Here is a 57,090-nt window from a genome sequence, read left to right as displayed (position 1 = left end):
ACCACTGTGTTTTGTGGGGGCATGGCCCTCACACCCTGGCTGGGGTCAGGCCCCCAGACCACTGTGTTTTGTGGGGGCACGGCCCCCACACCCCCGCTGGGGGCAAGCCCCCAGACCCCCTTGACGGTCCAGATCTGGCCCCTACGCGGCCGAGGAGTCACGTTCGTCCTGGCGGCGGTGGAAGTCCTCGGTGAGCCGATCGGCCTCTTCGGGGTGCTCGGCCCACCACTTGTTCGCCTGCTCACACAGCTGGCGGAAAGCTTCCCGCTCCACCGCGGCCACGACCCAGGCGTGCACGGACAGGCCCGCCCGTGCCGTGCGGCCGGCGACCCGGGCGTGCGTCTCGTCGGACACGGTCACGGCCTCACGCTTCGCCATCGGGCCACTATAAGACGGCTTTCCCGGCCGGGCCGGGAAGATCAACGGCGTGTCTTACCCGGCCTCGGGCAGGACGTCTCCGCGGTACCGCGCGTCCACGTCGCCGCTGATCCCGGCGCCGGCGGCCCGGCGGCCAAGCACGAAGACGTAGGTCAGGAAAGCGGTTTCCGCGACCGCCCCGATCCCGATCCTGGCCCAGGTGGGCAGCCCCGACGGGGTGACGAACGCCTCGATCGCCCCGGACACCAGCAGCACGCAGGCCAGGCCCAGCGCCATCGCCGCGGTCGCCCTGCCCTGCTCGGCGAGCGCGACCGCCCGGGACCGGCGGCCGGGGTTGATCACCGTCCAGCCCAGCCGCAGCCCGGTGCCCGCCGCCACGAACACCGCGGTCAGTTCCAGCAGGCCGTGCGGTGTGATCAGCCCGAGGAAGATGTCCAGGCGACCGGCCGCGGACATCAGGCCCGCGCCGACACCGACGTTGAGCGCGTTCTCCCACAACGCGTACAGCACGGGAATCCCGGCCAGCACGCCGAGGAACAGGCAGGTGGCCGCGACCCAGGCGTTGTTCGTCCACACCTGCGCGGCGAACGACGCGGCCGGGTTGCTGGTGTAGTACGTCTCGTACGCACCGCCCGGCGCGGTCAGCGCGCGGATCTCGTCGGGCGCGGCGATGTTCGCCTGCACCCGCGGGTCGCGCGCGATCCAGGCGGCGAGCAGCCCACCGACCACGATCGTCGCCAGCGCGGTGGCGATCCACCAGCGCCTGCTGAGGTACACGGCGGCCGGGAAGCGGCGCGAGAAGAACAGGCCGATCTCGCGCCAGGCCGGGTTGTGCGTGCCGGTGACCGCCGAGCGCGCCCTGGTCACCAGCGACGAGAGGCGTCCGAGCAGCGCGGGATCGGGAGCCGTCGAGCGCACCATCGACAGGTGCGTCGCGGCGCGCTGGTAGAGAGTGACCAGTTCGTCGGCCTCGGGGCCGGGCAGCGGGGCGCGCCGGTCGAGCAGTTCGGCCAGCCGGTCCCATTCGGCGCGGTGCGCTGCGACGAACAGGTCCACGTCCATGGCCGCCAGACTACAGTTGGGTGGTGTCCGCAGAACCGCTAGTCACCGGCGAGGCCGTGGTCCTCGACCTGCGGATCGCCCGGCTGGCCAGCCGTGGCGTCGCCGCCGCGCTGGACCTGCTGCTCCAGTTCGCCGTGCTGCTCGTGGTGCTCGTCGCGGTGATCGTGGCGGGCGTCGAGGACGGCGCGCAGGCGGCGGCGATCCTGCTGGGTGTGTTCGTGCTGGTGCGGGTCGGCTATCCGGTGCTGTTCGAAACCCTCGGCGGCGGCCGCACGCTCGGCAAGATGGCGCTGGGCCTGCGTGTGGTGCGCGACGACGGTGGCCCGATCCGGTTCCGGCACGCGCTGACCAGGGCACTCGCGGGCGTGATCGTCGACTTCGGACCGGTGCTGGTGTGGAGCGCGGTCGCCATCGTCGTTTCGCTGTGCTCCGAGAAGTCCAAGCGGGTCGGGGACTTTCTGGCCGGAACCGTGGTGATCACCGATCGCGCCCCGGACACCCCGGCGCCGGCGATCACCATGCCGCCCGCGCTCGCCTCGTGGGCCGGGCAGCTGGATCTGTCCGCGCTGACCGACGATCTGGCGCTGGCCGCGCGGCAGTACCTCGCGCGCTATCCGCAGCTGCGGCCGGAGGCCAGGGATGCGCTCGGCCACGAGCTGGCCCGGGAAGTCGCGTACCGCATCGGGACGCCGTTGCCCTACGGCGTGCCGCCGTGGGCCTTCCTGCAAGCCATGCTGGCCGAGCGCCGGGACCGCTCCCTGGGTTGCGTGCCGCGCTTTCCGGGGGTTCAACCCCCGGGCCCCGACCGGTGGCAGGCCCCCGAACCCCCTTCGGTTGTTCCCGTGACACCTCCGGTCCCGCCGCCCGCGGACGGCCCTTTCACCCCACCGGCTTAGTACTACAGGGACAGTTCTGAGTGCGACCTGCGGCGATGCCGCAAGCGCCCAACTACCCACAGGGTTGCGACCAGGAGCTATCGCCAGACTGAAGTCGATCTAACCCTGTAGTTTCAGCCCGCCCGCCGGTCCAGTGCGGTGGCGACCAGGGCCTCGCTGAGGGTGCGCAGCTGCCCGCGCGCGTCCGCGGAGGACGCCTGCGTGTCCGGCTCCGACCGGGCGGTGCCGTCGAAGTAGGCGCCCGTCACCGGCGCCGGCTCCGGATCGGTGATCAGGCGCAGCACCGCGGATCCGCCTTCGTCCAAAGTGCTCATCACGCGGCGGCCCGCTTCCCGCACCATGGTCGTCGGCATCAGCGTCGCCGGGTGCAGCGCGTTGACCGTCACGCCCGCTTCGCGCAGTTCGCCGGCGAGATCGATGGTGAACATGATCTGTGCGAGCTTGCTCTGCCGGTAGGCGCGCCCGCCGTCGTAGGACTTCGTCAGTTGCGGGTCGGCGAAGTCGATCGCCTGCTGACCCGCCGAGGACACGTTCACCACCCTCGACGGGGCCGAGGCGGTCAGCAGCGGTACGAGCCGCCTGGTCAGGTGGTAGCCGGCCAGGTAGTTGACGGCGAACCGCAACTCGATGCCGTCGGCGCTTTCCTCCCGCCGCGACGGGTCGGGACCGGTGCCGATGCCGGCGTTGTTGACCAACACGTCGAGCCGGTCGAAGCGGCCGGAGATTTCGTCGGCGAGCCGGTCCACTTGGGACAGATCCGTGAGATCGGCCTGGACCGTCGAAACCCCGAGTTCCTCGGACAGTCGCCGGAGCCGCTCGGGATTCCGCCCGTGCGCGACCACGTCTTCGCCCGCCTTCACCAGCTGGGTGGCCAGGTAAGCGCCGAGCCCGTTCGTGGCTCCGGTGATCAGGATCGTCACGCCGCCGAGCCTAGTCGCGCACCGCCGTCGACGCGGAGCACGACGCCGGTGGTGAAGGTGTTGTCGATCAGGAACGAGATCGCCGAGGCGATGTCCTCCGGCCTGCCGACCCTGCCGGCCGGCGTCGCGGACGCGAGCGCCGCGAAGGCCTGCTCGCGCGCCTCGGGTCCGAGGAAGTCCCACCACGGGGTGTCCACGACGCCCGGCGACACCGCGTTGACGCGCAGCGGCTTCAGTTCGACCGCCAGCACCGGGACCATCGCTTCCACACCCGCGTTGACCGCCGCCAGGTGCGCGGTGGCCGGCATGGCCGCGCCCGCTGAGGCGGCGCTGACCAGGGTCAGCGAACCGTCCTCGCGCAGCACCGGAAGCGCGGCGTGCGCGACGGCCGCGTGCGCGACCAACTTGCCCTCGAGGCCGGCCCGGAGGTGCGCGGTGGTCAGCTCGGCGAAGGGGGTCGCCCCCGAAGGGCCGGTCGCGGTCACCACGACGTGGTCGACCTGGCCGATGCCGGTGAAGAACTCCTCGAGCGCCTTGGGGTCCCGCGCGTCCACGGCCTCCCCGGTGGCGTTCTTGCCGAGCCGCTCCAGGGCGGTGGCGAGTTTGGCGGTGTCCCGGCCGGTGACGACCACCTCGCGCCCACTGTCCACCAGATGCTGGGCGGTGGCCAGTCCGATGCCCGAGGTTCCACCGACGATCACGACACGTTCGGTCACGTTCACTCCTTTTCGAGTCACTGTGCCTCGTAAATATATTCGAGGCACAGTGACTTGTAAAGTGACCTGATGACCGGCACCCGGGGACGCCCCCGCAGCGAGGAGGCCAAACGCGCGATCCTGGACGCCGCGCTCCTGCTCTGCGAGCGCGATGGCTACCAGCAGCTCACGATCAAGGGCATCGCCGACGAGGCGGGCGCCGGCCGCCAGACGGTCTACCGCTGGTGGCCGGACAAGGCGGACATCCTTATCGACGCGCTGGTCGACCTGCGGGAGCGCGAACTGGCCACGCTGTTTCAGGAGACCGGCGACACGCTGCGCGATGTGGAGGTGGTGCTCAAGGTGACCTTCAAGCTCAACCGGGAGCTCATCGGGCCGGCCCTGGTCGGTGTGATGGCCGACGCCCAGCGTGACCCTGAGCTGTCGAAACGCCTGCAGGACACGGTGATCGGCCCCCGCCGTGACGCGTTACGGGACATCCTGCGGCGCGGGGTCGAGGCGGGCACGCTGGCCGAGAACGTCCCGCTTCCGCTCGTCGTCGACTTCGCCTTCGGTGCCATGTGGTACCGGCTGCTGTCCCACCATGCCCCGATCGATGACGAACTCGCCCGGCAGATCAGCGACGCGATCGCGCGCCTGCTCGCCACTTCCCCGTATGGTGGGGCGCATGGCCGCACCTGAGAACCGTCGCTTCACCCTGGACAACGGCCTGCGGGTCGTGCTCGCGCCGGACGGGACAGCTCCCGTCGTCGGCGTCGCCGTGCATTACGACGTGGGCTTCCGCTCCGAGCCGGAGGGGCGTACGGGGTTCGCGCACCTGTTCGAGCACCTGATGTTCCAGGGCAGCGAGAGCCTGGAGAAGCTGGCGCACTTCAAGATCGTGCAGTCGAGCGGGGGCACCTTCAACGGGTCCACCCATCCCGACTACACCGACTATCACGAGGTGCTGCCCGCGGCCGCGCTGGAGCGCGCGCTGTTCCTGGAGGCGGACCGCATGCGGGCGCCGAAACTGACGCAGGAGAACCTCGCCAACCAGATCGACGTGGTCAAGGAGGAGATCCGGCTCAACGTGCTGAACCGGCCCTACGGCGGGTTCCCGTGGATCCTGCTCCCGCCGGTGCTGTACCGGACGTTCCCGAACGCGCACAACGGCTACGGCGACTTCACCGACCTGGAACAGGCCACACTGGACGATTGCGCGGCCTTCTTCGACACCTACTACTCGCCCGCGAACGCGGTGCTCACGGTAGCCGGTGACTTCGAGCCCGACCAGGCTCGCGAACTGGTCGAGAAGCATTTCGGCGACGTGCCTCACCGCCCTGCGCCGCCGAAACGTTCGTTCGCCGAGCCGCCGCCCGCCGGTGAGGTGCGCGGCAACCACGTCGACCCGCACGCGCCGCTGCCCGCGCTCGCCGTCGGCTATCGCATGCCGGACCCGATCAACGAGCTGGACGCCTACCTGGCCAACCTGGTCCTGGCCGGGGTGCTCACCGATGGCGATGGTTCCCGGCTTCAGCAGCGGCTGGTGCACCGTGAGCCGCTGGTCACCGACGTCGGCGCGGGGGCGGGGCTGTTCGGTCCCTTCGAGGCGCGTGACCCCGACACCTTCTCGGTGACCGCCCTCCATGCGCCGGACGTGGCGCCCGAGCGAGTGCTCAGCGCGCTGGACGAGGAACTGGAGAAGCTCGCCGCGACCCCGCCGGAGGGACAGGAGCTGACCAAGGTCACCGCGCGCTGGAGCGCGAGCCTGCACTCCGAGCACGACCGGCTGGTGTCGCGCACGCTCGGGCTCGGCGCGTTCGAACTGCTCCACGGCGATCCGTCGCTGATGTACCGCCTGGCCGACCGGATGGCCGCGGTCACCGCGGAGGACGTGTCGGCCGCCGCGGCCGCGCTGCGTCCCGACTCGCGGGCCGTGCTGCTTGTCGAGCCCGAAAAGCGTGGCGAAAACTGAATTGGCCGGATTGGCGGCACCCAAGATGACCACTGAGCGCGCGCCTGTGGATGCGGAAACGCGGAGGCGGGCCGGAGGTCCGTCTCCGCGTTTCCGCTTGCGCGCAGGCCGCCGGAAATAACGGAGGAAAGAAACCAGTGACCTCGACGGATCACCGTACGGCGGAGGACATCGGGCACACCGCGGCAGGGCCGCGTCCGGTGCCGGAACTCGGCGGGCAGCGTACGGTCGCCGAACTGTTCCATGTGGACACCGTGCTGGGCAACGGGCTGCGGGTGCTCGCGGTCCGCAAGGCGAACGTGCCGATGATCGAGCTCCGGCTGCGGATTCCGTTCGGCGGCACCGACCCGCTGCACGCGGCCACGGCCGAGGTGCTCGCCGAGACCATCCTCACCGGCACCGAGCGGCGCGACCGGGTCGAGATCGACACGGAGCTGGCGCTGATCGGCGGCGAGCTGAACGCCTTCCTCGACCCGGAACGGCTGTCCTTCAACGGCTCAGCGCTGTCCACCGGGCTGCCGACGCTGCTGGACGTGCTCGCCGACGCGCTCACGTCAGCGTCCTATGTGGACGGTGAGGTGGCCAGGGAGTCCGCCCGGATCGTGGAACGGCTAGCCGTTTCGCGCACTCAGCCGCGGGTGATCGCCCGGGAATCGTTGCTCAAGCACGTCTACGGCGATCACCCGGCGACCCGGGAAATGCCGCAGCCCCAGGACGTCAAGGCCGTGACGCCGGAGGCGGTCCGTGCGCTGCACGCCGACGCCGTGCTGCCGCGTGGCTCGGTGCTCGTGCTCGTCGGCGACCTCGACCCGGACGGCGCGGTCGCCGACGTCGAGCGGGCGCTCGGCGGATGGCGGTCCGACCGGGCGGCGTCCACCTTGCTCGCACTGCCCGAAATCTCCGGCGGTGACGTCCTCCTGGTGCCCCGGGCCGGCGCTGTGCAGTCCCAGATCAGGCTGATCGCGCAGGCGTTGCCGCGCACCGACCCGCGTTACGCCGCGCTGCAGCTGGCGAATTTGGCCTACGGAGGGTACTTCTCGTCGCGTCTGGTGGAAAACATCCGTGAGGACAAGGGATACACGTACTCCGCGCACTCCGGGTTCGAATTCACCGGCGCCACCGCCACCCTCGGCGTGGACGCGGACACCGCCAACGAGGTGACGGCCGCCGCGGTACTGGAAACCCGGTACGAACTCGGCAGGCTCGCCCTGGTTCCGCCGGACGGCGCCGAGATCGCCTCGGTGCGCCAGTACGCGGTCGGTTCGCTCGTCATCTCCACCTCGTCCCAGGCGGGGCTGGCTGGTCAGCTGTCGGCGCTGGCGTCGAACGGGCTCGGCGTGGAGTGGCTGGCCCGGCATCCCGAGCGCCTCGCCGCCGTCACGGCGGAGGAGATCGCCCAGGCCGCGTTGGACTTCTTCGCGCCCACGCGGTTCACCGGTGTGGTAGTCGGCGACGCGGCGAGCCTCACGTCAAGGCTGGCCGCGCTCGGCGGGTTCACCGTGGGAGACGCGGCAGTCCGATGACCGTTCCGTTCCGGCTCGCCAAGTCGCCGACCCTCTCCCGGTCCACTGTGGATCGTCAGGAGACCTTGCGCGCCGACCCCGAGCGGTTGCGTGCTCGCTGGGCCACCGCCCAGGTCGTGCTGCTGGACGACAAGGCACGGACGCCTGTTCGCGAGGGAGAGAAATCGCTGGCCACCCGCAAGGGGGTGGGCTTCGGAGACACCCCGCCGGAGGACGCGGTGTTCCTCGGCGAGTGGCAGGACGTGGACTACTGGTCGATGCCCGGAGGCCCCGAGGGCGAGCCCGAGCTGATGGAGGCGCGCGGCAGCTGGGGTTTTCGGGAACAGATCCCGAAGGTCGGCGACGAGCTCTGGGTGGACCTGCGCGCGTACGGCGACATGCTCGACGACACCGCCGCCGGGCTGTTCACCACCGCGCAGGCGCTGCGTCACTGGCACTGGCGGGCCAGGTTCTGCGCCCGCTGTGGCTCGCGCACTCGCCGGATCCAGTTCGGCTGGGCGACCCAGTGCGATTCGTGCGGGCACGAGGAGTACCCGCGCACCGACCCGGCGATCATCTGCCTGGTGCACGACGATGTGGGCGTCAACGGCGAGCGGGTGCTGCTGGCCCGCCAGCCCGTGTGGCCGAAGGGCAGGTACTCGGTGCTCGCGGGGTTCGTCGAGGCGGGCGAGTCCCTGGAAGGCTGCGTAGTCCGGGAAGTCCGCGAGGAGGCCGGCGCCGAGGTGTGGGACGTGCGCTATCTCGGCAGCCAGCCGTGGCCGTTTCCGCGTTCGATCATGCTGGGCTTCACCGCGCGCGCCGACGCCTCGCGGCCGCTGACTCCCGCCGACGGCGAGATCGAAGAGGCACTGTGGGTGTCGCGGGCCGAAGTCAGCGCGGCGTTCGAGGCCGATGGTGAGCCGGTGCCCATCGCGGGTGGTGCGTCGACGATGATCCTTCCCGGTAACTCGTCGATCGCCCGGGTGATGCTCGAAGCCTGGGCTTACGCGGAATCGGGAGCCTGACCTGGGACGGGGGTTCACGGCTTTTGTCACGGTCAGCCGGGCGAGCTGATCGAAGGGGGCCGGGGACGCGTGGGTAGTCTGCGTCAGGTGAGTGCGGCACGGGCGATCGGACTGCTGCTGGGGACGGCCGCGGACGGAGTCGTCGGCGAACACAAACACCTCGGCCGGCTTCTCCAAGGCCGGTCAGGAGCGTTACTGGCGGGGGCCGCCCTGCTGACCGGCGTGTGCGTCGAGCGGGCGGGCCGGAAACGGCCGGTGCTGCAGGCGGCCGGCACGGCGGTGACCACCTGGGCCGTGCTCGGTGGTACGGAACTGGCCGTGCGGAGCACATCGCTCGCGCGCGATCTGGAGGAAGGCGAACTCGCCTCCGCGCGCGGCAGGCTCGCGACGCTCGACGCGCGACGGACGGAAAGCCTGGATGTGATCGGCATCTCGCGAGCGTCGGTCGAGTCCGTCGCCCGGCACACGTCGGACTCCGTCGTCGGCCCGCTGTTCTGGGGTGCCGTCGCCGGAATCCCGGGGCTGATCGCGTCCCGCGCGCTGGCCGCGCTGCGCGGGCTGGGACGGCCTGTGGCCACTCTCGACACGCTCGCCGATCTGGCGCCCACCCGGGTCGCCGCCGCGTTCACCGTCGCCGGCGCGCCCGTCGTCGGTGGGTCCGCGAGCGGGGCGTGGCGGGCGTGGCGGCGCGACACCATCGCGCATCCGGACCCGAACTCCGGCCGCGTCGAGGCCGCCTTCGCGGGAGCGCTGGGGGTCCGGCTGGGCGGCCGGGCCGTCTATCCGCACGGGCTGGAGGAGCGGCCGGTGCTGGGTGACGGGCGCAACCCGGACGCCGGACACGTCACGCGCGCGGTGGAGCTGTCCAGAGTGATCGGCTCGCTGACCGCGCTCAGTTCCGCGGTGCTGGCTGTTCTGCTCGGTTTTCGGCGTCGGTCTCGGTAGCCGTCTCTTCCTCCTCCGCGAGCATTTCCGCGACGGACTTGCGGCGCCGCTTCGGCTGGCCGGCCCGTTCGGCGAGCACGCCGCCCGGCTTCAGTTCGCGCACCGTGAAGTACACCAGACCACCGAGCGCCATCACGCCGAACGCGATCCACTGGAGGGCGTAGGAGAAGAACGGTCCGGAGTCCAGCTGGGGCAGCGGAAGGGCGTTGAGCACGCCGGGCTGGTTCTCGTCCAGCTGGAAGTAGCCGGGCCGGATGGCCAGGCCGCTCGAGCGGGCCACCACCCGGGAATCGACGGCGTAGCTCTGCAACCGGCCACCGGTCGAGGCGTCGGCGAAGGCGTCCCGGTTCTTCGGGTCGGTCTCGTCCGCCCGGATCCGAGCTTCGACCTGCACCGTCCCCGCCGGCGGAGCCGCGTAGGGCGGCACCACGCCGTGATCACCCGGGCTGAGGTAGCCACGGTCCACGAGCACGATCGGACCGCCGGTGGTGCGCAGCGGGGTCAGCACCTCGAACGCAGGCTCGCCCTGGACCGTGCGCAGCCGGGCGACCACCTCCTGCCCGGGCAGGTAGGTGCCGGTGATGGTGACGCGGCTCCATTCCGTCTTCGTGTCCGGCGCGACGCCGGGCGGCAGCACCTCGTCGAGCGGCTTCGGATCCGCGGTGAGGGATGCCTGGATGGCGTCGTTCTGGGCCTCCCGCTGGGTGTTGCGGCTGAACTGCCACGGCGAAAGCAGGTAGAAGCAGGCGAACGCGAACACGAGCACGCCGCCCACCAGCGCCAGCCAGCTCGGCCGGAACAGGAACTTGAAGGTGTTCAGCCGCACGCTTCTACGGTAGGCGCAAGGACTTTCGGGCGGCGTTCAGGGCCTGCCGCACGTAACCGCCGCCGAACACCGCGGCGTGCATCAGCAGCGGGAACAGTTGATGCAACTCGACGCGGTCGCGCCAGCCGCCCGCCAGCGGGGGTTCGGCGCTTTCGGCGTAGGCGCCCAGGATGCGGTCCAGCTGGGGAGTGCCGAACAGCTGGAGCATGGCCAGGTCGCCCTCCCGGTGCCCGCCGTGCGCGGCCGGGTCGATGAGCCAGGCCCCGTCATCCGACCAGTGCACGTTCCCGCTCCACGCGTCGCCGTGCAGCCGGGCGGGCGGTTCCCGCGGGGCCAGTTCCGGCAGGCGTTCGCCGAGGCGGTCGAAGGTCGCGGCCTCTTCCGTCGTGAATAGGCCCTGGTCGAGGCACATCCGGACATAGGGCCGGATCCGGTGCTCGGCGTAGAAGGTGGGCCAATCCGGATGGGCCTGGTTGCGCATCGGCGCCATGCCCATCCACGCGTCGACCGGGCCGCCGGGCGGTGGGCTGCCGAACGCGGGCGCCCCGCGCAGATGCAGTCTCGCCAGCCCGCGGCCGAGTTCTTCGGCGGCCCGCTTCGACGGCACACCCGGCCGGACGTACCGCAGGATGATCCACTCGTCGTCGTGGCCGTACACGGTGGGCACCCGCACGTCACCGTGCTCGCCGAGCCAGGCCAGCCCGGCCGCCTCGGCCGTGGTCGCGCCCGCACCGCTGCCCCGCTTCGCGACCACCACCTCGCCATCGGCGAGAACGGCGAGGAAGACCGACCCACCGCTGGCGCGCAGGTCGGTCACTTCGCCGCCGTGCAGGCGTTCGACCGCTTCGGCGGCCTTCACAGACGCTCCCGGACCCAGCCGAGCAGGCCGGGCATCGCACGTTCGATCATGCCGATGACCTCTTCGAAGCCGTCTTCACCACCGTAGTACGGGTCGGGAACTTCGGGATCCCGCTCGGCCGACGGGTCGAATTCGCGCAGCAGCCGCACGCGCCCGGGGTCGCCCACCTTGCGCCGGAGCGTGCGCAGATGCCCGGTGTCGGCCGCGAGCAGCAGGTCGGCACCCAGGTGGTCGCCGTCGATCTGGGCGGCGACATGCTTCCCGCGGTATCCGTGGGTGGTCAGCGTCGCCCCCGCCCGGTGGTCGATGGTTTCGCCGACATGCCAGGGGCCGGTACCCGCGCTCGTCACTCTTACCTGGTCGGCCAGGCCCGCGTCCCGCAAGTGGTGCCGGAACACGATCGCCGCCATCGGGGACCGGCAGATGTTGCCCGAACAGACGAAGCAGACGTGGAGGTCGGTGAGGTCGGTCACGCCCACGAGTCTGCCTGACAGTGCGCGAGCGCGTTACGACGGCGCACAGGTGGAGCGCAGGCTCCGGGTGAGCGCGCTGGAGTGCAGGGGGCCGAAGTGCCGCTCGGCGTCGACCAGCCGGATGCCGGCGAGGACGCGGGCGTCGCAGAACACGTTGGTGCGGGCGGGTGCAATGTCGGACAGCTCCTGGAGCAGCGTGTTGTTGACCTGGTCGATCCGCGGGCGGATGGCCGACAGATCCGGTCTGCTGGTGGGCGCGCGGTCGGGATGCGCCGTCCAGTACGCGTACCGGCCGCGCTGCACGATCTTGTTCGCCTCGATCTGGTCTCGGAAGAACGTGGTGACCGCGGCGGGGTCGAGGCCCAGTGACGGGGCCTTGGCGGCCATCGCGTCCAGGACCTGTTGTTCCCGCGCCGGATCGTCGATCGGCTGAGTGGTGCCGAACTTGGCGGCCGCCACTTGGTCCGCGAGCCGAACCCGGTCGGCCGAGGACTCGATCAGCGGGAGGAGGGAGCGTGTCGGTGCGGCTGAAGCCGTGGCGGGGACCGCGACGGAGAAGGCGACCGCCAGAACCGTGATCAGGACCCGCATGCCGGAAGCCTACCGGGTTGTCGGTGGGAATTTCACGCATGCGACCGCCCTGGGAAAAGCGGCGTCTGTGTCCCGGCCGAAGAACTCGGTCGGAGGGAGGAACGATCACGGAGGCACGAAGATGGGTCATCGGCATCGTCGTCGCGTTGATGATCAACGTGGTCGGCGGGGCACGGCCGCGGCGACCCAAGGGTCCGCATCGGTGCGGGCGGACCTCGACCCGGACGGGATCATCGAGACGGTGACACTCACTCAAAGCGGCGCCAACATGCAAGTGCTCGAAACGCGGATTCGCGGATGCTCGATCCGGGCCGTGCTCCCGATGGCCGAGTGGGCCGGCGTTCAGCCCCGCAGATGGTCGATCTCAACAACGACGGGAAGAAGGAGGTCGCGGTCACCGAGGTCGTCGGCGCGAACACGACGGGGGTGACGGTGTGGGACCACGACGGGGCCAAGTTCCGTGAGCTGATCGTTGCCCTCGCGCGGACCGTTGCCGCTACTGGAGGGCGGCGGCCTGGCGGCACGCTCCGGCTACCGGTGCACACCGACCGAGTTCCGCACGCTGATCGCGTTCGACACGGAGGTCGACGAGCTTTCCGCGGAGCCACGGACCTGCACCGGCACTGTGGAGACCTACGAAATCGTGGACGGGGTCGCCCTTCCGACGGCGGGGCTTCGCTGACCTCAGTGCTCGAAGGAGATCCGGCCCTCACCCACGATCCGGCCAGCTGCGGGTAAACGGGCGAAGCGGGCAACCCCGGAGGCCGATTTCGCGCGATCGGCGCAGACATCGGTAGCTGGGAGAGCCGACCACGGCCGGGCCAGTCGGGCGGTCCAGTGCGAGGATCCCGTTATGGCCGCCCTTGCCGACGTGATCAACGCCCTGGAGACCGCCTACCCGCCCGCGCTCGCGGAGAGCTGGGACGCCGTCGGGCTCGTTTGCGGTGACCCGGCCGAGGGGGTGGAGAAAGTGCTCGTATGCGTCGACCCGGTCACGGCGACCGTGGACGAAGCGATCGAGTTCGGCGCCCAGTTGATCGTCGCACACCATCCGCTGCTGCTGCGCGGGGTGCACGGCGTCGCCGCGGATACTCCGAAAGGGCGCCTGGTGCACCGCCTCATCCGCGGCGGCATCGCCCTCTACTGCGCGCACACCAACGCCGACTCGGCCGCGCCCGGGGTTTCGGACGCCCTCGCCCAAGCCATCGGACTCCAGGTCCGGGGGACGCTCGATCCGCAAGCGCAGCACGATGGCACCGGCATCGGCCGGATCGGCGAGCTGCCCGCGCCCGAACCGTTCTCGGCCTTCGTCGAGCGGGTGGCCCGTGCCCTGCCCAGGACCGAGCCGGGCGTGCTGGGCGCCGGCGACCCGGACCGTCTGATCCGGACGGTCGCGGTCTCCGGTGGCGCCGGGGACGGTTACCTCGCCGCGGTCAGGGAAACCGGGGTCGACGCGTATGTCACCGCGGATCTCCGCCACCACCCGGCGCTCGAGCATCTCGAGGCGGGCGGGCCCGCGCTCGTCGGCGTCACGCACTGGGCGAGCGAATGGCCTTGGTGCGAGCAAGCCTCGGCCGTTCTCCGCGCGGCGTTTGCGGGTAACGTCGAGGTTCACGTGTCCACGCTCCCCACCAACCCGTGGACGATTCGATCTTCAAGGGAGAACGACCGGTGAAGGCAGAACCCGCCGTCCAGCGTCAGCTGCTCGACCTCGCGAAGGTGGATGCCGAGCTGTCCCGCGTCGAGCACCGCCGCCGCACCCTGCCCGAGCTGGCCGAGATCTCCGACGCCGAGAAGGTCTTGAGGGAGCGGCGCGACGCGCTCGTCTCCACCCAGACCGCCGTCTCCGACCTCGACCGGGAGATCGCCCGGCAGGAGAAGGAGATCGAGTCGGTCCGCGCCCGCGGTGACCGCGACCGCAAGCTGATGGAGTCCGGCTCGGTTTCGGCCAAGCAGATGACCGACATCCAGCACGAGCTGGACACCCTGGCCAGGCGGCAGAGCGCGCTGGAGGACGACCAACTCGAGCTCATGGAGCGCCGCGAGGCGCTCGACATGGACGCCCAGCGCACCGGCGCCGAGGTGGACAAGGCCGAGCAGGCGCTGGCCGACGCGAAGCGTCGCCGCGACGAGGCGCTGGCCGACCTCGAGACCACCCAGGCGCGCCGCGACGAGGACCGGGCCAAGCTGGCGCCGAGGTTCCCGGACGAGCTGATGCGGCTGTACGAGCGCGTTCGGGCGCACAAGGGGATCGGCGCCGCCCTGCTGCGGTCCCGCCGCTGCGGGGGGTGTCAGCTGGAACTCGACCGCAACACGATGGCCGAGATCAAGTCGGCGCCGGAGGACGAGGTTTTGCGGTGCGACAACTGCGGCGCCGTCCTGGTGCGGACGCTGGAGTCCGGGCTGTGAGGGTCGTCGTCGAGGCCGACGGCGGGTCGCGGGGAAACCCCGGCCCGGCCGGTTACGGTGCCGTCGTGAAGGACGCCGAGACCGGCGAGGTGCTGGCGGAGCGTCAGGGCGGGCTCGGCGTCACCACCAACAACGTCGCCGAGTACACCGGCCTGGTCGCCGGGCTGCGTGCCGCCGGCGAACTCGGCGCGTCCACTGTGGACGTGCGGATGGACTCGAAGCTGGTCGTCGAGCAGATGTCCGGCCGGTGGAAGATCAAGCACGCGGCGCTCCAGTCGCTGGCGGCGCAGGCGCGCGAGCTGGCGTCCTCTTTCGACCGTGTCCGCTACGAATGGGTGCCGCGTGCCCGGAACGCGCACGCCGATCGCCTCGCCAACGCGGCCATGGACACCCAGGCGGGCAAGTCCCCGAAAGCTGAGGTTCCGGCACGCACGAGCGCTGCGGCCCCGAGCCGGTGGAGCGGCGCCCAGGGCACGCCGACCAGGATGTTGCTGCTCCGCCACGGTCAGACGGAGATGTCGGTCGACGGGCGCTACTCCGGCCGGGGCGACGTGCCGCTGACCGAGCACGGCCGCCAGCAGGCCGCGGCGGTGGCCAAGCGGCTGGCCGGTCTGGCGGGCGTGGTGCTCGACGGTGTGGCCGCGCCGATCATCTCTTCCCCGCTGACCAGGACCAGGCAGACGGCGCAGGCCGTCGCGGACGCGATCGGCGGGCGGGTCGAGACCCACCAGGGCCTGCTGGAGACGAACTTCGGTGAGTGGGAGGGGCTGACCTTCGCCGAGGCCGCGCGCCGAGACCCCGGGCCGCACGCCGAGTGGCTCCGGGACACGTCGGTGCCCCCGCCGGGCGGAGAAAGCTTCGACTCCGTGTACCGGCGGTTGGGCAAGGTCCGCGACGAACTGGTCGAGGGCCACGGCGGCCGTACCATCGTCGTGGTCAGCCATGTCACGCCGATCAAGTCGCTGCTGCGGATGGGCCTCGACGCCGGGGCGTCGCTGTTCTTCCGCCTGCACCTCGACCTGGCGTCGTTGTCGATCGTCGAGTTCTATCCCGACGGCAACGCCTCCGTCCGCCTGGTCAACGACATCTCGCACCTCGGCTGAGAAGGGCCATCACGACAAGCACCCGGTCGTCGGGTTCGTGAACCTCATGGGGACGGCGACCTCGACCGCCTTTCCGAAGCGGACTGACCGGTCCCGTCGAAGTCCTTGCCGTTGCAGGCATACCCGCCGGACATCCGCCCGGCGAGCCTGCGGGCCGCCGGCGAACCCGGTGTGCTCAAGCCATGGTTCACCCGGCCCGGTGAGTACGTCCGCAGCCGGGATGCCACAGTCCGGGCAGGGCAACGCCGTCCACAGCATGGGAACCCGGCACGCCCGCCGCTCGGCGGGAAGTTCTATCCTGAACGTGCGGACGAGTTGGCCGGGCGGCCGCGAGGGGTCACTCTCGAGGAAAGTCCGGACTCCACAGGGCAGGGTGGTTGCTAACCGCAACCCGGGGCGACCCGCGGGAAAGTGCCACAGAAAGCAGACCGCCCCGGCCGTGGTGCCGGGGTAAGGGTGAAACGGTGGTGTAAGAGACCACCAGCATCCCGGGTGACCGGGATGGCTCGGTAAACCCCACCCGGAGCAAGGCCAAGAGGACGTCCTCGCCGGACGTCTGCGCAGGCGTTCGAGGGCTGCTCGCCCGATGCCTGCGGGTAGGCCGCTCGAGCCTGCCGGCGACGGCAGGCCTAGATGGATGGCCGCCACCCGGCGCCGCGAGGCGCGGGGGCACAGGATCCGGCTTACAGGCCAACTCGTCCGCCCGATGATCGATTCAGTCCGGATGGGCCTACTGAGGTCGTTCGGCCGCAGGCTAACGTCTGGCTCGTGGATCACGAGAAAGTCGGGGCACTCGCGCACCGGTGCCATCGCGCGCTCGAGCCGCTGCACGCCGTGATCTATTTCGCGCCGGAGGCCGAGCAGCGCTACACCTCGGCCGGGTTGCGGCCGGGCCGCATGGGCTATTTCGCCAGCCGATCGGCGCCGATGGGTGCGGTCGGCCCCGGGGTGGTCGGGGCCACCTTCTACAACTTCAGTCCCGAGTTGATCGCCAGGCACATCCCGCGTGCCTGGACCTTGGCCGGTCCCGAGAAGGTCGTGGCCGCGCGTTTCGGCGCGGCGGACGCGGCGCTGCGCCGCCTGCTCGGGGACGCCGTGTCGGCGCCGGAAGTGGCCGAAGCGGCCACGTTGGCCAGGGAAGCCACCGAGGGCTGCACCATCGAGGGCCGCCCGCTCTACGCGGGGCATGCCGAGCTCGACTGGCCGTCCGAACCGCATCTGGTGCTCTGGCACGCGATTACGCTGCTCCGCGAGTTTCGCGGCGACGGGCATGTGGCCGTGCTGGCCGCCAACGGGCTGGGCGGGCTGCCCGCGCTGGTCACCCACGTGGCGACCGGGAAGGGCTTCCTCCCCGCGATGGCCAAGGCCAGCCGGGGCTGGTCCGACCAGCAGTGGGCCGACGCGACCGCCGAGCTCACCGCGGCGGGCCTGCTCGACGACCGGGAAACGCTTACCGAGGCCGGTGCCGGGCTCCGGCGCCGGATCGAGGAGCAGACCAATGCCGCCGACACCGGCCCCTGGCTGGCGCTGGGCGCCGACAAGGCGGCGAGGCTCGCCGAACTGGGCCGGTCGCTGAGCCGGACGGTGGTGGCCGCGGGGGCGTTCCCGCCCAACGTGTTCGCGAAAGGTGCACCCAATACGTGACGAACGGCCGCTCTGATCACTTAGTGTGACAACAAAAGGGATAGGTCCGTGTGTGCTGGGGGACGGCCGCCGGAGGGATGATCGACTCCTCGGGCGGGCCGGTCACACCCGGGTATCTCGTGTGCCGCCGAACGGGTCATGCAACACTGTTCAGGCCGTGGGCAGTCGGCACAATGGCCAACCCAAAGTGAGCAGATCACTCGCCAGCAGGTGAGCTGGGTCGCAAACTACGAAATAAGGGTGGTCGGGGTTAATCCTGGGCGGTGTTGCAACGATGATGGAGGGCGATGAACTCCGTGAGACCGACCGTACTGAGCTTGGGGTGAATGGACTGCCTTCGACAGAGGTTCGACACACGGCGGTTGAACCGTTACCGCTCGTGACGCCATGATCTAGACCAGACCGGACAATCTCTGACCTCGTGAGCCTGGCGGCTCACCCGACATACCACTCCTCGCACCCGGGAGTACGCGATGACCATGATGACCGTTGCCCAGCTGGCCGCTGGCGAGATCAAGACCAGAGGCGTCCAGCAGTGGATGCTCGACAACATCATCCCGCTGGTACTGCTGGCCGTCGCGCTGCTGCTGCTCTGGCTCGGCGGCGGCAAGGGCGACAACGCCGGGGTGATGCGCCGGCTGGCGGGTGTGGTGATCGCACTGGCGATCATCGGCTTGGCCGTCAGCGGGCTCGGTGTCAACGTCGGCGAGTGGATCGCCGGTTTGTTCACCGGCTGAGCGCGGGGGCGCGCGTGCGGATTCGAACCGATGACGAGGTCTACCGGGTCGATGCGGTCTGGCTCGGCCCGCCCAAGGCCACCTTCCCGTGGCGGGCCAGATACGTGGCCTGGGGTGTGGGTATCGGCGTCTTCCTGGTGGTACTCACCGTCGAGCGGCAGCTCGGCGTCGGGTTCGGATTCTTTTCCACGGCGTGGGCCTTCGTCGCCACGATCGTGGTCACCCGGCTGATCACGGCCAAGATCAGCCATGAGCGCCCGCTGAGTTCGGTGTTCACCATGTGGTTGCGGGAACTGCACACGCCGAGGGAGCGCACCCGCGGCGAAGGCGGCGCGGTCACCGCGACCAGGCTACGGGTGAACGCTCGGCGGCCCCTGCCCAGGCACAAGCGCCACCAGGCGAGGGGCGTGCCCCCGGACAGGGCGTGGGGGCCGCACCCCCGCAAATCGCAACGCAAGCGCCGTTCTCCGGCGCCGGTCAGGAGGTAGCCGTTGTTCGGTCGTGGCGGACGCCGGAAGAACGACGCACGCGTAGCCAAGCACCCGGCGAGGCCGAAGCCGGCCGGCCGGCGGCTGCCCGGTGAGCAGGCCATCCCGAGCTACACTCCCTCGATCGCGTTGCGCAGCATCGACGGTCACCTGGTCCGGACCGGTCACGAGGTCTACGCCTGGTACCGGCTCGCCCCGCAGCGCTGGTCGTTCCGCTCGGACTCCCAGCGCCGGGACCTGACCGCGGCCATCGCCGGGCAGTACGCGGAGCTGCAGGGCCGGTGGCTGCACCTGCGGGTGACGACCCGGCCGTACCCGATCCGGATGTGGGCCGAGGCGCACGTGCACAACGCCGTGGGCAGGCCGAACGACGTGCCGGGCGCGCTCTCGTTCGACGACTACCTGATCGGCGAGCAGCAGCAGTTGATGGGCCGCTCGATGGCCGAGAAGGAGGTCTACCTCGGCGTCCAGGTACAGACCAGGCGCATGGTGGACCGCGCGGTGGAAAGCGCCGCGCCGCTGCTGCGCAGGATCCTGCCCGAGGCCGTGGATGCCGAGCTGACCGCGCTGGACTCCGAAGTGGAGCACCTGGACCAGGTCATCGGCTCGTCCGGCCTGGAGGGCCGCCCGGTGCATGCCGAGGAGATGTCCTGGCTGATGCACCGCTCGTGTTCGCTCGGCCTGCCCGCCCCACGCAACCTGCCCGCCGTGCCCGGCGCGGCCTGGGAGCCGGAGGACCTGGCCAGCTTCACCGACGCCGCCGACTTCCACGCCGAGCCCTACGCGCCCACGCTCACCGTCCGCGGCCGCACCGGGTCCAACGCCGGCGTCGCCCGCCATGTGGCCGTGCTCACCGTCGGGCAGATGCACGGTCTCCAGATCCCCGAGGTGGACGACCCGTGGGTGCAGCACGCCGACCGGTTGCCCGCCCCGGTCGAGTGGTCCGCGCGAATCTACGTGCGCCGCCCCGAGGAAGTGGCCGGTGAGCTCGCGCGCCAGATGAACAAGGTGCGCTCCCAGGTCAAGCACTACACCGACGAGCACGAACTGGAGCCGCCGCAGTCGCTGGCCCGGCAGGCGTCCCGGGTACTCGAGATCGACGACGAGATGACCTCCGGGTTCACCGCGCTGGCCACCCGCGTGCGGTCGTGGTGGCGCCTCGCGGTTTCCGGGGTCACCGAGCGTGAGGCGCTGCGCCTGGCCCAGCAGTTGCTCGACCTGTACAAGCCGAAGATCGCCATCGAGCATCCCGAAGCGCAGTACGCGATGGCCCGCGAGTTCATCCCCGGCGAGCCGCTGGCCTCCTCGGCGTACACGCGGCGAGGTTCGGTGGTCTGGGCCGCGGCGGCGGTGCCCACGGCGACCGCGGAGGTCGGCGACCGGCGCGGCATCCTGCTCGGCGAGACGTGCACGGCCACCCGCCGGCCGGTCGCCTGGGACCCGTGGATGGCGCAGGAGATCCGTGACGGCTCGGGCCTGACCGCGATGGTCGCCGGACTCGGTGGCGGTAAGTCGTTCCTCGGCGGCGGCATCGTCTACAAGACGTTGCGCGCGGGTGCCCACTGGACGCTGCTGGACCCGTCCGGCCCGCTGTCCCGGTTGTGCGACCTGCCGGAGATCCGTCCCTACGCGCGCCCGATCAACCTGCTCAACGCCCAGCCCGGGATCCTCAACCCGTACCGCGTGGTGGCCGAGCCGCTGCTCGAGCACTTCATGGACGAGGACGATCCGGAACGCGCGTGGCGCCGCGAGCGCGCACTGGCCGGGGCGACCCGGCGACGCCTGGTGCTCGACGTGCTCACCGGTGTCCTCCCGTACGAGGTGGCGCGGATGCCGCAGAGCCGGATCGTGCTGCTGCGCGCGGTCCGCGCGGTCGGCGGCCGCTACGACGCCGACCCCGGTCAGGTCATCGACGCGTTGCGTCGCGACTCCAGCGAGCACCACGAGCACGCCGTCGTGGTCGCCGACTTCCTCGACGAGATGCGGGAGCGGATGTCCCTGCTCATCCCGGAGAGCGACGCCGACCCGTATTCGGAGACCCGGGACGACCGGCTGACCGTGCTGACCATGGCGGGCCTGACCCTGCCCAAGGACGGCGTCGGCCGCGAGCACTGGACCGATGCCGAAGCCCTCGGCGTCGAGTTGCTCAACCTGGCCGCCTGGCTCACCCAGAGATCGGTCTACGAAAAGCCGAAGGACCACCGCAAGGGCGTGTGGATCGACGAGGCGTTCTTCCTGTCCGAGGTGCCGACCGGGCGGGTGCTGATGAACCGGTTCGCCCGTGACTCGCGGAAGTGGAACGTCCGGGTGCTGCTGTCCTCGCAGATACCCGCGGACTTCCTCAAGATCCAGGGGTTCGTGGCGCTGCTGGACTCGGTGTTCGTCGGGCGGCTGGACGACGACGGGGCCCAGGCCGACGCGCTGCGGTTGTTGAAGGTGCCGGTCGGCGTCGGGTACGAGCAGGTCGTGGCGGCGCTGGGCCGCCGGCCGGGCGCGCACCGCGACGTCGAGCGGGATCGGGAGCCCCGCCAGTTCATCTTCGGCGACGGCGCCGGGGGCGTGGAGCGGATTCGCGTCGACTTCTCCGGCCCGCACCTGGACCATCTGCGGCGCGTGCTGGACACCACACCGGGTTCCAAGGACGCGCTGCCCGCCGACTCGCGGGCGCGCCAGGCGGAACCCGAGCCCGACGTGTCGGTCCCGGTACCCGCGCCTCCGGAGGACGACCCGGAGCCGGACCTCGAACTGGCGGCCGAGCGGGAGGTCGGCCTCACCGAGGAACAGATTCTCGCCGAACAGGAGAATGCCGCGGCGGGTAAGCGCGGTGGCGGCCGTGATGCGGCATGAGTAACTCTGCTTCAAGCCGCGGCAGCCGCGGCGGCCACGACGCGATCGCGGTCACGCGCAAGGTCGCGGAGAAGACCGCATGAATACTGCGATTACCCTGCTGACCGTGCTTGCCCTGGGTTGGGGGTGGCATGCGCTCAAGAAATCCCTCAAGAGCGGCCGTAAAAGACCCGGTCGCTTTTCGGCGCTCGTAGCGGCGGCGCTGTTGTTCGGGCTGCAGGCGGTGGCCGTGGCGCCGCCCGCGTCCGCCGCCGCCTGTGGTGAGGCGCCGAACCCGGAACGGCCCGGCGCGGGCATGGTCGGCGCGCTCGACCCCGCGCAGGGCCAGGGCGAGGCGGGCAGCGCCTACATCGACTACGGGTACGCGGGCATGGTCTGGGACACCTACCAGACCAACTGCGGTCCGTTGGCCGGGATCACCAGTCCGAACTCGACCATCGACACCTGGGCGGGCAACGAGCTGTTCGACATCGCCAAGAACGTGGTGGGCGCGACGAACTCGCTGCACTACACGGTGATGCAGGGTGGGCTGCTCACCCCGATCTACAACGCGGTGAAGTCGGGCGCGGAAAAGGTCTACAACACCATCTACGCCCAGCTGTTCGGCCTCGCCGCGTTGATCCTGGCGATCATGATGTTCCGCAACATCTGGCGCGGCGACTTGTCCGCGGTCAGCAAACGCGGCCTGTACGCGCTCGCGGGGATGTGGCTTGCGGCGTCGTCGCTGGCGATGTTGCGTTACTTCGATCCGATCGACAACGCAATTGTCCAGACCACGACGAACATTCAGGCCGGGTTCGTCGACTCCACCGATCGTGTGGTCCGGCACGTGCTCCCCACCGACCTCCATACCCATGTGGTCTACGACAACTGGCTGCGGGGCGAGTTCGGCTCACCCGACGCCACGCAGGCGCAGCAGTTCGGGCGCCCGCTGCTGGACGCGCAGGCGTTCACCTGGAGCCAGTTGCGCAACGGCGACGACGCGAACCAGTCCGTTGTGGACGCGAAGAAGACCGCGTACAAGAACATCGCCACCCAGTTGGGGCCGGTCACCGGATACTTCACCGGGGAGGACGGCAGCCGGACCGGCGCCGGGTTCCTGGCGTTGCTGCAGAGCCTGGTGTACGCGCTGTTCCAGTTGCTGGCCAAGGCCTCGGTGCTGCTGGCGCAGGTGCTGATCCGGCTGTTCGCGCTGACCGCGCCGCTGATCGGGCTGGTCGCGCTGGTGCACAACGACATCCTGCGCCGGGTGGCGAAGGTGCTCGGTGCGGTCGGGTTCAACCTGCTGGTGTTGTCCGTACTGGCCGGCATCCATGCACTCCTGTTGCAGGCGATCTTCGGCGCGGGCAGTTCACTGACGATGCTTACCCAGATGGTGCTGGCTGGACTGGTCACCGTGCTGCTGTTCCTGGTGGGGCGGCCGGTGCGGCGGCTGTGGCAGATGGTGGAGATGTCCGTGGGCATGGTCGGCGCGTCGATTCCCCCGCCCAGCGGCGGCCTGTTCTCGCGCTTCCGCCGGAAGCGTGAGCCGACGCCGCAGGACGAGTTCTGGCAGAACGTGCGCGATTCCGACGACAGCGATCTCGAGACCCGCGGCCCGATCGGCGCGACCACGGGCGGCGGGCGGTTCCGGCCGGAGGCGACCATCTTCGCCAGCGCTCAGCGGCTCGACGGTGCCGGTTCCATGGCCGCGCGCCCCGCGGCGGCGTGGTCGGGCGCGCCGTGGCCGGGTGGGGGGCCTGCTTTGCCGGGCACGGGCCGGCGTGCGTTGCCCCCCGGTGGAGCCGGGGCACCTGCGCTGAGCGGCTATTCGCCCGCGAGCGGCGATCCGAACGCCTATGTGTACTCGTCCCCGGCAGGCACGACCAGGGCGGCGGACGCCGGCTGGGTCCCACCGCAGCCCCAGAGCCGCCGGGTGGACACCTCGCCGGTGTTCGACCGGGGTTGGGACGAGCCGGATCCGGTCGTGGTGCCCTCACGGGTCTCCACGTCCGCGGCCCGGGTTCCCGCGGCCGCCCAGCCGCGGCGGGTCGAGCAGGAAGTCGTCGGCGGGAAACCGGTTTTCGTGCTGTACCGGCCGTCGCGGGGAATCGAAATGCGCGACACGGACGATGTCGTGAGGTGAGCTGAATGCCTATCCGAACGAATCGCGGCAGGGCCGCGGTTTACCGCAGACTCTGGGGATTCCCGCTGCGCTCGCCCCGGCATCTGGTCGCCACGGTTGTCGCGGTCGTGGTGCTGGTGATCGGGATCGGCGTCGCGGTGCCGCAGTTGCTCGGTCACCGCGGGGGTGGCAGCGGGCCCGTCCCGGCCGGGGCCGGTAACCCGGAATCCTCGACCCAGCCCACCACCATCGGCTCGGCCACCACATCGTTGCCGACCCGGCTCACCGCGCCGCTGGCGCAGCCGACCTCGGCCGCGCCGAGCGCGGAAGCGCTGAACGTGGCGAAACTGTGGGCGCAGGCGTGGGTGAACCACCCGGCTGGGATCACCAACGCCCAGTGGCTCGACGGGCTCCGCCCGTACACCACCGAGGAGTACCTCGCGGCGACCATGTCCACTGTGGACCCGGCCAACATCCCCGCCAGGAAGGTGACCGGTGACCCGGTCGTGTCCATTTCGTACACCAGCTCCCTCCAGGTGGTGATTCCCACCGACGGCCCGAAGCTGGCCGTCACCGTGTCCAGGACCGACGCCGGCTGGCGAGTGTCCGAATACGACCAGGCGAACTGATATGAAGCGGAGCTCCAGGAACTCGCGTCTCTCAGACCGGCCACAGAGCGCGCCTCGGCCGTCAGGACGCCCTTGTCGGCGACGTGGCTCGCGCTCGTGGGCCGCGCCCTGTCGACACGATCCCGGTCACGCGCAAAACCGGCGGGAGCTTCTGCTATGAGAATCGGGCTGCTTCTCGGCGTGGTGGTCGCGGCGCTGACCGCCACCGTGGTGACCGCCAGCATGGTGGTCAAGGTGGTGACCGACCAGCAGGAGGCGCAGGCGCTGGGCGTGACGAATCTCGGCTGTGACGCGGCGATCGGGCCGAGTCAGCCGGGGCAGCTGGACATGGCATCGGTACAGGCCGGCAACCTGCGTGCCGAGCAGAAGCAGCTCGTGTCGCTGATCATCTCGATCGGCAAGCAGCGCAACCTTTCCCCGCGCGCGTGGCAGATCGCGATCCAGGCGGGGATGACCGAGTCCGGCCTGCGGAACCTGAACTACGGCGACCGGGATTCGCTGGGCATCTTCCAGATGCGGCCGTCCATGAACTGGGGCAGCGAGGCCCAGCTTCAGGACCCGGTCTACGAAATCAACAAGTTCTACGACGTCCTGCTCACCGTGCCCGGCTGGGACCAGATGCGGCCGGGGACCTCCGCGCAGGCGGTCGAACGTTCCGCGTTCCCCGACCGGTACCACAAGTGGGAGCCGATGGGCGCCTACCTGGTGGAGAACCTGGGCCAGGTGAGCGACGTGACCGGCTGCGGCCAGGGCGCCGGTCTCATGCTGCCGCCGAACCAGGCCGCGGCCGCGGCGATCCAGTTCGCCTTGTCGCAGCTTGGAAAACCGTACGTGTGGGGTGCGGAAGGACCGGACTCCTACGACTGTTCCGGCCTGATGCAGACCTCCTACAAGGCCGCGGGCATCATCCTCGACCGGGTGGCGGCGGACCAGTACAAGGACGGCGCGATGCTCCCGGTCCGCGACGCGCACGCGGGTGACCTGTTGTTCTGGGCCAATGATCCGGCCAACCCGGCCACCGTCCACCACGTGGCGATGTACCTTGGTGACGGGAAAATCGTGGAGGCCCAACAGACGGGGGTGCCGGTCCACGTGCGTGCCGTCTCCTTCACCGAACGGGAACTCGTGCCGCAGGCCGTGCGTCCAGGTGTCTGAAAGCTGAACCGACCTAGGGGCTGATTGTCAGTGGCCAAGAAATTCGGCAAGCGCCGCAAGTCCGAACCGAGGGATCTGTTCGGGGCGCCGCCACCACCCCGGCCGTCCGGCCCGCCGGCGTCGAGCACCCCGCTGGCCGACTATCTCGCGCACGGCTGGCCCGGCGTCGACGAGGGTTACGTCGTGCTTCCCCGGTCGCTTGCCGAAGCGATGCCGCTTCCATGGCAGCAGCAGTTCCTCTACCTGCTTTCCCAGTTCCACCAAGTACACCGCGGATTGTCGTGGCCGGTGTACCGGGTCGTGCCCTCGCGCTTCGAGAAGCTCGTCGACCTGGATGAGGACCAGCTCGCCGAGGCCGGCTACCTGGTGGAGATCGACGCGGACGGCGACATGGTCTACCGGGAACGCGGCGGCCGCAAGGTCGAGGACCCGCAGCACACGACGGTGCTCGTCTCCTGCCTCGACCCGATCCCACCGCGCGGCGCGGCCGGGGGGACGCCACCTTCCCAGGGCCTGCCCGAGCGGCCACGTGCCGTGCCGGTGAAGCTTCCCCCTGCCCCGGTCTGGCGATCGACGCCGACCACGCCCTCGCCGTCCGTCCCGCCCCTGCCCGAGCCGCCGCGGAAGCTCAAGCCCCGGCGAGAGCCGGTCGCGGCCGATCCGCTTCCGCGGGCGGAGCCGGCCCCGAGGCCCGAGCCGGCTCCTCCGGCCGACCCGATTTCGGCGAATTCCGAGCCGGTCGCCCAGGCCGAGCCGGTCGCCCAGGCCGAGCCGGTTGCTACGGCCGAGCCGGGTCAGACGGCCGCGGAACCCGCCGGCCGAGCCCAGCCCGCCGCCCCGGCCCCAGCACCCACCGGCATGCCCCCGGCTGCCGGCCAGTCGGCCGGACCCGCCGACCAGCAGCCCATGGCCTCCGGCCGGCCCGCCCCCGCGGTGCCCTCGCCCGGCTCTGATGCCGACACACCCCCTCGCGGCATTCCGCTGAGCGAACGCGGCTGGTTCGACGAACTCCCGGCCGAGGCGTCCGCCGACAAGCCTGCCGAGTTCGGCCCTACCGGGGAACCCACGGAAATTCCCTACCGTTACCGCTCGTCGTGACGCTGTTTCGTCGCGTGAGATGACAAAGACGCGGCACGAGTGCGAAGCTCGGAGTATGGCCGCGAAGAGCAAGGACCCGAATCCGGACCAGGGCTGGTACTACAACACGCGGACCCACCAGGTCGAACATCGTGAGCGGTCCCGCTCGATCGACCTGCTCGGTCCGTACCCGGACGAGGCGACCGCCCGGCGTGCACTGGAGATCGCGCGTGAACGGACCAAGCAGGCCGATGCCGAGGACGCCAAGTGGAGAGGCGACGACTGACCCGCCAGGCGGTGGGACCTCGCGGCGTCGAGTCCATAGTGGACAAATAGTGGACAAAAATGGTGGCGAGTGCGGCGAGGCTGTCCGGTCCCGCCGGCGCCGGCGATCCGCGGGCCGTCGCCGCGCAGGTAGTCTTTGATCAACGTCGAGTGGTCGCCGAGCCTTCGCGGCCTCTTCCTCGCTCGCGCCGCGCCCGGTCGCGAGCTGCGGCGAGATACACCCGAGTGGCCCAGCCTCGAACGGGGGATCAATTCTCCTCCGGGGAGTTAGGGTGCATAGGTGGCTCTCGTTGTCCGCACTCACTCGGCGGATGGTGACTTCTCTCGCCTTCGCGCCGAGTTCGAGCTGCCGGAGTCCTTCCGGACCGACGTGCTGGCCGAGGCCGAGTCCGCGGTGATGGACCCACCGGAACTCACCGGTGGCCGTGAGGACGCCACCGAGTTGCCGTTCGTCACCATCGATCCGCCGGGCGCGAAGGATCTCGACCAGGCGATGGTGATCCAGCGCAGGCGGGCGGGTTTCCGCGTGCACTACGCGATCGCGGACGTCGCCCAGTTCGTCCGGCCGGGTGGCCCGGTCGACCGCGAGGCGAGGCGGCGCGGCCAGACCCTCTACCTGCCCGACGGTAACGTGCCGCTGCATCCCCCGGTGTTGTCCGAGGACGCGGTCAGCCTGCTCCCCGGCGAGGTCCGCCCGGCGGTGCTGTGGACGATCGACCTCGACCCGGGTGGTGAGCCGACCGCGACGCGGGTTTGCCGGGCCTGGGTCCGTTCGACCGACCAGTTCGACTACGAAACGGTGCGGGCCGCGCTCAGGGCGGGCACGCCGCATCCGTCGTTCGCCGGGCTGCCGGAACTGGGTGCCCTGCGCCGGGAGTTGGCGGTGTCCCGCGGCGCGGTCGAGCTTCAGTTGCCCGAGCAGGTGATCGCGGGCGACACGGGGAACGGCTGGCAGCTGGGCATGCGGCCACGGAACGACGTCGAAGCGTGGAACGCGGAGATCTCCCTGCTCACCGGCATGGCCGCCGCTTCGATCATGATCGAAGCCGGGATCGGTGTGCTCCGGACCCTGCCCCATGCCGACGAGGAGTCCCTGAACTGGCTGCGTCGCTCGGCGGACGCGTTGGGCATCGTGTGGCCCGCCGACGCGAGCGTGTCCGAACTGCTCGCTGGGCTGAACCCGCGGCTACCGGAGTCGATGGCGCTGTACGCGTGCACCACGCGGCTGTTGCGCGGCGCGGGTTACACCGCCTTCGACGGGGAGTTGCCCGCGTCGATCACACATGCCGGAATCGGGGCACCCTACGCGCACGTCACCGCGCCGATTCGCCGGCTGGTGGACCGCTTCGCCGCCGAAGTCTGCCTCGCGGTGAGCGCGTCGGCCCCGGTCCCGGACTGGGTTCGCGCCGCCCTGCCCGAACTGCCCGTGCTGATGAACACGTCGGACACGCTGGCCGCCCGGGTCGACCGGGCCTGCATCGATCAGGTCGAGGCCTGGATGCTGGCCGGGCTGATCGGCGGCACGTTCGAGGCGGTGGTGCTGCGCGCTGAGGAGGCGCGGGCGGAGATTCTGGTAGAGAATCCGCCTGTGATGGGTAAGTGCACCGGAGCGAATCTGCCGGAGGGGGAGCGGATCACCGTCCGGCTGACCGCGGTCGACGTGCACCGGCGGAAGGTTTCCTTCGAGCGAGCCTGACAGACGGGACAAAGTGGAGACCGAAGGCTGGACCGGCCAGGAACGTGAGCTGGCGAAGCGGGTGCTCGACGGGCACCCGGTCGTGGTCAACGTCCGCAAGTCCGGACCGCACAGGAATCTGGTGCCCTGGCTGGTCGAACGCGACCTCATCACCTACGTGGGCCACGCGGGCACCCGCCATTCCTGGCCGGAATCCGACTTCGCCAACCCCTATGTGAAGGAGGCGAAGCAGGACCGGGAGGCGATGGTGCGGCACTATCGTGAATACCTGGAAGGGCGACCCGACCTGGTCGCCAGGCTGCGCGGCGGCGAGTTGAGTGGCCGCGCGCTCGGCTGCTGGTGCGCGCCACGGCCTTGCCACGCCGACGTCCTGCGCGAGTACCTCGAGGGTGAGCGATGACTCTGTTCGACGATCTCGGGGCGGATGTCCCGATCCGCGGTCTTCCGGGCCGGGTGGTGTCGTTGGTGCCGGCGCTGACCGAGACTGTCGAGACCACCACGCCCGGCAGGCTGGCGGGGGCGACGGACTACTGCGCTCATCCGTCCACCTTGGACGTCACGCGGGTGGGTGGGTCGAAGTACCCGAAGGTGGACCGGATCCTCGACCTGCGCCCGGACCTCGTGCTGGCCAATTCCGAGGAGAACCGCCCGGAGGACGTGGAACGGTTGCGGGCCAACGGGATTCCGGTGTGGGTGATGCGCGCGCCGGACACCGTGCCCCACGCGCTGGCCTCGCTCCGCCGGTTGCTGACGCAGGCTTTCGGGGCATACGAGCCGGACTGGCTCGTCGCGGCCGAGGAGAGGTGGCGGGAGGTGCCCGCGGTGCACAGCCGGGCCGTGGTGCCGGTCTGGCGCAAGCCGTGGGTGATCCTCGGCCGGGACACGTTCGGCGGAGACGTGCTCCGCAGGCTGGGTGTTCAGGTCGTGTACGGGGAGCATCCGGACCGGTATCCGCGACCGAAACTCGACGAACTCCGGTCGTGGTTCGCCGAAGGTCTGGCGGACCTGCTGGTGCTGCCCGACGAACCGTACGAGTTCACCGCCGGTGACGGGCCGGAGTCCTTTCCCGGTGTCCGTTATGTGCTCGTTTCCGGTCGTTACCTGACCTGGTACGGCCCCTCCCTGTTGGCGGCGCACCGCGAACTGTCCACCGCGTTGGGGGCCGGTGAGCGCTGAATTCCGGTCGGGTAGCGTCGTGCCGGAATGCTGTCCGCCTGCTTCCAGGAAGGTCCTCGATGTCCGCTGTGACCTATTTCGAGGCAATTGTCGTCGGCGCCTTGCAAGGTGTGTCGGAATTGTTCCCGGTGTCCAGCCTGGGGCACAGCATTCTGCTGCCGGCGTGGATCGGCGGTTCCTGGGCCGCCGACCTGAGCATGGGCGAAGGGTCCCCGTATCTGGCGGTGCTGGTGGCGATGCACGTGGCCACCGCGCTCGCGCTCGTCCTGTTCTTCTGGCGCGACTGGGTGCGGATCGTGCGTGGCCTGCTCACCTCCATCCGTGACCGCGAGGTGGTCGACCCCGACCAGCGTCTGGCCTGGCTGCTGGTGCTGGCCACGATCCCGGTCGGCATCGCCGGGGTGCTGCTGGACAAGGTGGTGCAGAACCATTTGGGCAAGCCGGTGCCCGCGGCGATCTTCCTGATGCTCAACGGTGCGGTGCTGTTCGCCGTGGAACGCTTCGGCCGCGTCGCGAAGCCGGTCGCCGGAAGACGGCCGACGCCATCCGAGACCACGATCGACTTCTCTGCCCAGCCCACCATGCCGATGCGCCCGGTCCGCCTCGAAGAGTCCTCCGACCTGAGGCTTTCCCGGCTGAAGGTCAAGGACGCGGTGTTGATCGGGGCGGCCCAGATCTTCGCGCTGCTGCCCGGGATCAGCCGGTCCGGCAGCACGATCGTTACCGGGTTGCGCCGTGGCCTGTCCCACGAGGACGCCGCGCGCTTCGCGTTCCTTCTCGCCACCCCGGTGATCCTGGCCGCGGGTGTGTTCAAGATGCCGTCGCTGCTCAAACCCGAGGCGCACGCTTCACTCGGTCCGGCGGTGGTCGGGAGCCTGGTCGCCTTTGTCGCGGCCTACCTGTCGGTGCGTTTCCTGGTCTCGTATTTCGAGACACGCACCCTTACCCCGTTCGCGATTTACTGCGGGGTCGCCGGCGCGGCGAGCCTGGTCTATTTCGTCGCATGAGTCCACTTTCCTGGGAAAGGGTGTTCACAGCCTGGGCGCCCGATTTCCCCACGCTGTTTTTCGTGCTGCTGTCAGGCCTTGGTTATCTTGTTTGTGCTCGCCGTGTTCCGGGCTGGTCGCGGCAGCGGACCGCCGCGTTCCTGGCGGGGCTGGCCACGATTCCACTGGTCACGTGCTCGTTCCTGGGTGTCTACGACACCACACTTTTCTGGCCGCGCGCGGTGCAGACCGTGACGCTGCTGATGATCACGCCGCTGCTGCTGGCGCTCGGTGCCCCGCTCACCCTGGTGCTGGCGATCTGTCCCGCCCGGCGGCTACGGGAAATCGGGCGTAACCGTCTGGCCCGGGCGCTGACCTTCCCACTCGTGGTCACCGTGCTGCTGATCGCGCCGCCTCTGCTGCTCTACCTGACCCCGCTCTACCAGTTGTGCCTGCGGAATTCCGCGGTGGACGCACTCGTCCGTCTCGGCCTGATCCTGTGCGGGTTCGTCTACTTCTGGACCCGGCTGCGGGTCGACCCTACTCCGCGCGGAGATCATCACCTCGTCTCGTTCAGCATCAGCTTCGCCGAGGTGGTCGCGGACGCGGCGCTCGGACTTGTGCTGTGGCTCGGCCCGCTGCGCGCGCCCGGCTTCTACCACGCGCTGGCCCGCACCTGGGGTCCCGATCCGCGGACCGACCAGATCATCGGCGCCGGCGTCCTCTGGATCGGCGGCGATCTGGCCGGCCTGCCGTTCGTCGGGGCGCTGCTGCGGCGCTGGTTGCGCGATGACGAACGGCAGGCCAAGCGAATCGACACGGAACTGGACAACCGGGAGCAATCCGCCGCGCCTTCAGGGCTGTGGTGGGAAAACGACCCGGTTCTCGCCGAACGGTTCAAGCGTGAACGAGACGCCTGAGTACCCGGCCGTGGCGCGTAGCGACAGGGCACCGCGGCGCTCTGCTTCTCCGTCGAGGGTGGCGGGAGACGGGTCAGTGGAAGGCGTGCTCCGGGGCGGGAAATTCGCCGCGGCGGACCTCGTCGGCGAACGCCGTGGCGGCACCGGAGAGCACCCCGGCGACATCGGCGTACCGCTTGACGAAGCGTGGCGCCTTGCCCCGGCGCAGCCCGGCCATGTCCTGCCAGACCAGAACCTGGGCATCGCAGTCCGGGCCCGCGCCGATGCCGACCGTGGGGATCTTCAGCTCGTGCGTGATCCGCTTCGCCACCTCGGCCGGAACCATCTCCATCACCACCGCGAACGCCCCGGCATCCTGCAGCGCGAGCGCGTCGGCGAGCAGTTCGTCACCAGCCTTGCCCCGGCCTTGGACCCGGTAGCCGCCCAGGTTGTGCTCGCTCTGGGGGGTGAACCCGATGTGCCCCATCACCGGGATCCCGGCCGAGGTGAGCGCCTCGACATGCGGGGCGAACCGGCGCCCGCCCTCGAGTTTCACGGCGTGCGCGCGGCCCTCCTTCATGAACCGTACCGAGGTGGTCAGGGCCTGCTCGGGCGACAGCTGGTACGAGCCGAACGGCAGGTCCGCGACGATCAGCGCCCGCTTCGCCGCGCGAGTCACCGCGCGCACGAGCGGCAGGAGCTCGTCCACGGTCACCGGCAACGACGTGTCGTAGCCGAATACGTTGTTCGCGGCGGAATCGCCGACCAGCAGCACCGGAATGCCCGCCTCGTCGAAGAGCTGGGCGGTGTACATGTCGTAGGCGGTGAGCATGGGCCAGGGCTCGCCGCGTTCCTTGAGTTCGCGAAGGTGATGGACGCGCACCTTCTTGACCGGCGCGCCGGCGCCGGTTCCGTACGGAGCCGGCTCGGAGTGGTTCGACATCGCTGTCAACCGTCCTTCCCTCGAGGCCCGAAAGGGTCCCCGGGTCGTGGATCTGGAGAAACCAGCGTGACACCATCGTCGGGACGGTCCCAAGCCGGTGCGATGAGCTTCACATGCCAGGCTTGGGTGCTTGCCCTCTTGCGGGGTTCGGGAGTTGCTCCCCCGGAAGGCGCGGGGTGGTGAAGATGAGTGAGAAGGCCGTCCCGGCCTGGCGGCGCAAGGCCGGCGGGCTGGTGGCCACGGTGGTGCAGCTCGGTGCGCTGATGTCGGTGGTCCTGCTCATCTGGGACGACCCGCACACCCGGTTCTACTCGGCGACCACCTGGCTGTTCAGCCTGGTGAACGTGCCCGCCGACGCGAACCTGCTGGTGGCGCTGGTGCTGGGCGTGCTCGGCGCCGCGCTGCGCCGCCGCAAGCGGGCCGCGCTGGACACGCTGATCCTGTTCCAGGCCGGCGGCCTGCTGACCACCGTGGCGTACGAGGTGACGCTGATCTGGGCGCCGCACCGGCTCCCGAAGCCCGAGGTCCGGCATGTGCCGCCGCTGCTCGGCGTGATCACCGGTATCGAGCTGACCACGATCGGGTTGATCGTCTTCCTGGTGATCCTCCGGCCCGCCTTCCCCGCGCGGCTCGCGCCGGGTGCCTGGTGGCGCGCGCTGATGGTCGGTGCCACCGGGATCTCGGTGGCGATCGTCGGTGGCTGGCTGCTGACCGAGATGTTTCCCGGCTCGCTGCGGGCCACCGCCGACCGGTTCCTGTGGGCGGCCAACCACGCGACCGGTGAGCTACTGCAACTGCGCCGCGTCGGGGTGCACGGCGAGGGCCCGCCCTGGGTCGACCTGACGATCGACCTCGCCGCCCTGCTGGCGGCCGTCGGGACCCTGTACGTGTTCTTCCGGGGTGTGCGGAGCCGCCGTCACCGCAGCGACGAGGAGGAGTTGCGGCTGCGGTCGTTGCTGGCCAAGTTCGGCGAGGACGACTCTCTCGGCTATTTCGCGACACGGCGGGACAAGAGCGTGGTGTTCGCACCGTCCGGCCGGGCCGCGGTGACCTACCGGGTGCTGGGCGGCACCAGCATCGCCAGCGCGGACCCGATCGGCGACCCGGAATTCTGGCCGCAGGCCGTGTCCGCGTGGCTCGCCGAGGCGCACACCTACGGCTGGACGCCGGGCGTGCTCGGGGCGAGCGAGCGTGGCGCCAGGGCCTACGCGCGGGCCGGGCTGAAGGTGTTGGAACTCGGTGACGAGGCCATCCTCGATGTCCGGGACTTCACGCTCGCGGGACCGGAGCGGCGGTCGGTGCGGCAGGCGGTGAGCCGGATCGAGCGAGCCGGGTACACCGCCCGGGTCCGGCGGCACGCGGAGATCTCACCGGAGGAGATGGGCGAGCTGCTCGGCATGGCGCAGCACTGGCGCGGCGCGGAGGCCGAACGCGGGTTTTCGATGGCCCTGTCGAGGCTCGGCGACCCGAGCGACGGCCGGTGCGTAGTGGTCGAAGCGTACGACGCGAAGGGCATGCTGCGCGGGTTGCTGTCGTTCGTGCCTTGGGGCCGGCGAGGACTGTCGCTGGATCTGATGCGCCGTGACCGTGACGCCGAGAACGGCCTCAACGAGTACATGATCGCCCAACTGGTCGAGCACGCGGGCCGGTTCGGCGCGCAGCGGATCTCGCTCAACTTCGCGATGTTCCGCGCGGTGTTCGCGGCCGGGGAGCGGATCGGCGCCGGTCCCGTGCTGCGCGCGTGGCGGACCGTGCTCGCCCTGTTCTCCCGGTTCTTCCAACTGGAATCGCTGTACCGGTCGAACGCGAAATACGGGCCGGAATGGGAGCCGCGGTTCCTGTGCTACACCTCGGCGCGAATGCTGCCCCGTATCGGGCTGACCGCGGGCGCGCTCGAAGGATTCCTGCCGAGCGGCTGGCGGTTCACGCGGCGGGCGATCTCCACGGACACGGTCAGCGAGGGGTTTCTGGCCAGGGTCAACGAGATCGACGAGCGGGCGAAGGGGGTTGAGCCGAAACCGGTGCGGCGCCCCGAGCAGGTCCGCGTCCGGATCGCGAAGCTCGACCGGTTGCGGAACGCCGGCATGGACCCGTACCCGGCCGGTTTCGGGCGGGACACCGTCCTCGCCGACGTGGTGCGAAAGTTCGGTGGGCTTACGCCCGACACGCACACCGGGCACGAGGTACGCGTGAGCGGGCGCGTGATCGCGATCCGCGATTTCGGTGGGCTGTGTTTCGCGCGGCTGCGTGACTTCACCGGTGAGCTGCAACTGATGCTGCACCGCGACCGGCTCGGTGCCTGGCGCAGCGGTGTGGATCTCGGCGACCACGTCGGCGTGCGGGGCCAGGTGATCACCTCGAAAAGCGGGGAGCTGTCCGTGCTCGTCGACGAGTGGACGGTCACCGCGAAGTGCCTGCATCCGTTGCCCGACAAGCGGAAGGGGCTGACCGACCCGGAGGCCCGGGTGCGTCAGCGGTACCTGGACCTGATCGTGCACCCGGACTCGGCGAACATGCTGCGGCTGCGCAGCAAGGTGGTCCGGGCGGTGCGGGAGCGCCTGCACGCACAAGAGTTCCTCGAGGTCGAAACGCCGATGCTGCAGGCGGTGCACGGCGGCGCGAACGCGCGCCCGTTCGTCACCCACATCAATGCCTACGACATGCGCATGTACCTGCGGATCGCGCCCGAGCTGTACCTGAAACGGCTGTGCGTGGCGGGGGTCGAGCGGGTCTTCGAGCTGAATCGCAACTTCCGCAATGAAGGCGTCGACGCCACCCACAACCCCGAGTTCACGATGCTCGAGGCATACCAGGCGTACGCGGATTACGACTCGATGCGGATTCTCGCTCGCGAACTGGTGCAATATGCGGCCGAAGCGGTCTACGGCGCGCAAGTGGTTCGGCGGGGTGGCGAGGAACACGACATTTCCGGCGAGTGGCCCGTGGTCACCGTGCACGACGCGGTGTCGGAAGCGCTCGGGGAACGCGTCGAACCGGGCAGCTCGCTTTGCCGCCTGCGGGAGCTGTGCCGGGCGGCCGGCATCCAGGCCGACGACGACGCCGGCCGCGGCGACCTGGTGCTCAAGGCGTTCGAGCACCTCGTCGAACCGGCGACCGTGCGCCCCACGTTCTACACCGACTACCCGAGCGACGTCTCCCCGCTGACCCGCCAGCACCGGCGCGATCCGCGGCTGGCGGAACGCTGGGACCTGATCGCGTTCGGCGCGGAGATAGGCACCGCCTACACCGAACTGACCGACCCGCTGGAGCAGCGGCGGCGGCTGGAGGCGCAGTCGCTCCGGGCGGCGAGCGGCGACGTCGAGGCGATGGAACTGGACGAGGACTTCCTGCTCGCCCTGGAGCACGGCATGCCCCCGACCGGTGGCCTCGGCCTCGGCATCGACCGGCTGCTGATGATGCTCACCGGCGCGTCCATCCGGCAGACCGTCCTCTTCCCCTTCGCCAAACCCCGCCCCTGACCGCGGCGCGTGTTCCCCGTTCCTATCCTCACTGTCCTATCCTCACTGTCCTATCCTCACTGTCCTACGTTCCGGTGTGGCCTCGCAGGGAGGCCGGACTCGTAGGCGAGCACGACGAGTTGCGCGCGGTCGGAGCGTCCACTTTGGTCATCGTCCGGCTGATGTGGGTCTTCACGGTCAACGGGCTGGAGGAAGAGCCGCCCGGCGATCTCGTCGTTCGACAGACCGGTGCCGGCCGGCGTCAGCACCTCCCGCTCCCGCTCAATGAGCCGGGTCAGCAGATCCGGCCGGGCCGCGCCCTGTCGCGGTCGGCCCGCGATGTCCGCGATCAGCCGCCGCGCGGCGCTCGATGAGAGCAGCGCGTCGCCGCGGGCGACGATGCGGACCGCCTGCACGCGTTCGGCCGGTTCGGTGTCCTTGACCAGGAATCCGCTCGCTCCGGCCTGAAGCGCCTGGTACACGTAGTCGGCGTCGAACGTGGTCAGGATCGGGAGACCCCGGCCAGGTCCTGACAGACCTTTCGTGATGGCGTGCACCTGGGTCTTCTGGGTGCGCAACCCCCAGACCCCTTGGTGCACGCCATCACGTCACGAGAGCCGGTAGCCGACGCCTCGCAACGTCTCGATCGTGTGCGTGCCGAAGGGGGCGTCGATTTTCCTTCGCAGGTAACCGATGTAGACCTCGACGACGTTCTCGTCGCCTTCGTAGTGCGCGTCCCATACGTGGGTCAGGATCTCGTTCTTGGTGAGGGCCTCGCCACGGCGCCGCAGCAGGAACTCCAGCAAGCCGAACTCCCTGGCCGTCAAGTCGATCCCGGTTTGTCTTCTGTGGACTGTCCGGGCGGCGGGGTCGAGCCGGAGGTCGCCGGCGGTCAGCACGGCGGGCCGGGCGGGGGCGCCACGGCGCAGCAGGGCCCGCAGCCGGGCGAGCAGGACCACGTACGAGAACGGCTTGGTGAGGTAGTCGTCGGCACCGAGGTCGAACGCGTCCGCCTCGTCGTACTCGCCGTCCTTCGCGGTCAGCATGAGCACCGGCGTCCACCGTTCGGTCGCGCGCAGCCGTTTCAACACCTCGTAGCCGGACATCTCGGGCAGCATGATGTCGAGCACGATCACGTCGTAGGACCCCTCGGTCGCCGCCCACAGCCCCTCCGGGCCGGTATGCGCGACGTCGACGCTGAACCCCTCGGCGATCAGGCCTCGCCGCAGGGTCTCCGCGAACGGCCGTTCGTCTTCGACCACGAGCACACGCATACGCCTAGGATCCCAAGCTCGCGTTACGCCTCGTCGATGGGCAGCTCGAGCCGGAAATGCGCGCCCGGGAAACGGGCGTCGGAGAGTTCGACGCAACTGGCCCGGCCCCCGTGCCGCAGCGCGATCCCCGCGACGATCGCCAGGCCGAGGCCGACCGCGCCCCCGACGCGCCGTGTGCGTGCGTCGTCGAGCCGGACGAAACGTTCGAAGATCCGCGCCCGGTCGGCCAACGGCACGCCCGGCCCGTCGTCGCCGACCTCCAGCACGGCCGTGGAGCCGACCGTCCGGGTCGTCACCCTGACCCGGTGCCGCGCGTAGTCGCCGGCGTTGTCCACCAGGTTCCGGATCGCCCGCCGCAACTGCTCGGGATTGCCCCGCACCTTCGCGGGCAGCGCGCGGATCTCCACCTCGAGGTCCGCCGAGCGGATCCGTCCACCCTCGGCCCGCGCCAGGTCGTCGAGGTCGACCTCCTTCCATGCGGGCGTGTCCGTGGTGTCGTCGGTGCGCGCCAGCACCAGCAGGTCGTCGACCAGCTCCCGCAGCCGGGCGACCTCCTGCGAGACGATGTCCACCAGCTCGTCGCGGCTCATCGTCTCCGGATGGTGTGCCGAAACCTCCAGCGCCGTGGTGATGGTGGACAGCGGCGAACGCAACTCGTGGCTGGCGTCCGAGACGAACCGCCGTTGCGCCTCCTGCGCCGACGCGAGCCGGTCCAGCATCCGGTTGAGCGTCGTGGCGAGCCGGTACACCTCGTCCTTCGCGGACGGCAACGGCACCCGCAACGTCACGTCGCGGGCGGGGATCTCGGCCACGGTCCGCCGCATCCGCTCCACCGGGCGCAACGCCGAACCGACGGCGCGATGCACGGCGAGCGCCGCTATCACCAGCAGGGGCAGGGAGGCGAGCGCGAGCAGCAGGGTGAGCCTGATCGACGCGGCGTCCACCGAGCTGAGGGAACGCGCGGAGACCACGCTGTACGGACCCCCGGGACCGCCGACACCGATCGACACCAGCCGGAAGGTCTCCTCGGTTCCGCTGACCGTGAGCCCGGTCGTCTCCACGGCCTCCGTGCCGGGCGAAGGCCGTGCCGTGGTGATCGCGGCGCGGCCGGCGATCACCGGGTCGCTCGCGATCGGCCTGCCGTGCGAGTCCAGCACCTGGATGACCGCCGCGGTGTCCCCGGTACTGGCCACGTCGTTGTCGGTGAGCTCCCGGCTGCCCTCCCGCGCGAGCTGGTTGGCGATCTGCCGGGCGGAACTGCGCGCGCTGTCCGTCGTTGCCCGGTCCAGCGACCAGCTCAGCAGCAGGACCACGCCGATCTCCGAGACCGCCAGCGCCAGCGCCAGCACCACCACCGCGACGGCCGTGGTCCGCATCCGGATGCCCGCCCGGGGCGACGTCAGCTGCCCGACCAGGCGGGGGCGTATCCGCACCAGGTACGGCGCGGTCTTCGGCCGCTCGTTCACACTCGTCATCGTGCCCGACGACGTGCCAATCGCTCCTGCCGCAGTTGCTCGACCTCGGGGATGTCCAGCGGGGGCAGGGGCAGCCCGACCACCCAGCCCAGGACCAGATCGGCCAGTTCCGGATTCCGCGCGAGCGCCGGCCCGTGCAGGTAGGTCGCCAGGACCCGGCCGCTCACCGCACCCTCGGTCCCCTCACCGTTCCCGGTGCCCCGCACCACCTGCCCGAGTGGCAGGCTGTCCGGCCCGACGGTGGTGATGCCGAGATGATTTTCGAAGCCGGTCAACGGTTCGGTACCGAACCGGGGATCCGGCTGGACCACGACCTCGCCGACCGAGCGCCGCTCGCCAGGACTGGTGCTCACGTCGAGCAGCCCGAGACCCGGGTGCGTCACGCCATCGGACGTGGTGAAGGCGCGGCCCAGCACCTGAAGGCCCGCGCACACCCCGAAGACGACCGCACCACGCTCGACGCCCCGCTGCATACCGGGGTCCTTGCTCAGATGGTCGGCCGCGAGCGCTTGGGCGTCGTCCTCGCCGCCGCCGAGCACGTACAGGTCGAGTGACGACGGGGTCACGTCACCGAGCCGCACCGGCAGGACCTCCGCCTCGATACCCCGCCATTCGAGCCGCTTGCGCAGCACCGTGGCGTTTCCCGAATCCCCGTACGTGCCCAGCACGTCGGGCAGGATCAGGCCGATTCGGACGCTGGATTCAGCCGACATCGGCCAGCCTGGTGTTGACCTCGCGAAACGCCGTGTAGTTAGCGATGAGTTCGACCGGCCCCGAGCCCAGCGAAGCCACGGCCCGCAACGGGTCGGGCTGCGCGCTCGCGTCCACTTCGGCGTACCGCAGCCGCACGGCGAGATCGGCGGCGCGTTCCCCGGTCGCGATCACCCGGCGCCCCCGCAATCGTTCGAACGGCACATCCCACAGCCAGGACAGGTCACGACCGTCGGCCTCTCTGGCGTTCACCGCGATGACCACCGGCTGGTCGGGCTCGAGCAGCGGCAGGGTTTCGCACCACCCTGCCGGGTTCTTGGCCAGCAGCACCCGCACGGCGTGCCCCGCGTAGGGAACTCGCTGGTAGCGCCCGGCGACGGCGGTGATCGACCGCACCCGCTGCACCGCCACGCTCAGGGGAACACCGACGCAGGTCGCCGCCGCCAGCGCGAGCGCCGCGTTGGCCGCGTTCACCCGGCCCGGCAGGTTCAGCTCCAGCCGCTCGGGCGGGTTGTCCGGGCCGATCAGGTCGTCCTCGTCGAGCACCCATTCCGGTCGCGGCCGGACCAGTCCGCAGACGCAGTCCCACTCCATCTTGTCCTGCGGATGGTGCCGGACCGCGCGACCGCAGCGAGGGCAGGCGATGGAGTCGTCCCGCCAGGTCTGTCCCGTACTCACCCACAAGGGGTGGTTACCCGCTCCGGCGGCGGAGGCAACCAGAACGTCGTCGCAGTTCGCCACGACCACCGTGTCGGCGAGCCTGGCGATGGCCGCGCGCAGCTCACGCTCGGTCTTGCGGACCTCGCCGACCCGGTCCAGCTGGTCCCGGCTGAGGTTGAGCAAAACGATGGCCGCGGGGTCGACCCGCTCGGCCACCCACGGCAGGTAGGTTTCGTCGACTTCGAGTACCGCGAAGGGAGCGTCGGGGTTCGCGGCGAGCGCGGCGAGCACCCCGTCGGGCATGTTCGCGCCGTCGCTGTTGGACGTGACGGGCGCGAGCGCCTCGACCGCCCGCCTGAGCATCAACGTGGTCGTCGTCTTCCCGTTCGTACCGGTCACCAGCAGGACAATGCGGCCACGGGCGAGTCGCTGCAACGCATGGGGGTCGAGCTTGAGCGCGATCCTCCCACCGATCATCCCCCCGCTTCCGCGACCGGTCCGGCGGGACACGGCCGCGGCGGTGCGGGCCGCCGCGATCGCGAACCGGGTTCGCAGCGGCAGGTCACTCGTCACCAGCATGGCGTATACCCTGCGTCGCGAACGCTGTGAGGACCCTGAGAATGTGACCTCCCCAGGGAGGCAACGCCGACCTCCGATGGACGTCCTTACGCCGAAAGTAGGACTTTCCGGCCGGAAAGATCGATCCTGAGGCAGTCCCGCCCGTTGCCGCTCCGGCCTACCTTCGCCACCATGATCGAAGCACAGGCACTGACCAAGAGATACGGGGAAAAGACAGCCGTCGACGACCTGACCTTCACCGTGCGGCCCGGCGTGGTCACCGGCTTCCTGGGGCCGAACGGGGCGGGCAAGTCCACCACCATCCGGATGATCATGGGCCTGGACGCGCCCACCTCCGGTCGGGTGACGGTGAACGGCAAGCACTACGCGGAGCACGCGGCTCCGTTGCGGGAAGTCGGCGCGCTGCTCGAAGCACGCGCCGTCCACACGGGACGCTCGGCCTACCACCACCTGCTCGCGCTCGCGCTGACGCACGGCATCGGAAAGCGGCGGGTCCAGGAGGTGATCGACCTCGTCGGGTTGCGGGGGGTCGCGCACAAGCGGGCGGGCGGGTTCTCGCTCGGAATGGGACAGCGGCTCGGCATCGCGGCCGCGCTGCTCGGCGACCCGGCCACGCTGGTGCTGGACGAGCCGGTCAACGGTCTCGACCCGCAGGGCATCCGGTGGATTCGCACCCTGCTCAGGGGTTTGGCCGCGGAGGGCAGGACGGTGTTCGTGTCCTCGCACCTGATGAGTGAGATGGCGTTGACCGCGGAACACCTCATCGTCGTCGGCCGAGGCCGGTTGATCGCTGATACCTCGATGCGCGAATTCACCGAATCGGCATCCCGCAACACCGTCCGGGTGCGCAGCCCGCGTGCCGCGGCGCTGCGCGATCTGCTGGCCGGTCCGGACGTCACCGTCACCAGCATGGCGGACGGCGTGCTGGAGGTGGCCGGGCTGAGCAGCACCGAAATCGGGATGATCGCCTGCCGCCGCCAGCTGCCGCTCGAGGAGCTGACCCCGGTCAAGGCGTCACTGGAACAGGCGTTCATGGAGCTCACCGAGGAAGAGGTCGAGTTCCAGGGCGGAAGGCGGGCATCATGAGCACGCTCATCGCGACCGAAGAACCGCGGGTTTCGCTCCCGCCGGGGGTCAAGGTCACCCAGTTCCGGCTCATCGCCTCGGAGTGGGTCAAGCTCCGCTCACTGCGCTCCACCTACCTGGCCTTCACCGCGACCGTGGTCGCCATGGTCGGCCTCGGCACGCTGTTCTCGGCGCTGACGGCCAGCCGGTGGGCGACGCTGGATCCCGAGCGGAAGGCCGGTTTCGATCCGACCGACGTCAGCCTCCGTGGCGCCTTCCTCGCCCAGTTGATCATCGGGGTGCTCGGGGTGCTCGTCGTGTCGGGGGAGTACGGCACCGGGATGATCCGGTCCAGCTTCTCCGCGGCACCCAAACGCCTGCCAGTGCTGTGGGCGAAGCTCGTGGTGTTCGGTGCCGCGTCGCTCGTCGTCTGCACGGTGAGCGCGTTCGTAGCGTTCTTCGCCGGTCAGTGGATGCTCAGTTCGGAGCACATCGACACCACGCTGTCCGCGCCCGGGGTGTTCCGCGCCGTCCTCGGCACCGGCCTCTACCTCACCGTGGTCGGGCTCATCGGCGTGGCGCTGGGCTGGATCATCCGGCACACCGCGGGCGCGATCGGGACGCTGTTCGGGATCCTGCTGATCCTGCCGGTGCTGCTGAGCGCGCTGCCGGACAGCTGGGGCAGGCACATCAACCCGTACGTGCCGAGCAACGCCGGCCAGGAGGTGATGACGGTCCATCCCGAACCCGGCATGCTCGCGCCATGGACCGGCTTTGCCGTGTTCTGCGCCTATCTGATCGCCGCGATCGTGGTCGCCGCCGTGCTGTTGCGGCACCGAGACGCTTGAACAGGGAATGATGAACTCATGACCGAGGGCGTCGCGAGCAGGCGGTTGGCGGGCCTGAACCGCCTCCGCGCCTGGTCGCGGCGCCATACCCTGGTCGTCGACGCGGCGCTGACCGTGCTCGTCCTCCTGCTCACCGGGGTTCGCCTCGGTCCCGACCAGCGGTGGCCGATCAACGCGGTGCTCGGCATCCTGCTGGTGGTGCCGCTCGCCCTGCGCCGCCGCTGTCCGCTCGGGGTCTTCGGATGTGTGGCCGCGATCGCCTTCGCCCAGTGGCTGACCGGGCGTCCCGTCCTCGGCGACCTCGCGCTGCTCGTCGGGTTGTACACCGTCGCCGCGTACTGCGGCCGTACCCGCGCACTGATCGCACTGGGCGTGCTCGAACTGGGTGTCGTCCTCGCGGTGATCCGTTGGTCGGGGACCGAGCACTGGCTCCAGGGTTTCGTGTTCCTGTCCGGCATGGCCACGGCGGCGTTCGTGCTCGGCCGGAACGTGCGGACGCGGCGGGCGTACCTTGCCTCGCTCGAGGACCGTGCCCGCCGTGCCGAGCACGAACGTGACCAGCAGGCCCAGCTTGCCGCGGCGGCCGAACGGGCCAGGATCGCCCGGGAAATGCACGACATCGTGGCCCACAACCTGTCGGTGATGATCGCGTTGGCCGACGGTGCCGCGTTCGCCGCGCGCGGTAATCCGGACGACGCCGAGGCCGCCGCGCGCCAGGTTTCGGCCACCGGGCGGCAGGCGCTCACCGAGATGCACCGGCTGCTGGGTGTGCTGCGGGGGAGCGACCAGGAAGCGATGCGGGTCCCGCAACCGGGGATAGAGCAGCTCGACGAGCTGGTGGCGCAGGTGCGCGGGGCGGGCCTGCCGACGTCGCTGACGGTCGTGGGCGAGCCGTTCGGTTTGCCGCCCACCGCACAGCTGGCCATCTACCGGTTGGTCCAGGAAGCGCTGACCAACGTGCTCAAGCACGCTGATTCACCGAGTGAGGCAAAGGTGACCCTGCGATATCGCGATCCCGTCGTCGAGATCGAGGTGGCCGATGACGGGCGCCCGGGCCCGTCATCGGCGCACGTGGCCGGGCACGGGCTGGGAGGCATGGCCGAGCGGGCCGCGATGTTCGACGGCGAGGTCTCGGCCGGCCCACGTTCCGGGGGTGGCTGGCGGGTGCTGGCCCGGCTGGCCGGCGGGCAGACGGTCGGGGAGGGCGCGGCATGAGCTCGAGTCGCGGCCGTCAAGATGCCCACAGGGCGCGCGCGAAGTCGCGGAGGAGCAGCGGATGAGCAGCATCAGCGTGCTGCTCGTGGACGACGAGCCGTTGCTGCGCCTGGGTTTCCGGCTCGTCCTCCAATCCCAGCCGGACATGGTCGTGGTCGGCGAAGCGGCCGACGGCGCGGCCGCCGTGCGCCGGACCGGGGAGCTGGACCCGGACGTGGTGCTGATGGACGTGCGGATGCCGGGGATGGACGGGATCGACGCGACCCGGGACATCGTGCGTGCGCATCCGCGATCCCGGGTCCTGATCCTGACGACGTTCGATCTCGACGAGTACGCGTTCGCCGGTCTTCGCGTCGGCGCCAGCGGTTTCCTGCTCAAGAACGTTCCGCCTGAGGATCTGTTGTCCGCGATCCGTGCGGTCGCGGCGGGGGACGCGGTGGTGGCGCCCAGCGTGACCCGGCGGCTCCTCGACGCGATGGCCGACCGGCTGCCCGATCCCGGCGACCGCAGCGGTCCCCGGACCGATCAGCGGCTGTCCCGGCTCACCGAACGGGAGATCGAGGTGCTGGTCGAGTTGGCGGGCGGGCTGTCGAACACGGAGATCGGCATGCGGCTGGGCGTGTCGGAGGCGACGGTCAAAACCCATGTCGGGCGGGTGCTCAACAAGCTCGGACTGCGTGACCGGGTGCAGGCGGTGGTGTTCGCCTATGAGGTCGGCCTGGTCCGTCCCGGGTGAAGGCCGGCCCCGTGCCCCCAGCGGACCCGAAATTGTCGGTGCCCGGTGAGACGATTCCCATCAACCGACAGAGAGGAGCCGTGATGAACGGCAACGTCCCCCCGGTGTCCGACGAGCGCGACGGGCTGCTCAGTTTCCTTGCGCAGCAACGCCGTGTGCTGCGCATCTCCGCCTACGGCCTCACCGACGAGCAGGCCCGCCTGGTGCCCACCGAGAGTTCGTTGAGCATCGGTGGCCTGATCAAACATGTCGCCACCGTCGAGCAGGGCTGGATGGACACCGTGCGGCAGCGGGAAGCGCCTGGCTCGATGGCCGAGCGCCAGGCCCGGTACGTGGAGAACTTCCGGCTTGCCGAGCACGAAACCCTGGCCGAGGTGCTGGCGTGCTACGCGGCCGCGGCGAAGGAGACCGACGAGATCGTCGCGGGCATCGAAGATCTCGGACAGCCCGTGCCCGTGCCGAAGGGGGTGCCGTGGTTCCCGCCGGATGTGGAAGCGTGGTCGGTGCGGTGGGTGCTGCTCCACCTCATCCAGGAGACCGCCCGCCATGCCGGGCACGCCGACATCGTGCGTGAGCACATCGACGGAGGCACGGCCTTCCCGCTGATGGCCGCCGCCGAGAACTGGCCGGAGACCCCGTGGCTGAAACCGTGGAAACCATCGGTGTCCACGGACGCATAGCTCCCGCCTAGAACAACGTCGGTTCCACGGCCGTCGATCCTTCGATCAGCAGCATCCGGCGTTTGGTCTCGACCCCGCCCGGCGCGGAAAACCCGGTCAGTTTTCCGCCCGCGCCCATCACCCGGTGGCAGGGAACGATGATGGGGAAGGGGTTGCGGCCCATCGCCTGGCCAACGACCTGTGCCGAACCCGGCATGCCGAGCCGGTTCGCGATCTCGCCGTAGGTCATGGTCTTCCCGGGGGGAATGCGGCGCGCCAGGCCGTAGACCCGGCGGTGAAATTCGGGAATCCCGTCGAGATCGAGTTCGACATCCGCCAGGCCTCGGGGCTCGCCGCGCATGAGCGCGACGATGTCCTCGATGGCTTGCCGGATCGGCTGCGGTGGCTCGGTTTCGTCCGCTTCCGGGAACCGCGCTCGCAGCCGGGCTCGCGTCACCACGGCGCTCCGTTCGGGCAACCGGACGCTGAGGACACCGCGCTCACCCCAGGCGATACCGCAGTGCCCGATGGCGGTCGCGAACACCGCGAAACCTTGTGCCGTCACGCAACCCATTCTCCAGGATCAGGAGGTGCACTTCGCAACCCGTTCACGAAATCGCTGCCGCACCGGACAGAAAGCCTTGCGGATCGGTGAGTACCAGCCCGGTCTTCACCGCCCGGGCGGCAATTCCGGCTTGGCAGCGCCCAATGCGAGTGCCTTCTCGAAGGCGGATCGAGGTCGCTTTGTGGCGAAGCAGGGGTGGAAGTCTCCGGCGTTGCCGGGCCGGCCCCGGCAGCCGTCGGTCCGTGTCGCGGGCTCGAGTCAGCGCTGCGCGCCTTCGCGCCACGCGTTGGTGATCGGCAATCTGCGGTCGCGGCCGAACGCCTTGAAGGTGATCTTCGTGCCGATCGGGTACTGCCGGCGCTTGTACTCGGCCCGGTCCACCATGCGGATCACGCGATCGATCGTCTCGGCGTCGAAACCGGCCGCGATCAGGTCCTCGTAGCCGCGGTCACCCTCGACGTAATCGTCGAGGATGTCGTCCAGCAACAGGTAGTCCGGTAGCGAGTCGGTGTCGAGCTGGCCGGGACGCAGTTCGGCCGAGGGTGGCTTGGTGATCGAGTTTTCCGGGATCGGCGGAGTCTCGTCGCGCTTTTCGGCCTCGGCGTTGCGCCATCGGGCAAGCGCCCAGACATGTGTCTTGAACACGTCCTTGATCGGGGCGAACCCGCCGACGGCGTCGCCGTAGATCGTCGAGTAGCCGACCGCCAGTTCGGTCTTGTTCCCGGTGGCCAGCACCAGGTGACCCTCCAGATTGGACAGTGCCATGAGTAGCATGCCGCGGGTGCGGGCCTGGATGTTCTCCTCCGCCAGCCCGGTGCCCGCGAGGTTCAGCTGCTTGACGTAGACGTCGACCATGTCGGCGACAGGCTCGACGCGGAGGTGGCAACCCAGCCGCCGCGCGAGTTCCGCCGCGTCCGAGCGCGAGTGCTCCGACGAGTACTTCGACGGCATGGAAACGCCGTGAACATTCTCGGGCCCGAGTGCGTCCACGGCGAGCGCGGCGGTGACAGCCGAGTCGATACCACCCGAGAAGCCGAAGATCACCGAGGAGAACCCGTTCTTCTGAACGTAGTCCCGTAGGCCGATGACCAGCGCGTTCCACACCTCGGCTTCGTCGGAGAGCGGCTCGCTGATGGGCGCTTCGGGGCCCGGTTCGTAGGCCGGCACCGGCTCGGTGCCCAGCACCCGGCGCCGCACCCGGAGCCCGTGGAACTCGCCCTCCGCGGCGTGCCCGCCCCCGGGCAGGTCGAGGTCGACGACCAAAAGGTGCTCGGTGAACTGGGGGGCCCGGCCCAGCAGGATGCCGTCCGCGCCGACCAGGATCGAATCCCCGTCGAAGACCAGGTCGTCCTGGCCGCCCACCAGGTTCGTGTAGACGAGTGGTGCCTTCGCTTCCGCGGCCCGGCGGGCGACGAGTGGCAGCCGGATGTCGTCCTTCGACCGCTCGTACGGTGAGGCGTTCGGCGACACGACCAGGTCAACCCCGGCCTCACCGAGTGCGGAGACCGGGCCGCCCTCCTGCCAGATGTCCTCGCAGATCACCATGCCGATGTCCAGCCCGTGCAACCGGACGACGTCGAGCGTCTGGCCCGCCTTGAACCAGCGGTGCTCGTCGAACACCCCGTAGTTCGGCAGGTGGTGCTTGTACTGGCGTGCGACCACTTCACCGCCGTACAGCGCCGCGGCCGCGTCACGAGGCCCAACTTCGTCCTGATCGAGGTACCCGACGTAGGCGAGGACGTCCCCACAGCCCGCCTCCGCCAGCTCGCGGGCGAGGGCGTCGACGGCCTGCCGGGAGGCCTGGGCGAAGGTCTCCCGGAGCGAGAGGTCCTCGACCGGATACCCGGTCAGGGACATTTCGGGAAACACCACGACATGCGCCCCGGCCTCGCGGGCCTTGCGCACCCATGCCACCGTCAACCGTGCGTTACCCGAAACATCCCCGACCGTGGAGTTGACCTGTGCGAGCGCGACCCTGAGTTGCGGCATGCCCATATTCTCGCCCACCCGCACCGGCCCCGACGAGGAGAATGTGCCCAAGCTCCCCGGTTCGTCCTCAGCCCTTCTTGCGGCTGAGCAGGCTGCGCACCTGCTTGAGCGTCTGCTCGAAGTCGGAGTCGAACGGGTTGTCGTGCACCAGGTAGGTCCAGGTCGAGGTGGCCCGTCGCACGCCCGATGCCGCCAGATCGGCGCTTTCGGCGGTGATCTCCGCTTTCTTCAGGGTCTTGACCGAGCGTTCCTCGATCTCGGTCCGGATCTTGTGGAACGCGGGGATGGCGGTCCGGTGGAACTCGTCCAGCGGTGTCTCCCGCGCGAGTGCCCGCAGGTGGATGCTCTCCCGCACGTCGGTCAGAAACGCCAGGTGATCCGACCACAGGTCGTCGAGGTGGTACAGCATGATCTCCCGGCACACCTCCACCAGCTTTTCGCGGTCCAGCGTCTCCGCCAGCTCGGCGTACCGCTCCGGCGATGCCTTCTCCAGCGTTTCGGCGGCCAGTTCGGTGCACAGCAGCTTGTCCCGGTGGTCCAGCAGCTCCCGGCGCTGGTGCTCGATCAGCCGGGTGTACCGCCAGGTGTTGCGGTGGATCTCCAGGTCCACCCCCTCGGCCACACGCTGGGCGTGGTTGATGTGCCGTTGCGCCACCTGGTCGGTGATCTCTCCGGTTTCGTCGTCGGCTTCGATCCCGTCGGGCACATCGGGCGCGTTGGACAGCACCAGCTCGTCGTTCAGGCTGGCGAAGAAGACGGCGCTGCCGGGGTCGCCCTGACGCCCGGAGCGTCCGCGCAGCTGTCCGTCCAGGCGGCTGCTCGGGTAGCGTGCGGTGCCGATCACGTGCAGCCCGCCCAGTTCGACCACCCGCTCGCGGTCCTTGCCGTCCGCGCCGCCCAGCCGGATGTCGGTGCCCCGGCCGGCCATCTGGGTCGAGACGGTCACCGCGGCGTAGGCGCCGGCCTCGGCGATGATCGCGGCTTCCTCGGCGTCGTTTCGCGCATTGAGCACGACACAAGGCAGGTCGACCTTGGCCAGCTTCTCGGCCAGCTCCTCCGACTCCGCGACGTCCTGCGTCCCGACCAGGATCGGCCGTCCCGTCTCGTGGACCTTGCGGATCTCCGTCTGGATGGCCCGCAGCTTGTGTGAGGGCGAGGCGAAGATGCGGTCCGGCAGGTCCTCCCGGACGTTCGGGGTGTTGGGCGGGATCACCGCCACCTCGAGCTTGTAGAACTCCCGCAGCTGCTCGGCCACCGCCACCGCGGTCCCGGTCATGCCGGCCACCTGCGGGTACCGGGCGAGCAGGGCCTGCACGGTGATCGAGTCGAGGATCTCGCCGCGGTCGGTCGCGGGCAGCTGTTCCTTGGCCTCGACGGCGGCCTGCAGCCCGTCCGGCCAGCGCTGCAGCTCGGCGACCCGGCCACGGGATGCGTTGATCAGCTGCACCTTGCCGTCCCGGACCAGGTAGTCCACATCCCGGGTGAGCAGGGCGTGCGCGTGCAGGGCCACGTTCACTGCGGCCAGCCGGTCCGATCCCGAGTCGTCGTAGAGGTCGATGCCCCCGAGCGCCTTCTCCACCACCGATGACCCGGCGGAGGTCAGCCACGCGTTGCGCCCGTCGGAGTCGGTCTCGTAGTGCAGGCCGGGCCGCAGCCGCCGCACCACGTTGGCGACCTCGAAGTCGGCGACGCCCGCGTCCACCGAACCCGCCATGACCAGCGGCACCCGCGCCTCGTCCACCAGCACGGAGTCCGCCTCGTCCACGATCGCGACCTCGGGCGCCGGCTGGACGATGTCCTCGACCCGGGTCACCAGCCGGTCCCGCAGCACGTCGAAACCGATCTCGCTGACCGCCCCGTAGGTGACCTCGGCCGCGTACGCTTCCCGCCGCTCGTCGCGGGTGAGTGACGGCTCGACCCAGCCGACGGAGACGCCGAGCAGCCGGTAGACCGGGCCCATCCATTCCGCGTCCCGGCGGGCGAGGTAGTCGTTGACCGAGATGACGTGCACCCGCTTGCCCTGCAAGGCGTAGCCCGCGGCGGCGAGCGCGCCGGCCATCGTCTTGCCCTCACCGGTCTCCATCTGCACGACGTGCCCGGCGAGCAGCCCCATGGTGCCCAGCAACTGCACGTCGAAGGTGCGCTCGCCGAGTGCGCGCCGCGCGGCTTCCCGGCCCAGCGCGCACACCTCGACCAGCTCGGTTTCGCCGAAGCCTCCCGCCGACCTGAGCTTCCCGGCCCGCTCGGTGAGTTCGGCGTCGGTGAGCTTCTCCACCTCGGTCTCGAGCTCCTCGATGGTGGGGAGCAGGGCCTCGTACTGGGTCAGCTCGATGCTGGCCGGGCGCTCGATGAGGCGGCGGAGGCGCTTGCCCATCCGGCTGATCAGTGCTGGCACCCCTGGTCTCCTGTCTTCTTCCGGTAACTCACACCAACGTGCCACACCCGATGTCAGAGTGGGGCATATGTGCTCCCCGACAGGATGGCACGATCACGCGGTGTCCCTCGTCAAGCGAACCACGCATGCGGCCATCTCGGGTTGCGTCCTCCTCCTGGCATCGGTCGCCGCCTGCTCCCCGCAGCACACGCCGACCGCCCACCCGCAGGCCGTGGTCGAGTCCAAGGGACCCGTCGGGGCCGTGCCGGCGGGGCTGGAGAAGTTCTACTCGCAGCCCCTTTTCTGGGGCGACTGTGCACCATACGCGACTTCGGACGACGCGAAATCCGCCTTTGGCAGCCAAGACCTGCGGTGCGCCCGGTTGACCGTGCCGGTGGACTACGCCAAGCCCGCGGGGGACACCATCACCCTCGGCCTGTTGCGCAGAAAAGCCGGCGACCCGGCGAGCCGGATCGGCGCCCTGGTGGTCAACCCCGGCGGGCCGGGGGCCTCGGGCATGGTCGCCGCGGCCGGCCTGGCCGGCCGTACCGCGCAAACCGATCTCGGCAGGCGCTTCGACCTGGTCGGCTTCGACCCTCGCGGGGTCGGGGCCAGCGAGCCGGAGATCACCTGTTTGACCGACGCCGAGCGTGACGCGGACCGCGCCGAGGACCTCGACGTCGACGGCTCGCCCGCGGGGGTCGCGAAACGCGAGGCCGACGCCCGGGATTTCGCGAACAAGTGCGCCCAGCGCACCAGGTTCGGCGCCGAGATGCTGGCCAACCTCGGCACCCGGGACGTGGTCAGGGACATGGACGTGCTGCGGTCGGTGCTGGGTGAGCAGAAGCTGACCTACCTGGGCTACTCGTACGGCACGCGAATCGGTTACACCTACGCCGAGGCGTTCCCGGGCAACGTCCGGGCGATGGTGCTGGACGGTGCGGTCGACCCCAACGAGGACGAACTCGATTCGCTGATCAGCCAGGGTGCGGGTTTCGGCACCGCGTTCAACGATTTCGCGACGTGGTGCGTGGCGCAGCCGAACTGCGCCCTGGGCGGCAACCCCGGCACGGGGACCCAGGCCTTCCAGAACCTGGTCCGCCCGTTGATCGACAACCCGGTCCAGCTCGGCGACGGCCGGAAACTGACCTTCGACGACGCGACACTGGGGGCCATCCAGGCGCTGTACTCGCAGCAACTCTGGCAACCGCTCAACACCGGGCTGGCCGAGCTCAAACGCGGTCGCGGCACCACCCTGATGGCGCTGGCCGACCAGTACAACGAGCGCGACAACACCGGCCACTACAGCAACACGCAGGACGCTTTCACCGCGATCCGGTGCGTGGACGATCCACCGGTCTCCGACAAGGCGAAGATCCTCGCCGCGGAGAACCGGTACGACCAGGTCGCGCCCTTTCTCGACGACGGCAGGCCGAACGGGGCCGCGCTGGACGCGTGCGCGTTCTGGCCGGTGCCCAACACGTCGCGGCCGCACGAGCCGGCGGTCCGCGTACCCCCGGTGCTGGTGATCTCCACCACCAACGATCCGGCCACTCCCTATCAGGCCGGGGTGAACCTCGCGAAGGCGATGAACGGGGCGCTGCTGACCTTCGAGGGCACCCAGCACACCGTCTTCCTGCAGGGAAACTCCTGCGTGGATGCGATCGGATCGGCCTACCTGACCGGGGGCACCCTGCCGGCGACCGGGCAACGTTGTGCCGCTCAGTGACTTGGCTGGCACGATGTGAGAGATGCGTTCGTTGCACTCTCTCGCCGCGGTGCTGCTCGCCTGTTCCTTGGCCGCGTGCACGACAGCCCAGGCACCACGGCCGCCGGCGCAGCCGTCCCCGGCGTCCGACGCCCACGCACTCGACCGCTTCTACCAGCAGAAACTGTCCTGGGGAGACTGCGGCCCGTACGCCGGGGACGAGCAGAGCCAGGACGCGTTCCGGGCGCCCGGGATCGAATGCGCCAGGTTGACCGTCCCCCTGGACTACGCGCGTCCGCAGGGGGACACCATCACGGTCGGCGTGTTGCGTCACAAGGCACTCGACCAAGCGAACCGGATCGGCTCGCTGGTGATGGACCCCGGCGGGCCCGGCGGCTCGGGCATGGAGGTGGCGGCGCGCCTGGTGCCCACGGTGTCGAACAACGCCATCGGCCTGCGGTTCGACCTGGTCGGCTTCGATCCCCGGGGGGTCGGCGCCAGCCGGCCGCGGGTGCGGTGCCTGACCGACGCCGAATGGGACGCGGAACGCGCCGGCGCGGGCGTCCAGGACTTCGGGACGAAGTGCGTGCAGCGCACCGAGCACGGCGCCGAGATGCTGGCCAACATGGGCACCCGGGATGTGGTCAAGGACCTGGACGTGCTCCGGGCCGCCCTCGGGGACACCAAACTGAGCTACCTCGGCTACTCGTACGGCACCCAGATCGGCTACAGCTACGCCGAGGCCTTTCCCGCCCAGGTCCGGGCGCTGGTACTCGACGGCGCGATCGACCCCGCCGAGGGCGAGCCGGAGTCACTGATCGCGCAGGCGGAGGGGTTCAACCACGCCTTTGGTCTGTTCGCCGCCGAATGCGCCCGTCACGACGGGTGCGCGCTCGGTGGGGACCCGGCCCGTGCCATGACCGTCTTCTCCGACATCGTGCGGCCGCTCGCCACGAATCCCGCGAAAACCGGGGACGGCGACCGGCGGCTGTCCTTCGGCGACGCGATCACCAGCGTGGTGGAGGCGTTGTACTCGAACCGGTCGTGGTCGATCATGAACACCGGTTTGAACCTGCTGAAGTCGGGTGACGGCAGCGTGCTCCTGCGGCTGGCCGACGGGTACTACGAGCGCGGGCAGGACGGGCGGTATTCCTCCCTGCAGGAGGCGTACTACGCGGTGCGCTGCGTCGACAACCCGCGCGTGACCGACCAGGCGGCCATCGCGGCGGCGGGGCAGCGGATGAACGACGCGGCGCCGTTCCTGGCCGGCGGCCGTCCCGACCGGTTCGAACTGGACATCTGCGCGTCGTGGCCGGTGCCGAGCACCTCGCGGCCGCACCGGGTGTCCGCGCCGGGGCTGCCACCGCCCCTGGTGATTTCCAGTACCGACGACCCGGTCACGCCCTACCGGTCGGGGGTCGATCTCGCGTCCGAACTGGGCGGGGGTCTCCTCAGCTTCGACGGCGCCCAGCACACCGCGTTCCTGCACGGCAACCAGTGTGTCGACATCGCCGCCCTCGACTACCTCGTCGACGGGACCCAGCCCGCGCCGGGCACCCACTGCCGGTCCTGAGTTCAGCCGGGCGGAGCCGTGGTCATCGGCGCGTTCACGTCGGAGAGCGCGAGTTCCAGCATCACCGCGCCCTCGTTCGGCTGCCGCGGCGGCACCTGCATCCAGACCCGCACCAGTTCCCGTGGCTCCCGCTGGGTCACCCAGAACTTCACGTCCACATCGGACTGGATCTGCGGCAGGACGGTGGACACCACGTCGCGCGCCAGTTCCCCGGTGACCCGGTAGGTCTCGACGCCCTTGACGTCTTCCCGGGTTTCGGTCTTCAACCCGGTCGCGTCCCCGAGCAGTCGCGGCAGCCCGCGTGCCGAACCCAGCAGCAGGACGGGGTTGTAGTCGGCGGGCAGCGGCTCCTGTTTCCGGGCACCGTGCTGGTCGGTGAGGTACAGGGTCGATGAGTCCATGAGGAAGGTCAGCTGGAAGCGATTGGTCGACTGCTGCACGTCGGCCTGCCCCGACGCCCGCCCGTCCCGGCTGGCCTGACCCTTCACGTCACGCACGTCGAGTCCTGGAATCGTGCCGCTGACGGTGAAGTCGAATCGCACGGAGTGCCAGGCGTCGATACTCGACCTGGCGGCCGCGACCAGTCCCGTCCCGTCGGGCAACGGGCCCGAGGTGTCCGGCGACGAATCACAGGCGGCGAGCGCGACGGTCAGCAGAAGGACACCGGCGGTGCGGCGGAGCATGCGACAACCGTATCCGGTCAGGGCCGTGAGAACGTTCGGCGGTAGGCCAGGGGCGCCACCCCCGATGGCCGCCCGGAGGTGTTGCCGCAGCGACGCGCCGCCGCCCAGCCCGGATCCCTCCGCCACCCGGTCGATGGGCCGTTCGGTGGTCTCCAGCAGGTGCCGCGTGGAGCACCCGCTGCTGGTTCAGCCATGCCCGGGCGGACAGCCCGGTCTCCGCGCGAAACCGCCTGCTGAAGGTCCGCACGCTCATTCGCGCGTGTTCCGCCAGCGTTGCCAGGTCAAGTGGTTCGCCGAGCCGTTCCAGCGCCCACGCCCTGGTCTTCGCGGTACTGCCCGCGTGCTGCTCGGGCAGTGGGCGCTCGATGAACTGCGACTGCCCGCCGTCTCGCCTCGGCGGCACCACGCAGTACCGGGTGGTGTGGTTGGCCACCGCGCCGCCGTGGTCAGAACGGACGACGTGAAGGCACAGGTCGACGCCGGCGGCGAGCCCCCTTCGTCGACGAACAGCACGTTCTCGTCCAGTTCCACCTGGGGGTAGAGCCGCCGGAAGGACTCGGCGTGCGCCCAGTTGGTCGTGGCCCGTCGCCCGTCGAGCAGGCCTGCCGCGCCGTGCACGAACGCGCCGGTGCAGATCGACATGATCCGCGCGATCCGCGCGTGCGCCGGGATGCGGGCGTGGCAACGTGCCTTCCTGGCGTGGCCCGTGCACCCCGGGGCCCGGGATGATCACCGTGTCGGCTTCGGCGAGGATCTCGGGTCCGGCGTTGAACTTGGCTCGGTGACTCATGTGAAGAAGATTCACCGCGCCTGGTTCGTGGCCGCCGCCGCGTTCGTCGCGCTCGTCGGTGCCGCGGGTTTCCGGCCGGGCCCTGGGGTGCTGATCGATCCGCTGCACGGGGAGTTCGGCTGGTCCCGGGGGACCATCTCCGCCGCCGTGTCCGTCAACCTGCTGCGCTACGGCCTGGTTTCGCCGTTCGCCGCCGCGCTGATGGATCGGCTGGGGATGCGGCGGGTTGTGCGCGATCGCCTCCGTGATGTCACTGCCGATTCCCTCCCACGGGGCAGGATGGGAGATCCGAAACATGGCGTTAACAAGGCGCGCATAGGGTGCGGCCATGGATCGCCAGCAGGAGTTCGTGCTGCGCACGCTGGAAGAACGTGACATCCGGTTCGTTCGCTTGTGGTTCACCGACGTCCTGGGTTTCCTCAAGTCGGTCGCGGTCGCCCCGGCCGAGCTCGAGGGCGCCTTCTCCGACGGGATCGGGTTCGACGGATCCGCGATCGAGGGGTTCGCCCGGGTCTACGAATCGGACATGGTCGCCAAGCCGGATCCCGCCACCTTCCAGGTGCTGCCCTGGGAGACGCCGGAAGGCGGGCACTACTCGGCGCGCATGTTCTGCGACATCGCGATGCCCGACGGCTCACCGTCCTGGGCGGACCCGCGTCATGTGCTACGCCGCCAACTGTCGAAGGCCGGCGAAGCGGGTTTCACCTGCTACGTGCATCCCGAGATCGAGTTCTTCCTGCTGGCCAACTCGCCCGACGACGGCAGCGAGCCCGAGCCTGCCGACAACGGTGGGTACTTCGACCAGGCCAGCCATGCCAAGGCCACGCACTTCCGCCGTCACGCCATCGAGACTCTCGAAGCGATGGGTATTTCGGTCGAGTTCAGCCATCACGAGAACGCGCCGGGACAGCAGGAGATCGACCTCCGCTATGCCGACGCGCTGACGATGGCCGACAACGTGATGACGTTCCGGTACGTGATCAAGGAGGTCGCGCTCACCCAGGGCGTGCGGGCGACCTTCATGCCGAAACCGTTCACCGGCCGGCCCGGTTCGGGGATGCATACGCACGTGTCCCTCTTCGAAGGCGACCGCAACGCGTTCCACAACCTGGAGGAGCCCTTCGAGCTGTCCGAGACGGGCAAGGCGTTCGTGGCGGGAGTGCTCCATCACGCACGCGAGATCTCCGCGGTCACCAACCAGTGGGTGAACTCCTACAAACGGCTGATCACCGGGGGAGAGGCGCCGACGACCGTCTCCTGGGGCCGGGCCAACCGCTCGGCCCTGGTCAGGGTGCCGAACTACTCACCCGGGAAGGCGTCCGCACGCCGGGTGGAAATCCGCACGATCGACTCGGCGTGCAATCCCTACCTGGCGTACTCGGTGGTGCTCGCCGCCGGCCTGAAGGGGATCGAGAAGGGTTACGAGCTGCCGCCGCCCGCCGAGGACAACATCTGGGACCTGACCGATGCCGAGCGTAAGGCGGCGGGGTACGAGCAGTTGCCGCAGAACCTCGGGGAGGCTCTGGCCGAGATGGAGCGCTCCGAACTGCTCCCCGAGGCACTGGGCGAGCACGTCTACGACTTCTTCCTGCGCAACAAGCGGGTCGAGTGGGACAACTACCGCAGCGCGGTGACCCCGTATGAGCTGAGGACCCTGCTGCCGGTGCTCTGACCTGTGCGTTCACCCCAAAGTGACCCCCCTGTTTCAGGGGGGTTCCGGGACGTGTAATCTTCTCTTCGTCGCCAGGAACACCGGGCCGACGGGGCGAAAGCTCCGGTGGCTGGATCAGGGACGAGCGGTGTTGACACTGCGGAGCGGACCTGGTAATGTACTGCGACGGCCCGGAGGTGGGGTCGCAACTACCACTACTAATGTTCGGTAGGGTGGCGGCTTCTCTTCTCTGGGACAAGAACTTCAGAAGCAACGAATCGCGTGTTGTTTGAGAACTCAACAGTGTGTTTTGATGAATATGCCAGTAGTTTTTTGTGCCCTTTTTGGGTTTTTGGTTTTGATGTTTGTGAGTCGATCGGGCTTTTCTGGTTGTTGTTGGAGAGTTTGATCCTGGCTCAGGACGAACGCTGGCGGCGTGCTTAACACATGCAAGTCGAACGCTGAACCGGTTTCGGTCGGGGATGAGTGGCGAACGGGTGAGTAACACGTGGATAACCTGTCCTTAGCTTTGGGATAAGCCTTGGAAACGGGGTCTAATACCGGATGTGACTTGTCATCGCATGGTGGCGGGTGGAAAGCTTTGGCGGCTAGGGGTGGGTCCGCGGCCTATCAGCTTGTTGGTGGGGTGATGGCCTACCAAGGCGACGACGGGTAGCCGGCCTGAGAGGGTGTCCGGCCACACTGGGACTGAGACACGGCCCAGACTCCTACGGGAGGCAGCAGTGGGGAAT

At 69.9% G+C, this 57,090-nt stretch carries 50 protein-coding genes, 1 rRNA gene, 1 other RNA gene and 3 pseudogenes; 36 read left to right on the top strand and 19 right to left on the bottom strand.

The window, feature by feature from the left end:
- Positions 1–141 precede the first annotated feature (141 nt).
- Both VJT49_RS01515 and VJT49_RS01510 read right to left on the bottom strand, forming a co-directional pair.
- On the bottom strand, positions 142–378 hold the full coding sequence (locus VJT49_RS01515) for a hypothetical protein (protein ID WP_324162334.1): 237 nt from the start codon (positions 376–378) through the stop codon (positions 142–144).
- A 54-nt stretch (positions 379–432) separates the two neighbouring features.
- Entirely contained in the window at positions 433–1,440 is a 1,008-nt protein-coding gene (locus VJT49_RS01510) for a stage II sporulation protein M (RefSeq protein ID WP_324162332.1), read from the bottom strand.
- 20 nt (positions 1,441–1,460) lie between these two features.
- On the opposite strand from VJT49_RS01510, the gene VJT49_RS01505 reads away from it, so the two are divergent.
- The gene (locus tag VJT49_RS01505) at positions 1,461–2,336 is read left to right on the top strand and encodes an RDD family protein (RefSeq protein ID WP_414635776.1); all 876 of its coding nucleotides are present in this window, start codon (positions 1,461–1,463) and stop codon (positions 2,334–2,336) included.
- A gap of 113 nt (positions 2,337–2,449) precedes the next feature.
- Here the strand turns inward: VJT49_RS01505 and VJT49_RS01500 are convergent, their stop codons facing one another.
- Both VJT49_RS01500 and VJT49_RS01495 read right to left on the bottom strand, forming a co-directional pair.
- Positions 2,450–3,256: an SDR family NAD(P)-dependent oxidoreductase gene (locus VJT49_RS01500; protein WP_324162329.1), complete on the bottom strand. Its 807-nt coding sequence runs from the start codon at positions 3,254–3,256 to the stop codon at positions 2,450–2,452.
- On the bottom strand, positions 3,253–3,972 hold the full coding sequence (locus tag VJT49_RS01495) for an SDR family oxidoreductase (RefSeq protein ID WP_324162327.1): 720 nt from the start codon (positions 3,970–3,972) through the stop codon (positions 3,253–3,255). The genes VJT49_RS01500 and VJT49_RS01495 overlap by 4 nt, the downstream gene beginning before the upstream one ends.
- A 69-nt stretch (positions 3,973–4,041) precedes the next feature.
- Here VJT49_RS01495 and VJT49_RS01490 point away from each other — a divergent pair, with 69 nt between their 5' ends.
- The 5 genes from VJT49_RS01490 to VJT49_RS01470 all read left to right on the top strand — a co-directional run bounded on the left by VJT49_RS01490 (position 4,042) and on the right by VJT49_RS01470 (position 9,398).
- Positions 4,042–4,653, top strand: coding sequence for a TetR/AcrR family transcriptional regulator (locus VJT49_RS01490; RefSeq protein ID WP_324162325.1), 612 nt, complete (start codon positions 4,042–4,044; stop codon positions 4,651–4,653).
- A complete protein-coding gene (locus VJT49_RS01485; RefSeq protein WP_324162323.1) occupies positions 4,640–5,926 on the top strand; it encodes a pitrilysin family protein in 1,287 nt (428 codons plus the stop codon). Before VJT49_RS01490 ends, VJT49_RS01485 begins: the two co-directional genes overlap by 14 nt.
- 137 nt (positions 5,927–6,063) lie before the next feature.
- On the top strand, positions 6,064–7,449 hold the full coding sequence (locus VJT49_RS01480; protein WP_324162321.1) for a pitrilysin family protein: 1,386 nt from the start codon (positions 6,064–6,066) through the stop codon (positions 7,447–7,449).
- Positions 7,446–8,453: an NAD(+) diphosphatase gene (gene nudC, locus VJT49_RS01475; RefSeq protein ID WP_324162319.1), complete on the top strand. Its 1,008-nt coding sequence runs from the start codon at positions 7,446–7,448 to the stop codon at positions 8,451–8,453. Before VJT49_RS01480 ends, nudC begins: the two co-directional genes overlap by 4 nt.
- An 87-nt stretch (positions 8,454–8,540) precedes the next feature.
- A complete protein-coding gene (locus VJT49_RS01470; RefSeq protein WP_324162317.1) occupies positions 8,541–9,398 on the top strand; it encodes a cobalamin biosynthesis protein CobD/CbiB in 858 nt (285 codons plus the stop codon).
- Here VJT49_RS01470 and VJT49_RS01465 read toward each other — a convergent pair.
- Genes VJT49_RS01465 through VJT49_RS01450 form a run of 4 tightly spaced genes read right to left on the bottom strand, consistent with a single transcriptional unit; the run spans position 9,346 to position 12,147 of the window.
- Positions 9,346–10,224: an SURF1 family protein gene (locus tag VJT49_RS01465; protein WP_324162315.1), complete on the bottom strand. Its 879-nt coding sequence runs from the start codon at positions 10,222–10,224 to the stop codon at positions 9,346–9,348. The genes VJT49_RS01470 and VJT49_RS01465 overlap by 53 nt on opposite strands.
- A 4-nt stretch (positions 10,225–10,228) precedes the next feature.
- Entirely contained in the window at positions 10,229–11,083 is an 855-nt protein-coding gene (locus VJT49_RS01460; RefSeq protein ID WP_324162313.1) for a fructosamine kinase family protein, read from the bottom strand.
- Complete coding sequence (locus VJT49_RS01455) at positions 11,080–11,556, bottom strand: low molecular weight protein-tyrosine-phosphatase (RefSeq protein ID WP_324162311.1); 477 nt, start codon at positions 11,554–11,556, stop codon at positions 11,080–11,082. The genes VJT49_RS01460 and VJT49_RS01455 overlap by 4 nt, the downstream gene beginning before the upstream one ends.
- Before the next feature lie 33 nt (positions 11,557–11,589).
- A complete protein-coding gene (locus VJT49_RS01450) occupies positions 11,590–12,147 on the bottom strand; it encodes a chorismate mutase (RefSeq protein ID WP_324162309.1) in 558 nt (185 codons plus the stop codon).
- 472 nt (positions 12,148–12,619) lie between these two features.
- Here VJT49_RS01450 and VJT49_RS01445 point away from each other — a divergent pair, with 472 nt between their 5' ends.
- The 19 genes from VJT49_RS01445 to VJT49_RS01355 all read left to right on the top strand — a co-directional run bounded on the left by VJT49_RS01445 (position 12,620) and on the right by VJT49_RS01355 (position 31,403).
- A complete protein-coding gene (locus tag VJT49_RS01445) occupies positions 12,620–12,829 on the top strand; it encodes a hypothetical protein (RefSeq protein ID WP_324162308.1) in 210 nt (69 codons plus the stop codon).
- A gap of 171 nt (positions 12,830–13,000) precedes the next feature.
- Entirely contained in the window at positions 13,001–13,822 is an 822-nt protein-coding gene (locus VJT49_RS01440) for a Nif3-like dinuclear metal center hexameric protein (RefSeq protein WP_324162306.1), read from the top strand.
- The gene (locus VJT49_RS01435; protein ID WP_324162304.1) at positions 13,819–14,556 is read left to right on the top strand and encodes a zinc ribbon domain-containing protein; all 738 of its coding nucleotides are present in this window, start codon (positions 13,819–13,821) and stop codon (positions 14,554–14,556) included. The genes VJT49_RS01440 and VJT49_RS01435 overlap by 4 nt, the downstream gene beginning before the upstream one ends.
- On the top strand, positions 14,553–15,659 hold the full coding sequence (locus VJT49_RS01430; RefSeq protein WP_324162302.1) for a bifunctional RNase H/acid phosphatase: 1,107 nt from the start codon (positions 14,553–14,555) through the stop codon (positions 15,657–15,659). Before VJT49_RS01435 ends, VJT49_RS01430 begins: the two co-directional genes overlap by 4 nt.
- 311 nt (positions 15,660–15,970) lie before the next feature.
- Positions 15,971–16,361: RNase P RNA component class A (gene rnpB, locus VJT49_RS01425), an RNA gene on the top strand.
- Positions 16,362–16,427: 66 nt separating this feature from the next.
- Positions 16,428–17,303: an SCO6745 family protein gene (locus VJT49_RS01420; protein WP_324162300.1), complete on the top strand. Its 876-nt coding sequence runs from the start codon at positions 16,428–16,430 to the stop codon at positions 17,301–17,303.
- Positions 17,304–17,776: 473 nt separating this feature from the next.
- Complete coding sequence (locus VJT49_RS01415; RefSeq protein ID WP_324162298.1) at positions 17,777–18,040, top strand: hypothetical protein; 264 nt, start codon at positions 17,777–17,779, stop codon at positions 18,038–18,040.
- A gap of 14 nt (positions 18,041–18,054) precedes the next feature.
- Positions 18,055–18,528 (top strand): hypothetical protein, encoded by a 474-nt coding sequence (locus VJT49_RS01410; protein ID WP_324162296.1) that lies wholly within the window; start codon positions 18,055–18,057, stop codon positions 18,526–18,528.
- Positions 18,529–18,531: 3 nt separating this feature from the next.
- Positions 18,532–21,375 (top strand): ATP-binding protein, encoded by a 2,844-nt coding sequence (locus VJT49_RS01405; protein WP_324162295.1) that lies wholly within the window; start codon positions 18,532–18,534, stop codon positions 21,373–21,375.
- 79 nt (positions 21,376–21,454) lie between these two features.
- Positions 21,455–23,500, top strand: a complete 2,046-nt coding sequence (locus VJT49_RS01400; protein WP_324162293.1) for a magnesium transporter — start codon at positions 21,455–21,457, stop codon at positions 23,498–23,500.
- 5 nt (positions 23,501–23,505) lie between these two features.
- Positions 23,506–24,108, top strand: a complete 603-nt coding sequence (locus VJT49_RS01395; protein WP_324162292.1) for a hypothetical protein — start codon at positions 23,506–23,508, stop codon at positions 24,106–24,108.
- A gap of 156 nt (positions 24,109–24,264) precedes the next feature.
- Positions 24,265–25,263 (top strand): C40 family peptidase, encoded by a 999-nt coding sequence (locus VJT49_RS01390; protein ID WP_324162290.1) that lies wholly within the window; start codon positions 24,265–24,267, stop codon positions 25,261–25,263.
- Positions 25,264–25,293: 30 nt separating this feature from the next.
- On the top strand, positions 25,294–26,361 hold the full coding sequence (locus tag VJT49_RS01385; protein WP_324162288.1) for a hypothetical protein: 1,068 nt from the start codon (positions 25,294–25,296) through the stop codon (positions 26,359–26,361).
- Between the two features lie 55 nt (positions 26,362–26,416).
- The gene (locus VJT49_RS01380; RefSeq protein ID WP_324162286.1) at positions 26,417–26,626 is read left to right on the top strand and encodes a hypothetical protein; all 210 of its coding nucleotides are present in this window, start codon (positions 26,417–26,419) and stop codon (positions 26,624–26,626) included.
- A gap of 279 nt (positions 26,627–26,905) precedes the next feature.
- Positions 26,906–28,321: an RNB domain-containing ribonuclease gene (locus VJT49_RS01375; RefSeq protein ID WP_324162285.1), complete on the top strand. Its 1,416-nt coding sequence runs from the start codon at positions 26,906–26,908 to the stop codon at positions 28,319–28,321.
- Between the two features lie 13 nt (positions 28,322–28,334).
- Entirely contained in the window at positions 28,335–28,721 is a 387-nt protein-coding gene (locus VJT49_RS01370; RefSeq protein WP_324162283.1) for a DUF4326 domain-containing protein, read from the top strand.
- Entirely contained in the window at positions 28,718–29,497 is a 780-nt protein-coding gene (locus tag VJT49_RS01365) for a helical backbone metal receptor (protein WP_324162282.1), read from the top strand. Before VJT49_RS01370 ends, VJT49_RS01365 begins: the two co-directional genes overlap by 4 nt.
- A 59-nt stretch (positions 29,498–29,556) precedes the next feature.
- Complete coding sequence (locus tag VJT49_RS01360) at positions 29,557–30,504, top strand: undecaprenyl-diphosphate phosphatase (RefSeq protein WP_324162280.1); 948 nt, start codon at positions 29,557–29,559, stop codon at positions 30,502–30,504.
- Complete coding sequence (locus VJT49_RS01355; RefSeq protein ID WP_414635774.1) at positions 30,501–31,403, top strand: cytochrome c oxidase assembly protein; 903 nt, start codon at positions 30,501–30,503, stop codon at positions 31,401–31,403. The genes VJT49_RS01360 and VJT49_RS01355 overlap by 4 nt, the downstream gene beginning before the upstream one ends.
- A gap of 73 nt (positions 31,404–31,476) precedes the next feature.
- Here VJT49_RS01355 and panB read toward each other — a convergent pair whose 3' ends face one another.
- Positions 31,477–32,325, bottom strand: coding sequence for a 3-methyl-2-oxobutanoate hydroxymethyltransferase (panB, locus tag VJT49_RS01350; RefSeq protein WP_324162276.1), 849 nt, complete (start codon positions 32,323–32,325; stop codon positions 31,477–31,479).
- Positions 32,326–32,510: 185 nt separating this feature from the next.
- On the opposite strand from panB, the gene lysX reads away from it, so the two are divergent.
- Positions 32,511–35,804, top strand: a complete 3,294-nt coding sequence (gene lysX / locus VJT49_RS01345) for a bifunctional lysylphosphatidylglycerol synthetase/lysine--tRNA ligase LysX (protein ID WP_324162274.1) — start codon at positions 32,511–32,513, stop codon at positions 35,802–35,804.
- Between the two features lie 56 nt (positions 35,805–35,860).
- On the opposite strand, the pseudogene VJT49_RS01340 reads toward lysX, so the two are convergent.
- From VJT49_RS01340 to VJT49_RS01320, 5 genes and pseudogenes are all read right to left on the bottom strand, one after another.
- A pseudogene (locus VJT49_RS01340) lies at positions 35,861–36,292 on the bottom strand (DNA-binding response regulator); the annotation flags it as partial.
- A gap of 99 nt (positions 36,293–36,391) precedes the next feature.
- The gene (locus tag VJT49_RS01335) at positions 36,392–37,057 is read right to left on the bottom strand and encodes a response regulator transcription factor (RefSeq protein ID WP_324162272.1); all 666 of its coding nucleotides are present in this window, start codon (positions 37,055–37,057) and stop codon (positions 36,392–36,394) included.
- Positions 37,058–37,080: 23 nt separating this feature from the next.
- Entirely contained in the window at positions 37,081–38,523 is a 1,443-nt protein-coding gene (locus tag VJT49_RS01330) for a HAMP domain-containing sensor histidine kinase (RefSeq protein ID WP_324162270.1), read from the bottom strand.
- A 5-nt stretch (positions 38,524–38,528) separates the two neighbouring features.
- On the bottom strand, positions 38,529–39,245 hold the full coding sequence (locus tag VJT49_RS01325; protein ID WP_324162269.1) for a glutamine amidotransferase: 717 nt from the start codon (positions 39,243–39,245) through the stop codon (positions 38,529–38,531).
- Positions 39,235–40,482 (bottom strand): DUF1727 domain-containing protein, encoded by a 1,248-nt coding sequence (locus VJT49_RS01320; RefSeq protein ID WP_324162267.1) that lies wholly within the window; start codon positions 40,480–40,482, stop codon positions 39,235–39,237. Before VJT49_RS01320 ends, VJT49_RS01325 begins: the two co-directional genes overlap by 11 nt.
- A gap of 171 nt (positions 40,483–40,653) precedes the next feature.
- Between VJT49_RS01320 and VJT49_RS01315 the strand changes: the two genes are divergently transcribed.
- The 5 genes from VJT49_RS01315 to VJT49_RS01295 all read left to right on the top strand — a co-directional run bounded on the left by VJT49_RS01315 (position 40,654) and on the right by VJT49_RS01295 (position 45,026).
- On the top strand, positions 40,654–41,568 hold the full coding sequence (locus VJT49_RS01315; protein ID WP_324162266.1) for an ABC transporter ATP-binding protein: 915 nt from the start codon (positions 40,654–40,656) through the stop codon (positions 41,566–41,568).
- Entirely contained in the window at positions 41,565–42,395 is an 831-nt protein-coding gene (locus tag VJT49_RS01310; protein ID WP_324162264.1) for an ABC transporter permease, read from the top strand. Before VJT49_RS01315 ends, VJT49_RS01310 begins: the two co-directional genes overlap by 4 nt.
- 18 nt (positions 42,396–42,413) lie before the next feature.
- On the top strand, positions 42,414–43,610 hold the full coding sequence (locus VJT49_RS01305; protein ID WP_324162261.1) for a sensor histidine kinase: 1,197 nt from the start codon (positions 42,414–42,416) through the stop codon (positions 43,608–43,610).
- 61 nt (positions 43,611–43,671) lie between these two features.
- Complete coding sequence (locus VJT49_RS01300) at positions 43,672–44,346, top strand: response regulator transcription factor (RefSeq protein WP_324162259.1); 675 nt, start codon at positions 43,672–43,674, stop codon at positions 44,344–44,346.
- 83 nt (positions 44,347–44,429) lie between these two features.
- On the top strand, positions 44,430–45,026 hold the full coding sequence (locus tag VJT49_RS01295; RefSeq protein ID WP_324162257.1) for a DinB family protein: 597 nt from the start codon (positions 44,430–44,432) through the stop codon (positions 45,024–45,026).
- A gap of 7 nt (positions 45,027–45,033) precedes the next feature.
- Here VJT49_RS01295 and VJT49_RS01290 read toward each other — a convergent pair whose 3' ends face one another.
- The 3 genes from VJT49_RS01290 to secA2 all read right to left on the bottom strand — a co-directional run bounded on the left by VJT49_RS01290 (position 45,034) and on the right by secA2 (position 49,954).
- Positions 45,034–45,570 carry a methylated-DNA--[protein]-cysteine S-methyltransferase gene (locus VJT49_RS01290; protein ID WP_324162255.1) on the bottom strand — a complete coding sequence of 179 codons (537 nt, stop codon included), beginning with the start codon at positions 45,568–45,570 and terminating at the stop codon, positions 45,034–45,036.
- Positions 45,571–45,828: 258 nt separating this feature from the next.
- Positions 45,829–47,559 (bottom strand): NAD+ synthase, encoded by a 1,731-nt coding sequence (locus tag VJT49_RS01285; RefSeq protein WP_324162253.1) that lies wholly within the window; start codon positions 47,557–47,559, stop codon positions 45,829–45,831.
- A gap of 67 nt (positions 47,560–47,626) precedes the next feature.
- Positions 47,627–49,954, bottom strand: a complete 2,328-nt coding sequence (gene secA2 / locus VJT49_RS01280; RefSeq protein WP_324162251.1) for an accessory Sec system translocase SecA2 — start codon at positions 49,952–49,954, stop codon at positions 47,627–47,629.
- A 67-nt stretch (positions 49,955–50,021) separates the two neighbouring features.
- Between secA2 and VJT49_RS01275 the strand changes: the two genes are divergently transcribed.
- Positions 50,022–51,662 carry an alpha/beta hydrolase gene (locus VJT49_RS01275; RefSeq protein ID WP_414635771.1) on the top strand — a complete coding sequence of 547 codons (1,641 nt, stop codon included), beginning with the start codon at positions 50,022–50,024 and terminating at the stop codon, positions 51,660–51,662.
- A gap of 22 nt (positions 51,663–51,684) precedes the next feature.
- Positions 51,685–53,214 carry an alpha/beta hydrolase gene (locus VJT49_RS01270; protein WP_324162247.1) on the top strand — a complete coding sequence of 510 codons (1,530 nt, stop codon included), beginning with the start codon at positions 51,685–51,687 and terminating at the stop codon, positions 53,212–53,214.
- Between the two features lie 2 nt (positions 53,215–53,216).
- On the opposite strand, the gene VJT49_RS01265 is transcribed toward VJT49_RS01270, so the two are convergent.
- Together VJT49_RS01265 and VJT49_RS35000 are read right to left on the bottom strand one after the other, a co-directional pair.
- A complete protein-coding gene (locus VJT49_RS01265; RefSeq protein WP_324162245.1) occupies positions 53,217–53,897 on the bottom strand; it encodes an LppX_LprAFG lipoprotein in 681 nt (226 codons plus the stop codon).
- A gap of 17 nt (positions 53,898–53,914) precedes the next feature.
- Positions 53,915–54,795: pseudogene (locus VJT49_RS35000) on the bottom strand (helix-turn-helix domain-containing protein).
- Between VJT49_RS35000 and VJT49_RS01250 the strand changes: the two are divergent.
- From VJT49_RS01250 to VJT49_RS01240, 3 genes and pseudogenes are all read left to right on the top strand, one after another.
- Positions 54,679–54,930: pseudogene (locus VJT49_RS01250) on the top strand (MFS transporter); the annotation flags it as partial. The pseudogenes VJT49_RS35000 and VJT49_RS01250 sit on opposite strands and share 117 nt — an antisense overlap.
- An 85-nt stretch (positions 54,931–55,015) precedes the next feature.
- Positions 55,016–56,359: a glutamine synthetase family protein gene (locus VJT49_RS01245; RefSeq protein ID WP_324162243.1), complete on the top strand. Its 1,344-nt coding sequence runs from the start codon at positions 55,016–55,018 to the stop codon at positions 56,357–56,359.
- A gap of 372 nt (positions 56,360–56,731) precedes the next feature.
- Positions 56,732–57,090 (top strand): 16S ribosomal RNA (locus VJT49_RS01240); the annotation flags it as partial.

The organism is Amycolatopsis sp. (assembly GCF_035276945.1).
In the GTDB taxonomy this organism is placed as follows: Bacteria; Actinomycetota; Actinomycetes; order Mycobacteriales; family Pseudonocardiaceae; genus Amycolatopsis_E.
Note: the sequence above shows the minus strand (reverse complement) of the source record. Positions and strands in the feature narration are given on the sequence as shown.

Coding starts and splice junctions, on each gene's coding strand:
- VJT49_RS01515 (WP_324162334.1), bottom strand. CDS start 378: ATGGCGAAGCGTGAGGCCGTGACCGTGTCCGACGAGACGCACGCCCGG.
- VJT49_RS01510 (WP_324162332.1), bottom strand. CDS start 1,440: ATGGACGTGGACCTGTTCGTCGCAGCGCACCGCGCCGAATGGGACCGG.
- VJT49_RS01490 (WP_324162325.1), top strand. CDS start 4,042: ATGACCGGCACCCGGGGACGCCCCCGCAGCGAGGAGGCCAAACGCGCG.
- VJT49_RS01485 (WP_324162323.1), top strand. CDS start 4,640: ATGGCCGCACCTGAGAACCGTCGCTTCACCCTGGACAACGGCCTGCGG.
- nudC (WP_324162319.1), top strand. CDS start 7,446: ATGACCGTTCCGTTCCGGCTCGCCAAGTCGCCGACCCTCTCCCGGTCC.
- VJT49_RS01450 (WP_324162309.1), bottom strand. CDS start 12,147: ATGCGGGTCCTGATCACGGTTCTGGCGGTCGCCTTCTCCGTCGCGGTC.
- VJT49_RS01440 (WP_324162306.1), top strand. CDS start 13,001: ATGGCCGCCCTTGCCGACGTGATCAACGCCCTGGAGACCGCCTACCCG.
- VJT49_RS01415 (WP_324162298.1), top strand. CDS start 17,777: ATGACCATGATGACCGTTGCCCAGCTGGCCGCTGGCGAGATCAAGACC.
- VJT49_RS01400 (WP_324162293.1), top strand. CDS start 21,455: ATGAATACTGCGATTACCCTGCTGACCGTGCTTGCCCTGGGTTGGGGG.
- VJT49_RS01395 (WP_324162292.1), top strand. CDS start 23,506: ATGCCTATCCGAACGAATCGCGGCAGGGCCGCGGTTTACCGCAGACTC.
- VJT49_RS01390 (WP_324162290.1), top strand. CDS start 24,265: ATGAGAATCGGGCTGCTTCTCGGCGTGGTGGTCGCGGCGCTGACCGCC.
- VJT49_RS01380 (WP_324162286.1), top strand. CDS start 26,417: ATGGCCGCGAAGAGCAAGGACCCGAATCCGGACCAGGGCTGGTACTAC.
- VJT49_RS01365 (WP_324162282.1), top strand. CDS start 28,718: ATGACTCTGTTCGACGATCTCGGGGCGGATGTCCCGATCCGCGGTCTT.
- VJT49_RS01360 (WP_324162280.1), top strand. CDS start 29,557: ATGTCCGCTGTGACCTATTTCGAGGCAATTGTCGTCGGCGCCTTGCAA.
- VJT49_RS01355 (WP_414635774.1), top strand. CDS start 30,501: ATGAGTCCACTTTCCTGGGAAAGGGTGTTCACAGCCTGGGCGCCCGAT.
- panB (WP_324162276.1), bottom strand. CDS start 32,325: ATGTCGAACCACTCCGAGCCGGCTCCGTACGGAACCGGCGCCGGCGCG.
- lysX (WP_324162274.1), top strand. CDS start 32,511: ATGAGTGAGAAGGCCGTCCCGGCCTGGCGGCGCAAGGCCGGCGGGCTG.
- VJT49_RS01335 (WP_324162272.1), bottom strand. CDS start 37,057: ATGCGTGTGCTCGTGGTCGAAGACGAACGGCCGTTCGCGGAGACCCTG.
- VJT49_RS01325 (WP_324162269.1), bottom strand. CDS start 39,245: ATGTCGGCTGAATCCAGCGTCCGAATCGGCCTGATCCTGCCCGACGTG.
- VJT49_RS01320 (WP_324162267.1), bottom strand. CDS start 40,482: ATGCTGGTGACGAGTGACCTGCCGCTGCGAACCCGGTTCGCGATCGCG.
- VJT49_RS01315 (WP_324162266.1), top strand. CDS start 40,654: ATGATCGAAGCACAGGCACTGACCAAGAGATACGGGGAAAAGACAGCC.
- VJT49_RS01310 (WP_324162264.1), top strand. CDS start 41,565: ATGAGCACGCTCATCGCGACCGAAGAACCGCGGGTTTCGCTCCCGCCG.
- VJT49_RS01305 (WP_324162261.1), top strand. CDS start 42,414: ATGACCGAGGGCGTCGCGAGCAGGCGGTTGGCGGGCCTGAACCGCCTC.
- VJT49_RS01300 (WP_324162259.1), top strand. CDS start 43,672: ATGAGCAGCATCAGCGTGCTGCTCGTGGACGACGAGCCGTTGCTGCGC.
- VJT49_RS01295 (WP_324162257.1), top strand. CDS start 44,430: ATGAACGGCAACGTCCCCCCGGTGTCCGACGAGCGCGACGGGCTGCTC.
- VJT49_RS01285 (WP_324162253.1), bottom strand. CDS start 47,559: ATGCCGCAACTCAGGGTCGCGCTCGCACAGGTCAACTCCACGGTCGGG.
- VJT49_RS01275 (WP_414635771.1), top strand. CDS start 50,022: ATGTGCTCCCCGACAGGATGGCACGATCACGCGGTGTCCCTCGTCAAG.
- VJT49_RS01270 (WP_324162247.1), top strand. CDS start 51,685: ATGCGTTCGTTGCACTCTCTCGCCGCGGTGCTGCTCGCCTGTTCCTTG.
- VJT49_RS01265 (WP_324162245.1), bottom strand. CDS start 53,897: ATGCTCCGCCGCACCGCCGGTGTCCTTCTGCTGACCGTCGCGCTCGCC.
- VJT49_RS01245 (WP_324162243.1), top strand. CDS start 55,016: ATGGATCGCCAGCAGGAGTTCGTGCTGCGCACGCTGGAAGAACGTGAC.